The 52,997-nt window shown below is 40.2% G+C and carries 49 protein-coding genes, 1 tRNA gene and 1 riboswitch; of the genes, 15 read left to right on the forward strand and 35 right to left on the reverse strand.

Annotation, left to right across the window (positions count from 1 at the left end):
- Window positions 1-179: 179 nt before the first annotated feature.
- From EKM80_RS08060 to larA, 24 genes are all read right to left on the reverse strand, one after another.
- Window positions 180-626, reverse strand: coding sequence for a cupin domain-containing protein (locus EKM80_RS08060; RefSeq protein WP_125552653.1), 447 nt, complete (start codon window positions 624-626; stop codon window positions 180-182).
- On the reverse strand, window positions 619-1,746 hold the full coding sequence (gene eutH, locus EKM80_RS08065; RefSeq protein ID WP_125552608.1) for an ethanolamine utilization protein EutH: 1,128 nt from the start codon (window positions 1,744-1,746) through the stop codon (window positions 619-621). Before eutH ends, EKM80_RS08060 begins: the two co-directional genes overlap by 8 nt.
- 14 nt (window positions 1,747-1,760) lie before the next feature.
- Window positions 1,761-2,039, reverse strand: a complete 279-nt coding sequence (locus EKM80_RS08070; RefSeq protein ID WP_125552609.1) for a EutN/CcmL family microcompartment protein — start codon at window positions 2,037-2,039, stop codon at window positions 1,761-1,763.
- Between the two features lie 18 nt (window positions 2,040-2,057).
- Window positions 2,058-2,666 (reverse strand): hypothetical protein, encoded by a 609-nt coding sequence (locus EKM80_RS08075; protein WP_125552610.1) that lies wholly within the window; start codon window positions 2,664-2,666, stop codon window positions 2,058-2,060.
- Window positions 2,653-3,300 carry an ethanolamine utilization phosphate acetyltransferase EutD gene (eutD, locus tag EKM80_RS08080; protein ID WP_386699618.1) on the reverse strand — a complete coding sequence of 216 codons (648 nt, stop codon included), beginning with the start codon at window positions 3,298-3,300 and terminating at the stop codon, window positions 2,653-2,655. The genes EKM80_RS08075 and eutD overlap by 14 nt, the downstream gene beginning before the upstream one ends.
- Window positions 3,290-3,922: a hypothetical protein gene (locus tag EKM80_RS08085; protein WP_125552611.1), complete on the reverse strand. Its 633-nt coding sequence runs from the start codon at window positions 3,920-3,922 to the stop codon at window positions 3,290-3,292. Before EKM80_RS08085 ends, eutD begins: the two co-directional genes overlap by 11 nt.
- 26 nt (window positions 3,923-3,948) lie before the next feature.
- Window positions 3,949-4,257, reverse strand: coding sequence for a BMC domain-containing protein (locus tag EKM80_RS08090; RefSeq protein ID WP_125552612.1), 309 nt, complete (start codon window positions 4,255-4,257; stop codon window positions 3,949-3,951).
- Window positions 4,258-4,281: 24 nt separating this feature from the next.
- A complete protein-coding gene (locus EKM80_RS08095) occupies window positions 4,282-5,766 on the reverse strand; it encodes an acetaldehyde dehydrogenase (acetylating) (protein ID WP_125552613.1) in 1,485 nt (494 codons plus the stop codon).
- Window positions 5,763-6,428, reverse strand: a complete 666-nt coding sequence (locus EKM80_RS08100; protein ID WP_125552614.1) for a BMC domain-containing protein — start codon at window positions 6,426-6,428, stop codon at window positions 5,763-5,765. The genes EKM80_RS08095 and EKM80_RS08100 overlap by 4 nt, the downstream gene beginning before the upstream one ends.
- 35 nt (window positions 6,429-6,463) lie before the next feature.
- Window positions 6,464-7,117: an ethanolamine utilization microcompartment protein EutL gene (eutL, locus tag EKM80_RS08105; RefSeq protein ID WP_125552615.1), complete on the reverse strand. Its 654-nt coding sequence runs from the start codon at window positions 7,115-7,117 to the stop codon at window positions 6,464-6,466.
- A gap of 15 nt (window positions 7,118-7,132) precedes the next feature.
- The gene (eutC, locus tag EKM80_RS08110) at window positions 7,133-8,047 is read right to left on the reverse strand and encodes an ethanolamine ammonia-lyase subunit EutC (RefSeq protein ID WP_125552616.1); all 915 of its coding nucleotides are present in this window, start codon (window positions 8,045-8,047) and stop codon (window positions 7,133-7,135) included.
- A gap of 19 nt (window positions 8,048-8,066) precedes the next feature.
- Window positions 8,067-9,431, reverse strand: a complete 1,365-nt coding sequence (locus tag EKM80_RS08115; protein WP_125552617.1) for an ethanolamine ammonia-lyase subunit EutB — start codon at window positions 9,429-9,431, stop codon at window positions 8,067-8,069.
- A 32-nt stretch (window positions 9,432-9,463) separates the two neighbouring features.
- A complete protein-coding gene (eutA, locus tag EKM80_RS08120) occupies window positions 9,464-10,897 on the reverse strand; it encodes an ethanolamine ammonia-lyase reactivating factor EutA (protein WP_125552618.1) in 1,434 nt (477 codons plus the stop codon).
- Window positions 10,898-11,016: 119 nt separating this feature from the next.
- Window positions 11,017-12,438, reverse strand: coding sequence for a sensor histidine kinase (locus EKM80_RS08125; RefSeq protein WP_125552619.1), 1,422 nt, complete (start codon window positions 12,436-12,438; stop codon window positions 11,017-11,019).
- Entirely contained in the window at window positions 12,438-13,007 is a 570-nt protein-coding gene (locus EKM80_RS08130; RefSeq protein WP_125552620.1) for an ANTAR domain-containing response regulator, read from the reverse strand. The genes EKM80_RS08125 and EKM80_RS08130 overlap by 1 nt, the downstream gene beginning before the upstream one ends.
- Window positions 13,008-13,026: 19 nt before the next feature.
- Window positions 13,027-13,374 (reverse strand): BMC domain-containing protein, encoded by a 348-nt coding sequence (locus EKM80_RS08135; RefSeq protein WP_318531440.1) that lies wholly within the window; start codon window positions 13,372-13,374, stop codon window positions 13,027-13,029.
- A gap of 89 nt (window positions 13,375-13,463) precedes the next feature.
- Window positions 13,464-14,600, reverse strand: a complete 1,137-nt coding sequence (locus EKM80_RS08140; RefSeq protein WP_125552622.1) for a 1-propanol dehydrogenase PduQ — start codon at window positions 14,598-14,600, stop codon at window positions 13,464-13,466.
- 295 nt (window positions 14,601-14,895) lie between these two features.
- A riboswitch (adenosylcobalamin (AdoCbl) riboswitch) is annotated at window positions 14,896-15,044 on the reverse strand.
- 38 nt (window positions 15,045-15,082) lie between these two features.
- Window positions 15,083-15,646 (reverse strand): cob(I)yrinic acid a,c-diamide adenosyltransferase, encoded by a 564-nt coding sequence (locus tag EKM80_RS08145; RefSeq protein WP_125552623.1) that lies wholly within the window; start codon window positions 15,644-15,646, stop codon window positions 15,083-15,085.
- 132 nt (window positions 15,647-15,778) lie between these two features.
- The gene (larE, locus tag EKM80_RS08150; RefSeq protein WP_125552624.1) at window positions 15,779-16,600 is read right to left on the reverse strand and encodes an ATP-dependent sacrificial sulfur transferase LarE; all 822 of its coding nucleotides are present in this window, start codon (window positions 16,598-16,600) and stop codon (window positions 15,779-15,781) included.
- Window positions 16,601-16,662: 62 nt separating this feature from the next.
- Window positions 16,663-17,376, reverse strand: coding sequence for a D/L-lactic acid transporter LarD (gene larD, locus EKM80_RS08155; protein ID WP_125552625.1), 714 nt, complete (start codon window positions 17,374-17,376; stop codon window positions 16,663-16,665).
- Window positions 17,377-17,388: 12 nt separating this feature from the next.
- A complete protein-coding gene (gene larC / locus EKM80_RS15115) occupies window positions 17,389-17,802 on the reverse strand; it encodes a nickel insertion protein (RefSeq protein ID WP_125552655.1) in 414 nt (137 codons plus the stop codon).
- Window positions 17,803-17,840: 38 nt separating this feature from the next.
- Window positions 17,841-18,617: a LarC family nickel insertion protein gene (locus EKM80_RS15120; protein WP_125552626.1), complete on the reverse strand. Its 777-nt coding sequence runs from the start codon at window positions 18,615-18,617 to the stop codon at window positions 17,841-17,843.
- A gap of 12 nt (window positions 18,618-18,629) precedes the next feature.
- Window positions 18,630-19,376: a nickel pincer cofactor biosynthesis protein LarB gene (gene larB, locus EKM80_RS08170; protein ID WP_125552627.1), complete on the reverse strand. Its 747-nt coding sequence runs from the start codon at window positions 19,374-19,376 to the stop codon at window positions 18,630-18,632.
- A gap of 1 nt (window position 19,377) precedes the next feature.
- Complete coding sequence (larA, locus tag EKM80_RS08175) at window positions 19,378-20,652, reverse strand: nickel-dependent lactate racemase (RefSeq protein ID WP_125552628.1); 1,275 nt, start codon at window positions 20,650-20,652, stop codon at window positions 19,378-19,380.
- Window positions 20,653-21,114: 462 nt separating this feature from the next.
- Here larA and EKM80_RS08180 point away from each other — a divergent pair, with 462 nt between their 5' ends.
- From EKM80_RS08180 to EKM80_RS08210, 7 genes are all read left to right on the forward strand, one after another.
- A complete protein-coding gene (locus EKM80_RS08180; RefSeq protein WP_125552629.1) occupies window positions 21,115-21,780 on the forward strand; it encodes a Crp/Fnr family transcriptional regulator in 666 nt (221 codons plus the stop codon).
- Window positions 21,781-21,809: 29 nt separating this feature from the next.
- A complete protein-coding gene (gene cbiM, locus EKM80_RS08185; protein ID WP_125552630.1) occupies window positions 21,810-22,769 on the forward strand; it encodes a cobalt transporter CbiM in 960 nt (319 codons plus the stop codon).
- A complete protein-coding gene (locus EKM80_RS08190) occupies window positions 22,759-23,556 on the forward strand; it encodes an energy-coupling factor transporter transmembrane component T (protein WP_125552631.1) in 798 nt (265 codons plus the stop codon). The genes cbiM and EKM80_RS08190 overlap by 11 nt, the downstream gene beginning before the upstream one ends.
- 4 nt (window positions 23,557-23,560) lie before the next feature.
- A complete protein-coding gene (locus EKM80_RS08195; RefSeq protein ID WP_125552632.1) occupies window positions 23,561-24,286 on the forward strand; it encodes an energy-coupling factor ABC transporter ATP-binding protein in 726 nt (241 codons plus the stop codon).
- An 84-nt stretch (window positions 24,287-24,370) separates the two neighbouring features.
- The gene (locus EKM80_RS08200; RefSeq protein WP_125552633.1) at window positions 24,371-25,072 is read left to right on the forward strand and encodes a DUF554 domain-containing protein; all 702 of its coding nucleotides are present in this window, start codon (window positions 24,371-24,373) and stop codon (window positions 25,070-25,072) included.
- A 164-nt stretch (window positions 25,073-25,236) separates the two neighbouring features.
- The gene (locus EKM80_RS08205) at window positions 25,237-26,757 is read left to right on the forward strand and encodes a glycosyltransferase (protein WP_125552634.1); all 1,521 of its coding nucleotides are present in this window, start codon (window positions 25,237-25,239) and stop codon (window positions 26,755-26,757) included.
- 1 nt (window position 26,758) lies between these two features.
- Window positions 26,759-28,276, forward strand: coding sequence for a glycosyltransferase (locus EKM80_RS08210; protein WP_164509529.1), 1,518 nt, complete (start codon window positions 26,759-26,761; stop codon window positions 28,274-28,276).
- A gap of 69 nt (window positions 28,277-28,345) precedes the next feature.
- On the opposite strand, the gene EKM80_RS08215 is transcribed toward EKM80_RS08210, so the two are convergent.
- From EKM80_RS08215 to EKM80_RS08230, 4 genes are all read right to left on the reverse strand, one after another.
- Window positions 28,346-29,899 carry a glycosyltransferase gene (locus EKM80_RS08215; RefSeq protein WP_125552636.1) on the reverse strand — a complete coding sequence of 518 codons (1,554 nt, stop codon included), beginning with the start codon at window positions 29,897-29,899 and terminating at the stop codon, window positions 28,346-28,348.
- Between the two features lie 14 nt (window positions 29,900-29,913).
- On the reverse strand, window positions 29,914-30,633 hold the full coding sequence (locus tag EKM80_RS08220) for a hypothetical protein (protein ID WP_125552637.1): 720 nt from the start codon (window positions 30,631-30,633) through the stop codon (window positions 29,914-29,916).
- A gap of 96 nt (window positions 30,634-30,729) precedes the next feature.
- Window positions 30,730-36,327 (reverse strand): KxYKxGKxW signal peptide domain-containing protein, encoded by a 5,598-nt coding sequence (locus EKM80_RS08225; protein WP_125552638.1) that lies wholly within the window; start codon window positions 36,325-36,327, stop codon window positions 30,730-30,732.
- A gap of 790 nt (window positions 36,328-37,117) precedes the next feature.
- Complete coding sequence (locus EKM80_RS08230) at window positions 37,118-37,915, reverse strand: glycyl-radical enzyme activating protein (RefSeq protein ID WP_125552639.1); 798 nt, start codon at window positions 37,913-37,915, stop codon at window positions 37,118-37,120.
- Window positions 37,916-38,071: 156 nt separating this feature from the next.
- Here EKM80_RS08230 and EKM80_RS08235 point away from each other — a divergent pair, with 156 nt between their 5' ends.
- From EKM80_RS08235 to EKM80_RS08245, 3 genes are all read left to right on the forward strand, one after another.
- Entirely contained in the window at window positions 38,072-38,818 is a 747-nt protein-coding gene (locus EKM80_RS08235) for a DeoR/GlpR family DNA-binding transcription regulator (protein ID WP_125552640.1), read from the forward strand.
- 135 nt (window positions 38,819-38,953) lie between these two features.
- Entirely contained in the window at window positions 38,954-41,383 is a 2,430-nt protein-coding gene (locus EKM80_RS08240) for a glycyl radical protein (RefSeq protein WP_125552641.1), read from the forward strand.
- A gap of 18 nt (window positions 41,384-41,401) precedes the next feature.
- Window positions 41,402-42,082 (forward strand): fructose-6-phosphate aldolase, encoded by a 681-nt coding sequence (locus tag EKM80_RS08245; protein WP_125552642.1) that lies wholly within the window; start codon window positions 41,402-41,404, stop codon window positions 42,080-42,082.
- Between the two features lie 185 nt (window positions 42,083-42,267).
- Here the strand turns inward: EKM80_RS08245 and EKM80_RS08250 are convergent, their stop codons facing one another.
- Window positions 42,268-43,707, reverse strand: a complete 1,440-nt coding sequence (locus EKM80_RS08250) for a CPBP family intramembrane glutamic endopeptidase (protein ID WP_225418843.1) — start codon at window positions 43,705-43,707, stop codon at window positions 42,268-42,270.
- Window positions 43,708-43,904: 197 nt separating this feature from the next.
- Here EKM80_RS08250 and EKM80_RS08255 point away from each other — a divergent pair, with 197 nt between their 5' ends.
- Window positions 43,905-44,855: a TerC/Alx family metal homeostasis membrane protein gene (locus tag EKM80_RS08255; protein ID WP_125552643.1), complete on the forward strand. Its 951-nt coding sequence runs from the start codon at window positions 43,905-43,907 to the stop codon at window positions 44,853-44,855.
- Window positions 44,856-44,992: 137 nt separating this feature from the next.
- Here the strand turns inward: EKM80_RS08255 and EKM80_RS08260 are convergent, their stop codons facing one another.
- The 6 genes from EKM80_RS08260 to EKM80_RS08285 all read right to left on the reverse strand — a co-directional run bounded on the left by EKM80_RS08260 (window position 44,993) and on the right by EKM80_RS08285 (window position 50,095).
- Window positions 44,993-46,303: a helix-turn-helix domain-containing protein gene (locus EKM80_RS08260; protein WP_125552644.1), complete on the reverse strand. Its 1,311-nt coding sequence runs from the start codon at window positions 46,301-46,303 to the stop codon at window positions 44,993-44,995.
- Between the two features lie 475 nt (window positions 46,304-46,778).
- Complete coding sequence (fba, locus tag EKM80_RS08265; protein ID WP_125552645.1) at window positions 46,779-47,660, reverse strand: class II fructose-1,6-bisphosphate aldolase; 882 nt, start codon at window positions 47,658-47,660, stop codon at window positions 46,779-46,781.
- Between the two features lie 264 nt (window positions 47,661-47,924).
- Complete coding sequence (locus EKM80_RS08270) at window positions 47,925-48,401, reverse strand: GNAT family N-acetyltransferase (protein WP_125552646.1); 477 nt, start codon at window positions 48,399-48,401, stop codon at window positions 47,925-47,927.
- A 58-nt stretch (window positions 48,402-48,459) separates the two neighbouring features.
- On the reverse strand, window positions 48,460-49,413 hold the full coding sequence (locus EKM80_RS08275; RefSeq protein ID WP_125552647.1) for an NAD(P)-dependent oxidoreductase: 954 nt from the start codon (window positions 49,411-49,413) through the stop codon (window positions 48,460-48,462).
- 330 nt (window positions 49,414-49,743) lie between these two features.
- Window positions 49,744-49,932 (reverse strand): hypothetical protein, encoded by a 189-nt coding sequence (locus EKM80_RS08280; protein ID WP_125552648.1) that lies wholly within the window; start codon window positions 49,930-49,932, stop codon window positions 49,744-49,746.
- A 90-nt stretch (window positions 49,933-50,022) separates the two neighbouring features.
- Window positions 50,023-50,095, reverse strand: a tRNA-Asn gene (locus EKM80_RS08285).
- A 285-nt stretch (window positions 50,096-50,380) separates the two neighbouring features.
- On the opposite strand from EKM80_RS08285, the gene EKM80_RS08290 reads away from it, so the two are divergent.
- The 4 genes from EKM80_RS08290 to EKM80_RS08305 all read left to right on the forward strand — a co-directional run bounded on the left by EKM80_RS08290 (window position 50,381) and on the right by EKM80_RS08305 (window position 52,646).
- Window positions 50,381-50,824 (forward strand): Lrp/AsnC family transcriptional regulator, encoded by a 444-nt coding sequence (locus EKM80_RS08290; RefSeq protein WP_125552649.1) that lies wholly within the window; start codon window positions 50,381-50,383, stop codon window positions 50,822-50,824.
- A gap of 1 nt (window position 50,825) precedes the next feature.
- Window positions 50,826-51,119: a MazG-like family protein gene (locus tag EKM80_RS08295; RefSeq protein WP_125552650.1), complete on the forward strand. Its 294-nt coding sequence runs from the start codon at window positions 50,826-50,828 to the stop codon at window positions 51,117-51,119.
- Window positions 51,120-51,200: 81 nt separating this feature from the next.
- The gene (locus EKM80_RS08300) at window positions 51,201-51,878 is read left to right on the forward strand and encodes a type 1 glutamine amidotransferase (protein ID WP_125552651.1); all 678 of its coding nucleotides are present in this window, start codon (window positions 51,201-51,203) and stop codon (window positions 51,876-51,878) included.
- A gap of 78 nt (window positions 51,879-51,956) precedes the next feature.
- Window positions 51,957-52,646, forward strand: coding sequence for a zinc metallopeptidase (locus EKM80_RS08305; protein WP_125552652.1), 690 nt, complete (start codon window positions 51,957-51,959; stop codon window positions 52,644-52,646).
- Window positions 52,647-52,997 lie beyond the last annotated feature (351 nt).

Consider the following 52,997-nt stretch of genomic DNA (forward strand, 5'->3'; position numbering starts at 1 on the left):
AATTCTGAGATCGGGCGATTTGTATTGAAAAACGGTTTATTATTAGGTGCTTACCCAAGTCATACACATAACCCAACACAAGGGTAAGAATGTAACATAAAAAATCATCATCATGTAATAATGATGGTGATTTTTCGATATAATAAGAGATAAATTTTGAGGAAGAATCATTTATTATATTATTTTTGACTTTGCCAATCGGCCGGATATGTGACGTAAATAAACCGCGCTTCATCCTTCACAGAAAACTTAATTTGACTGCCTTTGGGAATAAGGATAATTTCACCTGCTTGTGCTGTAGCAGTACCATTTCTCCCAATTACACTTAAACTACCGTCAATCACGTAATCGACCTCGTCATAATTAAGTGTCCAATCAAATGTCGTATTCTTCATAACCATCAAACCGCAACCAAGTCTTGGACTCTCATCCAAAGTAACTAGATCTTTTGTATAAACAATATCATCAGGATTCCCTGTATCCATGCGATTTGCTTCTGAAACTGTCATATTTGGTACTTTTAGCGTTACTAAGCCATCAGGTGTGATTGTTTTATCACTTTTTAACTGACTTGTTATAATTTGCCGAACTAAATCTTCTAACTGACTTTTACTTATATTAGGCATGGACATCGATGTCACCCTCTGTCTTTTCAATCTTTTCTTTCTTACCTAAAATTCTATTCGCCATAAACATGGCAACAGCAATTGCAGTCACGCCTGCGACAAGCTTCCCAACGATCATTGGAAAAATCATATTTTTAGCTACACCTGCGACAAAGCCTAAGTGATCGCCAAACACAAATGCTGCTGAAACCGCAAATGCAACATTGATGATTTTACCGCGATCGTCCATATCCTTCATCATCTCAAACATAGGAATATTATTTGCCAAAGTTGCAACTAAACCAGCTGCTGCCACTTGGTTCATTCCTAAAGCTTCACCTAATTTCATCAATGGTTTACTGAATACCTTAGTAATTACATAAACTAAAGTAAAAGCACCCGCCAACGTCATGGCAATACTACCAACAACTTGGACGCCTTCCCGTACATCACCGATTCCTTTGATGACAGTCACGCCGACCATTGACTGAATAGCTCCAAGTGCAATCCCAAATGTCCCAATAATAACAATTGCTTGTCCAAAAATTGAAAAACCCTTGATCATTGCTTCCGGCTTAAACCAAAGTCCTAAAGCAATCAATAGTGCAAACAAGATAATGGGCACTAAGTTTCTTAAAATCATCATAATTGGCATACCCATCACTAGTCCACCAACAAAGCAACCTATTGGAATTGTAATCATTCCTGAAAGTACACCTGTTGCCAAGAACTTGTGATCTTTTTTCTCGATAATTCCCAATGCTACAGGAATTGTAAAGACAATTGTTGGCCCCATCATTGATCCTAAAATAACACCGGCAAATAATCCAGCCTGCGTATTGCTAGCCATTTGTTGCGCTAATTGGAAACCACCCATATCAATTGCAATTAAACTTGTTGCAAACATGGATGGATCTGCACCTAAGAGTTTATAAAGAGGTACAACTACAGGCGATAAAATCTTAGCTAAAATCGGTGCCAGAATAATAATCCCAACCATTGACATTGCTAAAGAACCCATTGCCATAATTCCTTCTTCAAATTTTTCACCTAGGCCAAAGCGATTGCCCAACATTTTGTCTAGTGCGCCTAAAATCATAAACAGCACCATAATATACATAATAATTTCATTAATACTCATGAATAACCTCCCTCCTAACCGCGATTAATTTCAACCGAGTCAATAATACCAAGAATTGCTGCATCAACAGGTAAAGTATGACGTTCATCTAGCATACGGGCAGCAGAGCCTTCAGCAATTAATACTTCCTCTGAAACACCTGCACCAACCTTATCGATTGCAATTAGCCGTCGCGTGATATTTTGTCCGTTCACTTGCTTATCTTCAACTTCGACTACCAAAAACTTGCAACCATTAAGTTGTTCATCTTTTTTTGTCGACCACAAGTTACCAATTACTTTACCAATAACCATATGCATCCCTACTTTACGTTAGATTAAGTGTTGATCACGCGCAGCATCTTTTGCTAACGGTGTTAAACGAGCATTATTTGGCAATTTTAGTTTCCCATCTTGTAAATACTTGTCTAACGCACTAACTGTAATAAAAGAAATAGTGTCATCGCTAGAAAATCGTTTGGTTAGAAGCTTCGCCAATATTCGCTTCAACAACATTTTGTCACTCATATAAACAATACCGTACTTTACTAATTGCTTTTGAGTGTATTGTAATTGCTGCTTTACTCCATAATGTAAATTCACTGGTATATCTATATTGCGACAAATAATTACTGGTTTATCAGCTAATATTCTTGCAATAATTACAGAACTTATAGGATCGATACTCTGCAAATTAGCTATCGCAATCATTTGTTGCTGTGATATTACTGATACACATAATAAGTCAGCCTGTTCCATCACTTTTATATCAGCGTAGAAAGTAAGCCGGCTACCCTGAAAAAGTTTACTTAATAAGCTATTAGGGTAAGCAGATTCTGTATTCTCAAAAGCAACACTTGGTAAATCCGCTTGTTTTAATAAGATTTTCCAAACACGCTCTGTAACAGTATAAATAAGGCTATCTATTTCAGTCGTCTGCATATGCGTCACTACACTTTACAATGGTGCCACGTAACCCCTTAGATAAACCACATGCATTCGCCTCATCAAAATCAATATGCATGTAAGTTGCAAATTTATCACTAATTCGAACTACTACTCCGTCAAAAATTAGCGGTCTAGCACCGCTAGCTCTAACTTGAACAACATCACCATTCTTGACTCCAAATAATTCAGCGTCCTCATATGTCATATGAATGTGTCGTTGTGCAACAATCACACCTGTATCCAAATCAACTGACTGTGAACCATTTATTAGCGTCACCCCAGGTGTAGATTCTAAATGCCCGCTTTCACGAATTGGTGCTTTAATACCAATTAAACGCGCATCAGTTAAAGAAATTTCAACCTGTGATTGATTACGTTCCGGTCCTAATATTGCGACATTTTTCAATTCACCTTTTGGGCCCTTAACATCAACACGCTCTTCACTTGCATACTGTCCAGGCTGTGAGAGCCATTTTTTTGGCGTCAACTGATATCCAACACCAAATAATAAATCAATTGTTGCTCGATCTAGATGAACGTGTCTACCAGAAGCCTCAATTTCAAAAGAAACTTTTTTCTGCACTTCATCAACCACTCGGTTAATGATTTCGTCTAGTTTACTCGTTATCAACACCTCCCTGTAAAAATTTCTTCTGTATTTGTAACAACCAAGTTGTTAACTCGTCTACCAACATTAAATAAACTTCACTAAAACTGGTCACTTTTAATTGAGTCATTTCGTTATTTAATTTCAGATAACAGATTTGTGTTTCTTCTAATTCTAATAGAACACGATTAACCCAATAATTAAGCATCCCCAAGCTAGTTGTATTTAGCTCTAATTGCTTGGATAAACTAACTGAACCAATTGCTATTTCTTGATCAATATTAGCCTGATCAATACTAGCCAATTGGAAAAACAGTTGGCGTACTACTAATAAATTGCATTGTGGAAAATTAGCCATAACTCCTAGGCATTCATTTCCCATATTTTTTAATTCATGCTGGAAAGCAAAGAAGGTAGATGTAGAAACAGAAGATAAGGGTTCAATATTATCAAAATCAAACGAAACTATTGGTTGCTCAACTGCAACTTGATGCGACTCAACACCAGTTAATTCAATATGATGATCGCTCAGAAAACTACGTGCTGAAGGTGTTAAAATTGTATTTGCTTCAACCTGATAATTGTCTTTCAAGCGATGTTGGCGCCAGAGTTGGCGAATTGTAGCTTCAGTCAGCACCTTCATCTTACAATCTTCCCTTCATTATTCATTTAATCATCTTCTAAATTTGCCTTTTCTCCTAGCATATGGGGCAAAATTGCGTCAACTTCACTATGTGGCCGTGGGATTACATGAACGGAAATTAATTCACCAACGCGTTCTGATGCCGCAGCCCCAGCATCTGTAGCGGCTTTTACGGCACCTACATCACCACGAACCATTACTGTAACCAACCCAGCACCAATTTGTTCTTTACCAATTAAAGTAACATTTGCTGCTTTTACCATAGCATCTGCAGCTTCGATAGCACCTACTAATCCTTTTGTTTCAATCATTCCTAATGCATTTGTATTTGACATAATAAATTCCTCCTAAAAATTTAATTATTTTAATTTTGCTAAAACTTGTTTAACTAATTCTTCAACCAATTTATCAGTTGTAGTAGTACTTGGTTTATCAGTAACACAAGTGCTGTCTTCTACAGGATCAGTTGCCTTAATATCTCCTAATTCACGTACACCATAAGCAACACGTCGTAGATTCAACAAATTCATCGGATTAATATTATCTGAAGTTGAACTGCCACCTACGGCACCACATCCCAGCGTTAACGCTGGGTTTAAATTAGTTGTAGCACCGATGCCACCAACAGCTCCTGGTGTATTAACTAAAATTCTAGAAGCTGGGATTTGTAACGCATAGTGTCTAGCAATTGATTGATTCTCAGTGTGAATCATCGCCGTATGGCCAGCACCTTCATTTTCTAGCAGTTTTTGCGCCAACATTTCAGCTGCAGCAACATCAGCAACTTCAAAATAAGCCAAAATTGGTGCTAGTTTTTCACGTGCATATGGATCTTTAGGACCAACATTTTCAAATGTATCAGGTGCAATCAAAACCTTTGTAGGTTCTGGAACATGTAAATCAGCTAATTTTGCAATTACTTGTACTGATTTACCTACAATTTGAGGATTCATTGTGCCATTTGCACGTAGAATGAACTTAGAAAGCTTGGCAACTTCTTCACTATCCATGAAGTAAGCTCCTTGATTCTGGAGTTCTTGCTTCACCTCCTTTTTGTTTGCTTCTTCAACGATAATAGATTGTTCAGAAGCACAAATAGTTCCATTATCAAACGTTTGTGATTCAATAATATGTTTGACTGCTTTTCTAGCATTAGCACTCTTCTCTATAAATGCAGGTCCATTACCAGGACCAACACCAATCGCTGGAGTTCCAGAAGAATAAGCTGCATGAACCATTGCCCCGCCACCAGTTGCAAGAATTACATTAGTATTCTTATTTTTCATCAATTCTTGAGTACCTTGTAGTGTCGGTACTGTCATGCAAGAAATCAATCCGCTTGGTGCTCCTGCTTGTGTCGCAGCATCACTAATAACTTTAACTGCCTCTAGAATTGACTTCAATGCATTGGGATGTGGCGAAAACACAATACTATTTCCCGCTTTAACAGCAATTAGAGCTTTATAAAATACTGATGATGTCGGATTAGTAGATGGAATCAATCCAGCAATAACCCCTACTGGAACAGCAATATCGATCACTTTGTTCTCAGGATGCTCTTCCAAAACTCCGACCGTCTTTAAGTCTTTGTACCGTTCATAAATCATTCTTGAGCCAAAGACATTTTTAGTTACCTTATCCTGCCAGATCCCAAATCCAGTTTCTTTTTGTGCCATTTTGGCTAAATGAACACTAGCTTTTTCGCCTGCTTTTGCCATTGCTTCGCAAATATCATCAATTTTTTCCTGAGAAAAATGGCTGATTTCTCGCTGAGCAATTTTTGCTTGACACAATAAATTGCGTACTTCTTGAATTGAAATTAAATCTTTATCTTCTAAAATCACTTATCATCCCTCCTCGTGATTTGTCGCATAATTGCAGCAACTAACTGCCGTTTAGTTGCCGTCTTTATAGATTTGTTTGGTATTACCAAATTCATCTGATATGCTCGCTTCTTCAAATCACTTACACGTTGACGCTCTAGTTTTCTTCGTATAACTACGTAATCAATATCTTGTTTATTTGACTCAGATATCTCATTGCCTGTTGTTGAGCTATTCTGGGCCGCATCTTCTTTATTGTTGTTTTCAGATGTTTGTTTGTTTTCTTCGCTAGTTGTTATTAGAAGATTCGCCGATTTAGCTACTATGTTCACTTCAGACAACTTTTTAGGCAGTACTTTCTTATCCTCTTTAGGCTGACTTGGTAACTTCTTGACGTTATGCAATCTATCCATAGTTTTTAATTTTTCAGTTTGTTCATCTACTCTTGCAATAACATAATGATCAATCAAACAATTAAAATCTTGAATAGCAGTTAATCCCGCTGCAACGGCTGCGTTAACTGCCGCAACATCACCAGTAAACATCACAGTTACTAATCCACCGCGTATACGCACCATATCATTTACATGTACCCATGCTGCTTTAACACCAGCGTCTGCCGCAACTACTGCTCCCAAGAGACCACGAACTTCAATCATGCCCAAACTTGTGCCTTTTGACATTAAGCATCACACCCTACTTCCTAAATACAGGTGTATCAATATGCAAGCGGTGTATCAGCTACATTTTCAATTGCCTGAGCAAATGCATCACAAGCCGCCTTACAAGCTGATTGACTACCCGTCAACAAACCACCACCAAAGTTGGTTTCTGAGGGTGGTCCATAGATAACACCGATTTCTACATCAGCTGCTTTCATTGCTGCATCTAAACCGTAAATTGATTCAAGCGGTGGTGCAATTAAGTAAGCAATAGCACCGCCTTCTGGACTATTAACTGATTTTGATAAATAGCTACCAGTTCTTGAAATTGTATGAGCAAAGTAGACAATGCTATCATCCTCATTAGCACTTACAAAATGTGCTTCCGATTCTATTACTTGAACTACTGTTTCCATACCACTTTTAACTTCTGCTGGACTGAGTCCACCAATAATTCCAATAATTTCACCAGCAAGTTTAGTTGAAGCGTTCGCAGCACCCGCATATAAACTCTTTGCATAGACAACTTCAACATCTGCAGTTTTTGTAGCTTCATCCAATGCTACATAAGTAACATCATCACAGTCAGCAGTTACAAGACCCAAACTTTTAACATGCGCAGGTAATTCCAAAGCTCTAGCCAAAGCGGTATCAATATTTGGAATGATTTTAGTACTTAAAACTTTGGCTTTAATCGCATCATTTCTCACCACTGATTCCTCCTTCTACTTTGTCTCGTTTTCTACAGCCTTCAGATCGATACCTGATTTTTTAAGCCGTACCATCTTGTCTAGAAGTTCAGCAATATAAGCCCCTGCTTCTACTGCTGGTAAGCCACCATCATGAATATTAGAAACGACGGTCCGTCGTGCTTCAGGCATTCCCATAGTCGGTTTATATGCAATATACGCACTCATCGACTTGGCAGTAACTAAACCTGGTCGTTCACCAACTAGTAAACAAACAACATCAGCATTAGTAATTTCACCAATATGATCTTCTGCCCCAACTCGACAATACTTGACGTAAATCACATTTTTTTCATCAAAATCTAATCCGTACACTTTTAAGCCTTGTTTTATTGCAGGAATAATTTCGCGAACATTAGCTTCGATTGCTGCTGAACTCAATCCATCACCAACAACCATTTGGATTTTAGGACTCTTTTCTGTATTGGTACGAATCTTCTCAGCCATATCATCGGAGAATTTACGTCCATGATCCGGTCTAGTGAGATACTCATCTTTAGTTTTACAAGTTGTTTGTGTCATAACAAAACCCATTGACTTAGGAATTTCTGGATTTACATCTGAGAAAACAGCATCCTGTGCTGCCGCATGATCAGCTCTGAATCGTAAAACTGAAGCAGTCTTATAACGCGAACCACAGCGCCACATACCTAATCGAGCAGGTGTAAACGACTTCATTTTCAAATAGCCCTCACGATCATGTGGGTGTGGGACCAAAAATTGCTTTCTTAAATCAATTTCAGTGATATCATCTAAAATCTCATCAGATTCTGTACTTTCAACTGAGTCAGATGCAGTCACAGCTGCTGGACTATTGTCTTCTTTCTTGCTATTGTCAGTCATTTCAGTCAATATGTTTTCAATCATACTTTTCAAATCTTGTTCATTCATTAATTTTCACCTTCTTAAATTAGTCTAGGAAAATTGAAGCATCACCAGCACGATCAGTTAATTTACCATTGTGACTGATTCCCATTTTCTCCATCCATGCTTCAAATTCTTTAATTGGATGATAGCCAAAAACGTCGCGAACTGTTGCAGTTTCTTGATATCCTGTTGTTTGATAATTCAACATAACATCATCAGCATGAGGAATGCCCATAATATAATTACAACCTGCAGCAGCTAATAAAATGGTTAAGTCTTCCGCATCATTTTGATCTGCCTTCATATGATTGGTATAGCAGACGTCACATCCCATTGAGATACCTTGTAGCTTACCCATAAAATGATCTTCCAAACCAGCTCGAGTAACTTGCTTAGAATCATATAAATACTCAGGTCCAATAAAACCAACTACAGTATTAACAATGAATGGATCAAACTTCTTTGCAAACCCATAGCAACGTGCCTCCATAGTTAATTCATCCGCACCAAAGTTTGCTTCTGCTGACAATTCAGATCCTTCACCAGTTTCAAAATACATAATATTGGGGCCTGCAGCTTGACCTTGATGCAAACCTAAGTCATAAGCTTCAGATAACATATCTGCATTAATACCAAAAGCAGTATTTCCTTTTTCTGATCCGGCAATTGATTGGAAAATTAACCCTGCAGGCGCACCTCTACGAATAGCTTCCATTTGTGTAGTGACATGAGCTAAGACAGAACACTGCGTGGGAATATCCCAATGTGAACGGAAATCTTCAAATTTTGTAAGAATCTTCGTAACATTTTCTACAGAATCATCATTCGGATTTAGTCCAATAACTGCATCACCTATCCCCATGCTGACCCCTTCCATTATTCCCGCCATAATACCATCAATATTATCGCTAGGATGATTAGTCTGTAGACGGGAAGAGAAGGTGCCTGGGCGACCGATTGTCGTGTTAGCCGTTTTTTCAACATGAATTTTTTTAGCTGCGACCACCAGATCCATATTGGTCATCAATTTTGTTACAGCGGCTGCCATTTCTGAAGTAAGGCCTTGCCGTACATGACGAATTTCATGATCTGTAGTTTTATCATCTAACAACCATTCACGTAAATCAGAAACTGTCCAATTCTTAATTTCCGAATAAATTCTTTGATTAACCCCATCAATAATAATCCGCGTTACTTCATCATCTTCATAAGGTACAGCAGGGTTATTATATAAATCTTCTAAAGTCAATTGAGCTAAAACAATTTTTGCAGCTACACGCTCCTTTGCATCACCTGCAGCAACACCAGCTAATTCGTCACCAGATTTTAGTTCATTAGCCTTAGCCAGTACTTCTTTAACAGATTTAAACTGATATAACTGATTAAATAACTTTGCTTTTAATATCATTCGTTTTCCCTTCTTTACTTAGCTTTATACAATCAACCGAAAATCAATGTTTTCACGATTACTGGTAGAACACTACCCTCGGCAATAGGTTCACCCAAATCAATATAATCACCATTTTCAACCTTGACACTATCAATACAAATAAATGGATAATGTTGCGGTAATCTGGCAAATAAGCTATGACCAAGTGCTTTCGCCATATCTTCATGCACTAAAATAATGAGAGGTTCGTGTTTGTTTATCAAAACTGCTGCACCGTCTACAATTCCAGCGGCATACCGCTGAATATCACTATAATGCGGATTTTTTAATCCATTAAACGCTAATACAACATTATTAAGTTCGTTTTGTACACGGTACCAGTTGATTTTTTCGGCAATACTAGTAGCTAGATTGTTTACATCGCGATTTTCATCTTGTCGAGCCATCTTTAAAATAGGTAGATTACGAATCGGTAAAATTCCTGTTGTATAGGAAATCGTACTTCCGGAAACATCAGTTGTATGTGATCCTGCACCAACAACTGTTGCACGAATTGTTTCTAAAGAGTGTATAATTTTCTTTTGCGTAAAGATTGCTGAATGGCGCAGTGCGTTACCAAGAAGTAAGCCGATATCACCATATCTAAAAATATCAGTTGGTAATTCTTCCTGTAAACAATCAGCAACTCCGCCAGAAAATGTCAATGCCGGAATTTTATAATCTAAGCGAAGTCCATGATTTGTGATAAACATATCGTAATATGGATTACGCTCACCAATACCAACGCTATTTTCTAAAACATGTACCAAGACCTGAATAATTGGCTTTAACGTTGACGGTGTTACTTTTGTTCCCTCGGATATCGGCAAGTCTAATGCCGCTATTAGTTTTATTACTTTTGGTGAAATATACGTTATTTTTTGCGTATTACGATCAATTTTTATTAGTCGCCCACCAATATCAAAACATGCTGTATCAAGTACATCATCGCCGTCAAAAACAACTAAATTCGACGTACCGCCGCCTACATCAATATTAGCTGTGTGATGTCTGCTTTCCTTTGAAGCCACATTTGTCCCCGCACCTTTACCAGCAATAATACTTTCTAAATCTGGGCCAGCCGTAGCAACAACAAAATCCCCAGCGTAGCCACTTAATGCTTCCGTTACCAAATTTGCATTGTCTTTACGAGCTGTTTCGCCAGTAATAATAACTGCACCCATTTGTATATTCTGTTTATCGATATGTGCTTTATCATATTGCTCTGCAACAAAACGTTTGATAGCCTCAGCATCGATTGTTTGCTGATTTAACAATGGCGTAAATATAATATCGCTTTTATAAATAACTTCCTTCTTGGAAATATTTATTCTTGGAACTGAAAATGCCGATGCAAAATTTTTGATTGTTAACCGTGACAAGACTAATTGGGTCGTTGAAGTTCCTAAATCAATGCCTACACTTAAAATCGTATCGTCTTTCATTAACTTCCCTTCTTCACTAATAAATAAAGGAGCCCAAGCCAATACAACATATACATAGATAGGTTGTATTGGCTTAGGCTCCTTCGCCGTTTAAAGATAACGTCATTGTTATCTAATATTCAATTATTAAATGAAAATGCAACGGTCGTTCCCGTGCTATCAGAACTAATTTTTAGCTTGCCCTTTAACTTATCAGCAACATAACTTCGAATAATGGTAAGGCCTAGGCTACTTGTTGACACTTGATCAAGTGCGAAGCCACTACCATCATCAGCAACACTAATCGTCACTATATTGTGGTCGATAATTCCCATTAACTTTATTGTGCCAGCTTGATCATGAGAAAAAGCATGATCAACAACATTTTGTAACAATTCGTTAACGATAATTGAAATAGTCACAATTCGATCGCTATCAATTACGATTGTTGAATCAATCTGCGATTTAACCGTAATATTCTGTGTATCATTTAATTGTTTAAAGTGTGATACTAGTAAATTAAGTGCTGAAGCTAAGTTAGTATCATCACTGACCTGCTTTGCTAAAAGTTCATAGGTAGAGGCAATAGCCATGATACGGCTAATACTTCCATTTAGGGCCTGTTTTAGCTCGGGACTCTCTAAACGACGTTGTTGGATGCGTAGCAAGGAAATTACCGACTGTAAATTATTTTTCACTCGGTGATTGACTTCACGAATCGCAACAGATTTTGAAATTATCTCTGCCTCCTTATGTTTAATTTCAGTTACATTTTGAATCAAAACTATTAATTGTTGATTTTCTTGATTCAATAACTTTCTAATTGTAAAATAATGATCTAAATATTGAAATTCTTTTTTTTCAACTAGATTCTTACTAACCTTAACTTTCAAAAAATGATTCAATATGCTTTTAAAATTGGTTCCATCTAACGATAAATTATTATAGTCTAAACCAATAATGTTACCTATATATCCTAAACCTTTATAGAGCTCTAGAGCTGTCTTATTAGCTAAAACTAAGTTACCAAGTTTATCAAAAACTAGAATTGAATCAACTAACTGATCAGTTACTGCTAAATCTAAACGACCAAATAACTGTATTGTTGCTGATACATCGTTATACCGCTCAAGTGTATCTTTTGCTCGGAAAGAATTCAAAATATTATTTGATATGTCAGATTCTACAATCGTAACGCCAATAACTAAGTCATTAAACTTAATTGGATAAATTCGTTGATGAATCAGTCGGTTTTCTTGAGTTTCTGCTAATAAGCCGATGGATGGAAGCCCCGTCTCTAAAGCGTGAAAAACACCTGGTTCATTTTCTTGAAGCGCTTCCTTACCAACAACTTTATGCTGATATAAAGATACCCCTACTTGCGGCGGCTTATGATATACCACAACCGCTTGGTGTGAATAATCATTGCGTACATCAATAAAGACATCAAATTTACGATAAGAATAATTATTTTGAATATTCTTTATTTCAGTTAGTAAACTATCAATCATAGGCTGAGTAAAATTAGAATACTTTTGCACTAATTCTGTTAATTCTTCCATTACGCATTCATCACGATTAATTCAGCTAAATCATTCATTGGACAGCGTTTACTCATGCTAAGATTACGTAACATTTTATATGCAGCATCTTCAGTTAATTTATTTTCTTCCATCAAGACACCCTTAGCACGTTCAATAACTTTACGTTGCTCTAATTTAGTGCTCAAAAAAGTCATTTTCTCAGCTAAGGATTTCGTTCGAGCACTTTGAGCTAGACTAACTTCAATGGTTGTAAGTAATGAACGTTCAGCAAGTGGTTTTACTAAGTACCCCACTGCCCCTACATTATTAGCGGATTGCATATCCGTGTCGTCACTATACGCAGATAGATAAATAATACCGTTAGTCAATTGATCAGCCATAATTTTTTTGCCAGCTTTTAAGCCATCTAATAATGGCATTCTTATATCCATAACGACTAAATCAGGTTTTTCTTTTTGGCAAACTTCGACAGCTTCAAAACCATCACCAGCTTCTCCAACAACCTGATAATCTGCCTGTTCCACAATATCACGAATATCTAACCGTGTAATTGGTTCATCATCGACAATAACCAGTCTTGCTCTCATCATGGACACTCCTTTATAATTAAGTGTGTGTAATCGCGTGTGTAACTGAGAAATGAAGAATCTGTTCTAAACTAGTTGTAACCTGACTCACCGCACTTTCAACTGAACTTACGTCTCCAGTAATTACCAATGACCCACTAAAACGATCAAGAAAACCAATTTTGATGTCTCCAGCCTTAGAAGCAATATCTGCTGCAATAATTGATGCCTCACTGGGTGTGATTGTCAGAATACCTAATGCAGCTCCATCTTTCATTGATAGGCCCAGCTTAGTATAAATATCAGGTTCTGGATGAGCAATAACATGAGCCAATGTTACCTGCTTACCTGGGACATATTCTTGAATCATGCGTTGTGTTTCTGCCAGTTTAGTCACCTTCTCTCACAATTGCTACTCTCAGTGTAAACGCTAAAGCGATTACATTTATAAATTATAGTGTGTCTTCGTCCATGATGTCAATTTTTTGTGAAGCTTTCTTCAAGTATAGCGATAATGTCTTCCTTAGTTGGCTTACGCGGATTAGCAGCTGTTGTACCATCTTTTAACGCAGCCTCTGCAATATCATTTTTAGATTGGTCAAACAGCTCTTTCTTAATGCCATAAGCCTGAAATGAATCTGGCATTTTAAGTTTGCGGCGCAATTGAATAATTGTGTTAGTCAAGCTCCGAATACCGATACGCGGATTAGACGCTGATAAACCGATCAATCTTGCTAAATTGCAATACTTCAGTGCAGCAACATTACTAGAATTGCGAGCTATATTAGCATTATAAGCAATAATATGTGGCAATAGAATTGTATTTAATCGACCATGTGGAATATGAAATTTGGCACCCGCAGCATGTGCAATACCATGATTCAACCCTAAATTTGCTAAATTAAAGGCCATTCCAGCAATGCATGACGCGTTATGCATTCTTTGTCTTGCTTCAATATTGCTCCCATCTTTACTAACTTTTTCAATATTCTCAAATACAAGTTGAAACGCTTTTTCAGCAAGTGCATCAGAAAAGTCATTGGCATCAATTGAAACGTATGCTTCCAAACAATGGGTTAAAACATCCATACCGGTATCTACTGTAATATTTTGTGGTGCTGTTTTTACTAAATCAGCATCTAGAATAGCGATTTGCGGCAGAATTTCGTCTGTTACTAGTGGATACTTAATACCCGCTTCACTATTTGTGATTACGGAAAAGTTTGTAACCTCTGACCCAGTTCCACTTGTAGTTGGAATAGCAATAAATAGAATTTCTTCTTTTTGCTTCGTAATACGTTTTGTAAAGAATTTCATGGCCTTGGCAGCATCAATTGCTGATCCACCGCCAACAGCGACAACCACGGTCGCATTAAATTTGTTTAACGCCTCAACACCTAAAGTAATTTTCGTAATTGGCGGATCAGGCACAATATCTGAAAATATTTTAATCTCATTTTTTTCAGATAATTGATCTGTAATGGCTGCTATATTACCAGACTTAACCATAAAGGGATCAGTAACGATAAACACACGTTGGTCATGAAAATCTAATAAGCCTTGTAACGCCGCATCACCAGTCCAAATTTCTGTACTAAATCGAATTTTTTCCAACAGATAATCCCTCCTTATTAATTCAATTCATAATTTAATAAAAATAAAAAAGTGGCTTTTGGACAACAAAAAAGTTATCCAAAAGCCACTATGCTTTTATACGCACACCATTGTACGAAGTTATTATTATTATTTTTATTTACATATATAATTTAGCGCTTACATCTCTGTTTGTCAATGATAAATCCAAAAATAATAAAAAAAACCATAATAAGATATTTATCTCATTATGGCACCACTAAACAGCATTGTTTAGCTAGACAAATACTCCATTGTATTCGTCGATAAAGAATACTAAAAGCATGTCACTTTACATCGAAGTAACATGCAGAACGAGCACATTTACAAAAAAGTTCTGACTTATAGTTGAAAAACTAATCACAGTGGCGGGACCGTCGCGGGATTTCACCGCAATTCCATTTTATAACGTGCTTTTATTCAATTATCTGTTTTACTTTATCACATGTAATTTTTCTTGTCTATTATTTTTGAAATACTTCACCGCCATTTTCATAAAACACATCTGTAACGTTATTACGTAAATTAGCAATACGCGCTAATGCATAAAAATAATCTGATAAACGATTGACAAAAATTAATAAATAACTTGGTAAAGCTGAAGTCCAATTTAATGTGACAATATGACGCTCTGCACGCCGTGTAATTGTACGGCAAATTTGGAACAATGCTGACTCTTTACTACCTCCAGGTAAAATAAATCTAGAAACCGCTGGCGGTATATTTTGAAAATAATCAATCCGTTGCTCAATCCATTGAACCGTTCGCTTATCTAAGCGCGCATTTTCGTTATTTAACTCCGGATTAGCTAAATCAGATCCCAAGTCAAATAAAAATTGCTGGAGCTGTTGCAATTCTTTATCTAAGTCAGAAAAATCATTACCTAATTCAACGATACACAACCCTAGCCAAGTGTTCAGTTCATCGATTGTACCGTATGCACTAACACGGTCAGAATCTTTGCTTACCATACTTCCACCAATTAACTTAGTCATTCCATGATCGCCTGTTTTAGTATATAGTTGCACTGTGCTAACCTCCTAAAAAAGGCGCCTAGCACAAAAATGTGCTAGGCGCCTTTGCCTAAATGTAATTTACGATTGAATTGTAACGCTTACACATGTATTTTGCAAACCACTTTACTTGTAACAGCTTTTTTACTAGGCAAATTGTGCTAATTCTTTTTTCGACAAAACATCGTTCATGCGGCCGCTACGGAAGCCACCTAAGTCAATTGTGACGTACTTGAAACCTAACTTAAGTAAAGCGTCATTGACCCGTTGATTGAAAACTAAGAAGTCGTTGAAACGAGCTTCTGGTAATTCAATGCGTGCGATTTCTTCGTGATAACGTACTCGGACAGTTGGAAAGCCAAGGTCGCGGATGTATTTTTCTGCTTGCATGACTTGTTGCAACTTCTCTGAGGTCAAGGTTGTACCGTATGGGAAGCGTGAAGAAACGGAACATGAAGCAACTTTGTTCCAGTTAGTTAAGCCTAATTCTTGGGCTAAGGCGCGAACGTCTTTTTTGTACAGGTCAGCTTCTTGTAAGGGACTATGAGCACCAGCATCGGTACGTGCTTTTAAGCCTGGGCGATAGTCGTTGTTATCGTCCATGATCATGCCATCCAAAACGGCTGATCCAGCGGCGATTTCATTTAAACGTGCATAGAACATTTTCTTAGCGTAATACCAGCTGTCAGCTAAGTTTTGTTTGATGTGCTCGTTGGCTAAATAATCAATTGTCGTGGTTTCAACATGGGCGCCCAATTCATGAGCTAAGCTAACAGCTTTGTTGAATTCTTCGTCGGTAAATAATTCAGAGTTAGCAACAACTGCGGTCACGTGGTCATGGCCTAAAACGTCGAGCGCCATTTTCAAAACCAAAGTACTGTCGATGCCACCAGAAAAAGCGACAACAACATTTTCCAATTGTTTCAAGTTATTAGTAAGGACTTGTTTCTTTTCTGCTAAAGTTTGCATATTAAAGCTTCCTTTGAATTAAATTTATATTTTACTTGGTACAAATGCACCCACACTTCGGCTTAAATGTGGAAAAAGCCGTGCATGAACCAAGCTGCACAGGCCGCGCCAAAGAATGGAGCAATGCCGGGCACAAGAATACCATATTGCCAGTCACTGTCAGCCTTATTTTTTATTGGTAATAAAGCGTGGGCGATCCGTGGCCCCATGTCACGGGCTAAGTTCATGGCGAAACCAGTTGGCCCGCCTAAGCCCATGCCAATAGCCCAAACTAGCAAGCCAACACCAATTGGTACAATCCCTGGTGTTTTGACTTCAGAAATAGCTAAGATACCAGCAATAAAAATAAATGTATCGAAAAATTCGACAAAAAAGTTGCGTGGTAAATTCCGGACTGCCGGTGCCGTGGAAAATAAATTGCGAATCGTGATCGGTGATACTTCGGCTTCTGACGCCTTAAAATGATCGGCGTACATCACCCAGACAATCATGGCACCAATCACGCCGCCGAGTACCTCCGCCACTGAATACGGCACAAACATTGCCCATTTAATGTTACCGAGCAAGCATTGCGCCAGCACCATAGCTGGATTAATGCACACGTCGCCAAAAATAAACAATGAAATCGTAATACCAAAGCCCCAAGTTGTGATGGCAAACATATGGCCGGAACCACGATACTTGGTACCTTTTAAAACTTCGCTACAATGAACACCAACCCCGAAAATAATCATCAAGGCGGTCCCCATAAATTCTGCAATTAATCGATGGAGCAAGGTGCCACTTCCTTAATCTAGTTGTTGTAAAACTGCTTGATAAATCATCATTAATGGTTTATTTTTTTGCTGTGCTAAACGCGCACAGTCAGCATATTCTGGGGTGCGTTTAACAATATCCCCATAGGTTGCCACCTTTACCTGCACCGCACCATACTTGGTGGTCACCGTTTCAAAGTGGCGTTGCATAATTGTGCGCTGCCACGTTTGATAGCGCACACCAATCGTACTGGTATGGCGCAAGATCAGCTGGGTAAATCGCTCCCGTGCTGTGCTTGGTGCCAAAACTGACAGCTTAGTTGCCGGCCGATTTTTTTTCATTTGAATCGGTGTAAAGTAAACGTCTAACGCGCCAGCATCTAACAATAACTGCATGACGTAGCCGAGCGCTTCGCCGGTTTGATCGTCTAAATTAGCCTCCAGCAATAAAATCTGATCGGCCTTTTTAGTGACCACTTGTTGACTTAATTTTTTTTTTCAAATAAAACAGTCCGCAAGGCGTTAAAACCGCCTGTCTCCCGTTTGCCGAAGCCGTAACCAATTTTCAGTGGTGTGATTGTTTCTGGTAATGAACCAAATTCGCTCACTAACACTTTCACTAAGCCCATCCCCGTTGGTGTAATCAACTCGGTGTGCACCTCTGGCCGTGCTTTAATGGGAATCGTGGTGCCAACACGCATTTGCATGACTGCAGGTACTGGCACTGGCATTTGACCGTGTGCCACTTGGATAAAACCGCTACCGTCCGCCAACGCGGAACATTTGACGGTATCGACTTGCAGCATTTCCAAGGCGACGCAACAGCCGACGATATCGACGATTGAATCTAACGCGCCAACTTCGTGAAAATGAACTTCCGTTAGCGGCAAATGATGGACAACCGCTTCTGCCTGTGCAATTTCATTAAACACAGCATTGGCTTTTTCTTTGACCCAGTCGGATAAATCACTATTGGCGATCAAATCTAGAATTTCTTGCAAATGACGGCCGTGATGATGGTGGTGCTGGTGTGCAGCTTCTTCGATAAAACCATGATCCTTTTCATGTGGTAACAGCACATCAAAGTTAGTCCCATAAATGCTACTTTTAGCCTCTTGCTGGCAACTTAACTGATAGCCGCTCACACCAAGCTTCGCTAATTCTTGCTTGAATTGGTCAAAATCAACACCAAGATCCAACAAAGCGCCAATAAACATATCACCGCTAATGCCAGAAAAAGCATCTAAATATAATGTTCGCATTGCACTCTTCCTTTATAAATGATTGATCATGCTGGCTGAATAGGCAGCGCCAAAACCATTATCCACGTTGACTACCGTGATGCCTGAAGCGCAACTATTCAACATCGTCAGCAGCGCCGTCATACCCTGAAAATTGGTGCCGTAACCGATACTAGTTGGTACAGCAATCAGTGGTTTATCGATCAAGCCGCCAACCACGCTAGCCAGTGCCCCTTCCATCCCGGCGATAACAATCACAACTTTTGCGCCACGAATTACATCCAGTCGGTTAAATAACCGCTGAATTCCGGCGACACCAACGTCATACACCCGTTCCACACGGTTACCAAATGTTGTTGCCGTAATCGCAGCTTCTTCAGCAACTGGTATATCAGAAGTGCCCGCTGTCACAACAGCAATATAACTGTCATCGGTAGCTGGCAACGGTGTCCCAATTACAGCACAGCGCGCTTCGGCGTAGTATGTTGCCGTCAATAAAGTCGCCTGCACCGCCTGAAATTTTTCTGCGGACAAGCGCGTGATCAAAATTGGTTGCTCGTGTTGCTGCAAGGTTTGCGCGATACCAATGATTTGTGGTGCCGTTTTGCCAGCACCATAAATTACTTCTGGGTAGCCATTGCGACGCTTTCGATCCAGATCAACTTGAGCAAAGCCCAGATCCGCAATCGGTTCCTGTTTTAACTGCTGACTCGCCATTTCTGGTGCAACTTTGCCGCTAGCAACTTGTTGCAATAATGCTTCTAATTGCGCTTGTTCCATCTTATTGTACGATTACGCCAAGACCATCAGGAATCACAACAACTTTAGCCTTTTCGCCTTCACGTTTGTACGCACTGGCCATTGCTTGTTCTAATGATGTGGCCAACTCCATGTGCATATCAGTGATCAATTGTGGGTCAACTAAGTCAGAAACGAAGATCACATGATGATGCACCAAGATCCGCGCAAAAATTTGGGCAGTCCACTGATCAGGAATCGTTTTTAGCCGTGGTGTGTTAATAGCCTGTTCCAAAAAGTCTTTTGGATCAGTAACGTCAGCTAAATTATGGTAAAAGCCTTCGCCACCATGACCATCACGCGAGCCGGCAACCATAATGATCGTGCCGCCCTCTTTATTTGTTGCTTCGGCGGCAGTCATCCCTTTAACGGCTTGATAAATATTCTGATCTAACGGGAAGCCACCATTAGTTGAAATTGCAATGTCACAATCAATTTTGTCGACACTGGATAACTTTTTAACAAAATCACAACCGACTTTGTGGGCAGCTTCCATATCACCAGCAAAAGAGCCAATGATTTTCTTATCTTCATCCAGTACAACATTAATGATGAAAGCTAATTTAGCAGTACGGGCAGCATAAACCATATCTTTATGGATCGGATTATGCATTAAATTACCAGTCCGTGCTTGATGTGAATTGATGAACTCACCAGAGTGGTTGGCCATGATTGTTTTATAGGAAGCAACACCAGGCAAAACTGATTTACGGCCGCCGGAAAAACCAGCGAAGAAATGGGATTCAATAAAGCCTTCAGAAATCAGTAGGTCGGCTTCTGCTGCCACTTTATTAATGATGCAATCGCCACCAGATGGTAACTGGCCAATTTTGACCATGGCGCTATCATCAGTTGACACGTGCATCACGATCTCTTCGTTAGCAACAATATCGGCACCATATTTGTTAACTAATTCTTCATGGGTTGATGGTCGATGAAAACCTGTAGCAACTAAAATACGAATGCGTGCGTCTGGGGCAACGCTACGTAAGCGACGCAACAAAATTGGCGTGATAATATGTGACGGCACTGGCCGAGTATGATCGGAACTAATGATAACAATATTCTTTTTGCCTTTAGCCAGTTCTTCCAAACTAGCTGAGCCGATTGGGTGATCCAACGACTTCTCGACGGTCTCCTGTTCTGTAAAGTCATTATGATAAGTAGCAGCCTGCGAAACTAACTTACCAGCAAAATTTTCGTCAGCAATTTCCGCGGTGATCGTGGTTTTATCGTAAGGCAAATCAATAGCTACCATGCGGTGACATCCTCTTTCGTTTATGTTTTTTTCTCTGCACGGTCAGTTATACGCATCTTTTTTAAACTTGTCTGCCACGTTTGGCATTTCCAAAGTGGGTTAACAAATGTATACTTTAAATGCTATCGCGTTTTTTCACCAGAAGACTATGATACATTAAGTAATTGTAATTTTGAGGTGGAGCTAGCAGAATTTTCACGAAAATGAGTTTTAGTAGTTGCCCTACTTTGACCACCTAAGCTTGCTAAATGCGACGTTGATGTGTCGCATTTGTCAATCTTAATTGTGTTAAAAAACGTTTCAGCTTTAATTATTAACGCCAGTATCAATTCTTTTTGACCACATTTACGTTAGCGTTAATTTCAAAATAAACGCTTGGTTAGACACTAGCATTCATTTTCGCAATTGTTTTAATTTAAAACTAGAACACACTCAAAACTTACATGAAAGAAATGAAGACGAATGGTATTGACCGATATTGAATATTTAATTAGTTACCTTGAAGCGCACAACGTACCGCAAATTCACAAAAAGCGTCACACCTACCTCACTTATCACGGACTTTCTGAGCATTATACCTATATATTGAAACAAGGCATCATTAAAAACAGTATTATCCTGCAAGATGGCCGTGAGTTTAACTTGTCCTATATTGCCAAGCCAGATGTCATTTCTTTATTGCGCGACGAAGTATCCAAATATACTTCACAACCTTTTAACGTGCGCATCGAATCCGCTGAAGCCACCTTTTATCAGATCGATCGCGTCACTTTTTGGCAGTACGTCAACGCCAACCCAGAGTTACAAAACTACATTAAAAATTATTACCGCAAAAAGTTATCGGAAAATATTTTCCGGCTACAACGAATGGTGATGAACGGTAAAAAAGGGGCTGTCTGCGCCTTTATCTACGGTTTGATCGACTTATTTGGCCGCCAGATCTCAGAAGGTATTTTAATCGACTTCACCGTCACCAATGATGATATTGCTGGCTTCTGTGGTATTAGTTCACGTAGTAGCGTCAATCGGATGTTAAACGAGCTGAAGCACGACGGCGCATTGACCACTAAGGATCGTAAATTCATTATTACTGATATCAGCTATTTGATCGATCATATCGCCAATTAAAAACAACTATTCAAAAAAGGAGCAAGGTCATGCACATCCCCGATAATTATTTAAGTCCCGCAACTTGTGGCGTCATGATAACCGCAATGGCACCGATCTGGACCGTTTCAGTATTAAAAGTTAAGGCGCAGATCAAAACAAAAAAAGAAACCGTCCCATTGATCGGTGTTGCCGCAGCGCTGGCTTTCTTGATCATGATGTTTAATTTACCGATTCCTGGTGGTACCACGGCGCATGCAGTTGGTGGTGCCTTGTTAGCGGTATTACTGGGACCGTGGGCTGCCTGCTTGGCATTATCATTAACCCTACTCCTGCAGGCGCTACTTTTTGGTGACGGCGGCGTGCTAGCCTTTGGCGCCAATGCCTTTAATATGGCCGTGATCATGCCCTTTGTCGGCTACGCTTGCTTTCAGATTGGCCAGCGCCTACACCACGAAAAAATTGGCTTAGCGGTGGGCGCGTATTTAGGAATCAACTTAGCAGCTTTAACTGCAGGCATCGAGCTCGGCTTACAACCATTGTTGGCCCACACCAGCACAGGCGTGGCGCTATACTGTCCTTACGGTTTGAAAATCACGATCCCAGCGATGTTGACGGCGCATTTATTGATCGCTGGTTGGGTCGAAGTTCTATTTAGCGTTTTCGTTTACCAGTTCATCAAAAAAGCCGCGCCGACAACCTTATATCAGGCCCCAGCAACGGCAAAATCATTTAAAGTTTTTTATGGGCTATTGATCGGCTTGATCGTCCTATCACCACTTGGTTTGTTGGCTTCCGGCACTGCTTGGGGAGAATGGAATAATCATGAATTGGCGCAACGCCTACACACGGCTGCCCCAGCTGGCATGACGCATGGCTTTCATTTTAATGCGTTATTCAGCGATTATGCGATTCACGGATTAAGCTTACCCCTAGGTTATATTTTATCAGCAGTTACAGCCGTGCTGATTTTTGCTGTTGCCATGCGAGTATTGCAACATGAGCACTAAGCTACCAGACTGGCTAACCACCAGCACACCACTACCAACTGGCCACCAGCAACGACATTTTTTGGCGCAAAACATGCAACGTTTAGAACGCTTATTACAGCGTTTCAGTCAGGCCAACGATTTGGCGCGGCCACCGTTAAAACATTTTATCGCACCGCAACACAAGTTACTGGCCGTGTTGGGTGTCATATTGTTGCTCTCACTTAACCAAAATATATTATTACTCTGGCTGTTATTATTAGGTGATTTAGTTATCTTATTGTTACTACCACCGATTTATTTGCGTCAAGTCCTGCGCCAAACAGCTGTTACTGGAGCTTTTGCTATTTTATTAATTTTACCAAGCTTGTTATTAAATGCTAACGTTGCATTATTTGCAGCTAAAACGTTACTGATTCTATTGAACCTAAATTACTACCGCACCACGACCACATTTAATCAAGTCATTACTGCGCTACAGCAGTTGCATTGCCCAAACAGCGTTATTTTTGTGGTCGATATAACCTTAATTTATTTAAAAATGCTCGGCGAATTTTTATTGCAACTCTTACAAGCTGTTAGCTTACGGACTGTTGGTAAGTCTAAGCATCCCTACCAAATGATCGGCCTACTTTTTGGCACATTGTACTTAAAAACGCGTGATTACGCCCTCGATTTGTACGCTGCCATGGAGGCGCGCGGTTTCATCGGGGTTTACCCAGCAGCACCAAGAACCCGCCAGCGTGATCAGCTTTACTTATTATTAGAAGTAACGGTTTTTTGTTTCTTATTTTTACTGGGAAGGTGACGCGATGATAACCCTTGATCAATTAACCTATGCTTACCCAAGCGGTCTTGGCTTGGACAAAATCAACTTACAAATCAAGCGCGGTGAATTTGTTTGCTTCATGGGTCCCAACGGCTGTGGTAAGTCCACGCTATTTAATATTCTTAGCGGCTTAAAAGTCGCCAGTAGTGGCACCTATGCATTTCAGCAAACGACTATCGATGCCACGTACTTAAAAAATGCCCAACAACGCCAACGCTTGCATCAACAAATTGGCGTTGTTTTTCAAAACAGTGATACCCAATTATTTAACTTAACCGTTGCCGATGAAGTCGCCTTTGGCCTGCGACAACTACCGTTAGCAGAAGCGGAAATTGAGCGTCGTGTCAACGATTGCCTAGTTTTAACTGGTTGTCGCCAATTACGTGAACGTGTGCCCTATCACTTATCTGGTGGTGAAAAAAAGCGTGTCGCTTTAGCTAGCGTGCTGGCGTTAAACCCTGATGTGCTAATTCTCGATGAACCGTTAAATGGCTTAACCCCTGCCGCTCAACATGAAATATTGGCCTTGTTAACGACTTTGCAGCAAGCCGGCAAAACGATTTTAATCGCTAGTCATGATTATCTACAAATTAAAACCAGTGCGCACCGTTTTGTCGTTTTTAACGAGCAGCACCAAATTGCTTACGATATTGATCGTACCAGCTTAGCCACCAAACCTGAGTTACAAAAAGAACTCGCCTTATTATAAGTATTATTTACCCTAACACTATTTGTTCTTTCACCGTTTTGTGATACGATTTTAATAATCAGCATACGGAGATGGGGTAATTTCATGCTTTTATTAGGCTCAATCGTTAACGGATTAGCGATTGTTGTTGGCAGTTTAGTCGGTACCGTGTTACGTAATATTAGTGAACAAACCAAGGATACCGTAACCAAAGGGATCGGCATCGGTGTTGTTGCTCTCGGCCTGCAAATGGCAGTGAAAACCAACGCTTTCACCTTAATTATCATTAGCCTTTGCTTAGGCGCTATGCTTGGTGAAGTCATGAAAATTGAGGACGGCATGACTCATTTAGGCTTGTTTCTTCAAAAACATTTCGCCAAAAATAACGGTAATTTTGCGGAAGGTTTCGTCACCAGCACCTTAATTTTTGTCATCGGTTCAATGGGTATTATTGGTGCGATTCAAAGTGGTGTTTCCGGTGATAATCAAACCTTGTACACTAAAGCGGTGATGGATGGTTTTATGGCAATCATGCTGACTGCCTCACTAGGAATTGGCGTGCTTTTTTCTAGCTTACCAGTTTTGATCTACCAAGGTGCCATCACTATAATTGCCAGCGTACTGATCAGCTATGTTCCCCATGCGTTGATCACAATTTTAATGGCCGGTATCAGCCAAATTGGCGGTTTACTGATCATCGCAATTGGACTAAACGTTATGAAATTAACTAAGATTCGTGTTTCGAACTTTTTACCCAGCTTGGTGATCATGGTTATTTTTTTAACCCTACAATATTTTTATTTCTAAAAAGCTAATCCAGCATCGATTTTTAGATGTAGCGGATTGGCTTTTTTTGTCTAATTAAGCATCAACTATTAATTAATAATTTTACAATTTTTAACTAAGCGTTTACATTTAATGGTAAAATTAGGTTAGTTTATCATAAACTAAATATTGAAATTAGGAACGAGATGTTTAATTTGTATTACTTCATTACTAGTATGCTTGATTACCGCATTTCGGGAATAGAACACGCGCAGCTTAAGCGTTTAGCTCTTTTCCAAAAACATAAAATACCAGCAAAAATTTTAACCATGAATTACAGTACGATCCAACATCAAAATATGCAGACCTATAAATTACGTGATGTTGACTTGATCAATATCTTTGACTACTTTCAAAAGGCAACTAATTATCGGGGGCAACGAGCAACCCTCAACGATATTCAGGTGCCACGTGCGACACAAATGCGCTCAGAAAAAAATATCTATAAGTTTTTTAATCAAGACCACTTAGTTATGCGCGTCGAAATGTGGCAAGAACAATATATTCACCAGATCACCTTCTATGATCGACTAGATAATCCCTTTCAAATCGATATTTATGATGAACGTGGCTTCCTAAGTCAGCGCCAAATGCTGGGTTTTGATAATCGAGTTGCGCAACGTCTTTACTATAACGTTTCTGGAAATTTAGTTTTAAAAGCTGGTTTCACTGCTGGCGCAAAAAAAGAAAACTTTTTTCAACTTGTCGATTATAAAGGCGCCGACTACTTTTTCGATTCTAAGCAAGCTTTAGATACATTTTTCTTCGATGAACTCAACCGGCAAAATAAAGAGCCAACAACCTTTATCGTCGATCGCAATTTCATCGTGGAAACAGCCATTTTTAATATGAAAACGGCTGCACGACGTTTTTTCTATACCCATAATATTGTGGTTGCAGATCCCAATGCACCCATGACTAGTAAACCGTACGCGACGATTCCTAATTATTTAGCGAACCAGGAAAAAGTAACCGGCTTGTTATCGCCGACACAACATCAACTCAATGATATTAAGAATCGGTGGCACCCAACGTTTAAGCAATATCAGGTACCAGTAGGTTCAATTTCTGATCAACAATTAGCGGCTACACCGATTTTAATGGCGGACCGACAGCCCTTTAAAATCATTAATGTGGCGAGAATTCATGAGCAAAAACGGCTCGAAGATACAATCACTGTCTTCCAAAAGATCCACGAACAAGTACCGCAAGCAACATTAGCGCTTTACGGCTATGTTAATGATGAAGAAATTGCCCGGAAATTACAGCAACAGGTCAAACAACTAAATTTAACTGCTGCCGTTACTTTCAACGATTACACAACTGACATGGCCACAGTTTATGACACGACGCAATTATTCATATCTACTAGTCGTTATGAAGGTTACGGTTTGGCCATTATGGAAGCCTTAGCACACGGTGTGCCAGCGCTCTCCTATGATATCAATTATGGCCCTAATGAAATTATTCGTGCCGGTGTTGATGGCTACTTATTTGAGCAACAAGACATTACCGGTATGGCCGATAAAGCGATTCAGCTATTAAAAGCGCCTAAATTATTACAAACATTTAGTACCCATGCCTATCAAGGACGCACGCGATTCTCGGCCGAACAAGTTTGGCAAGCTTGGCAACCAATTATCACAAAACAGAATGGAGGCCAATAGCATGTATTATTTTTTAACGGAACAGCTTGCCGCTCAGCCTTCTGGTATCGAACATGCACAAATTAAACGGCTACAACTATTCAAACAAAATCATGTTCCAGCAAAGATTTTTACCAATGCGTATGATCGCTTTTTTCATTATCACGCGACTATCAACGGTCTGCATGAACACGATATTTTGAATCTTTTTGACTGGTTACAACATGCAGAAACCTACCATGGCGTGAAAAAAATGGTCAAAGATATTAAAGCGCCCGGCAACTATGATACAGTCATCACAAAAAACAATTATACCGATTACTTGATCAATAACCATGTTATTCTGCGAATTATTCCTTTTAACTTCGCTGCCAAACAAGTAAGTGAAGTCCATTTCAGCGCGTTCAATGGCCAAGTTGTCCAAAAGGATTTCTACGATACCCGCGGCTTTTTAAGCTTCACACAATTTATGGATCAAAATGGTGGCGGTGTTGTTAGTGAAGTGATGTATACGCCGCAGCATCAGCCAGCCGTTGAAAAAATCTATCGACACAGTGGTAACCAGTATCCAGTGACTTGCTATCGTATTTTTAATTACGCCGGTAATGATTGGTACTTCGATAACATGAATCAATTGATTCGCTTTGTGTTAGATGAATTAAACCTCAAGCAACCGCAAATTCCCGACACTTTACTGGCTGACCTAGATTATGTTTATGATCGGCCTTTAACGTGGTTAACCACGAAAACGCGTAACTTCTTAGTTTGGCACAATATCCATACCGTTGATCCCATGAATTTGGATGGGCCGATTTATGCTAATTATCGTTTTGAATTAGATAACGCGACTAAGTTTGCCGGTCTAATTGTACCAACACAAAAACAAGCTAATGATATCAAGCGTAGATTTGCCCCTAAAATGCCGGTCATAACGTTACCATACGGCTACGTTACTGCCAAACAACTGACAGCCGCTAAAATTCCTTTGGCTAGCAGAATACGCCACAAGATTATTGCCGTTGCCAGAATACACCCACAAAAAAATTTACCCGATATGATCAAGGCTTTTCAATTGATCCAGCAAAAAATTCCTGATGCAACATTAGATATCTGGGGTTACACTAACGATCAAAAGCTATTGCAGCAGTTACAAAAGCAAGTAGCTGACCTGAATTTAACCGCTAATGTGGCCTTTAAAGGTTATTCACAAAATCTAGATCAGGTTTACGATTCGGCCCAACTGATGCTGTTAACCAGTCTTCACGAAGGAAATCCGCTTTCTTTAATAGAAGCTTTTGCGCATGGTGTGCCAATTATTTCCTATGCGACAAATTATGGGCCAGCTGAAGTCATTACTCCAGACGTCAATGGGGCTGTGATCCCACAAGGCGACTATCAACAACTTGCAGCCACGGCAATCAAGTATTTACAAGATCAGCCTTTGTTAGCGCAACTTAGCCACAACGCATACGCGGCCCGGCAAACTTTTTCAGCCACTGCTACTTGGCAGCAATGGACCGCCAGCTCAGTGATTCAATAACAAAAAAAGACCTAGCGCCTAGCGCCAACAAGCTGCAATGCTTGTTATCACTAGATACTAGATCTTTTCTTATTTAGCTTTTAATTCAGAATTATTAATGATTTTTTCTTGCCAAAGTTGCCAGACATGATCTGCAGCAAATTCGGCCGCCTTGCGATAGGCTTGTGTGCTCATTTGCTGTAATAAAGCATCATCGGTTAGCAAGTTAACAATTTTCTCCGCCAGAGCGTGACTATCACCATTTTTGATTAAATAACCATTTTTTTCATTGTCGATAATCGTCGCTGGACCATAGTTAATATCGTACGCAATCGGTACCACCCCGTGCGCAATTCCTTCCAATAATGACATATTGAAGCTTTCAAAAGCACTGGTTAAAATCAATATTGGCATTTCATTATAAACGTCAGTTAAATCCGGCTGAAATTGTTGAAACAGTACTGCATTAGTTAATTGCAGTGCAGCTGCTTTTTCTTGCAACGTTTTTAAATAAGTTGAATTAGGTACATAACCATAAATTTCCAATGTCGCGTCAGCAACAGTTTTTCTAACTTTGCTTAAAGCATCGATCATTTGTTCAATTCGCTTTTCTTCATTAATTCTAGCCACCGCAAGTATCGTGTGCCGTTTACGCTGTTTTAACAGTACCGGCGCTTTTTGCAATAGCGCATTGTCAACGTAGGCAACTGGAATCGTGTAAAATGGTAACTCATGATTAAACCGAATTTGCATGTCCTTAGTTTGTTGCGCAGTGGAAACAATCGCTGCTGACAAGCTTTGCCGATTGTTAAATTGATTTAAAATAACATCATTTAACCGACTGGTCAGAGGCGCCGTTGGATCATAAGTGTGCGTTGAATGCCGCACAACTATTTTTACTGCTTTTGTTTTCATACCCAACATTGCCGCATCGCCGATATTACTCTTATCAGAAAAGAATTTAGCCTGTAATTGTGCTTCCTGATTTAAACAATCTAAGAAAAAGCTGCGTAACTCAATTAAATCACTAAATACATACCAATGATTCTGATAATTGACTCTGACAGAACTCATTGCAACCTGTTGCTCATCATTTTGCGCATAATCACAAATAATTGCGCGCTCACCACTAGGCGTATAAAAAATCTCTTGGTTAATGCCGCCGTTTTGCCCAAAAGTTTGGCTCAAGCTTAAAAAGCCACGCGTATCAAAGGTTTCACAACGAATTTTATGCTCAAAGCGATCAAAATAATTAATACTACGCACTTGATTCTTCACAAAAGTATGACCAAATTCTTCTGCAGCAAAGACTTTTATTTCCAACCGTTGCACATCAGCTTGTTTAAAAATAAACGTTATCTCATCAGGCTGTTCTTGGGTAAAACTTTTATCTACATTAAGGTCAGTGATCACCGTTGCCGGTTCCGTCACTTTTTCTGCTTGCTGAAAGTAATCATACAAATTCACCACATCAGCATCCTGTAAATCATACACTGGCAAATTGACGTGCATATAATTATTGTATTTTAAGGTGGCAATTTTACATGCTACCTGATGTTGTTTGAACAACTTTAGTCGCTTAACTTCTACGATTTCAATACCTGAAAGCCGGTAATACAGCATGCCAGAAATAAAATAATTCATTTGTTTCTCCTCCCTTACTCTGCAACCAAAAATTGAATGCTAGGATCAGCTACAAAATTATATTGATTAAGAAAACTTTGAGTTGCATAGAAAGTGTCACTACTAGTCGTATTCAACGTTTGGTAAAATTTGGCAATTAATGCCGTTCGCGTATCATAAAAAGTAACGCCCTTTTCCCCATGAACTAAACTTAAAGAACTGGCGATTTTGCCAGTTTGTGGATTAGTTTGATAGAATTCTTCATACGCTAACTTTTCATCTGGTGTGTACATATTGTCAGTAGCAACACCACCATTTTGACCATAAACCGTTGTAATACTTTTAAAGCCGCGAACATCATAGGAATCAATTTCGAGTAAATTAGCAAAGCGGTCATAGTAGTTAATTTGATCGACTGCAGCAGTGTCACTAAACAACTTCACTGTGCAAAAACAATAGCCCTCATGGTAAAAACCATACGTATCGGCATTTACTTTTACCGGCGGAATATCACTTACTATATTTAAATCGTCAAGTTGCACTTTTTTAGCAGGAATATGTGTCACATTTTGGATGCGATCAAATAAATTGATTGTATTCGTAGTCAAGATCCCCAAACGATTTAAATTTTGACTTAAGAAACGATCATAATCAGTTGTGACCAGATATGTTTTTTTCTTTTGATTTAACAACTGGTACTTCGCATAATCATAATCAGCAGCAGTGCTAATTCCTTTCGTAAAAAAGTAATTCATTTAGGTTCCCTCCATTTATTGTATTCATATGTAATTAAAAAGTCTGTCTTTTTCAAAACAGACTTTTTAATCTAACCTATTTACTTAAAAAATCTATTATTTATTATCTTTGCGGCGTTTGTCCAATGATCCAAAACCGAATAACGATGCTAAAGCAACCATCATCAAACCAAAGATCGACATAGATGTATTTTCCGATTCGCCGGTTTGTGGAAGCGTTGTTGCTGTATACTTTCCAGCGTTTGCAGTGTTTCCATTAAGATTAGAATTGGTTGTAGTTGCACCATTACTAGCATTGACAGCAGAACCTGTTGTATCTGATTCTACACCTGTACTTGAACCGTTACCAGCACCTAATCCTGTACCGACACTTGAACCGTTACCAGTACTTGATCCTGTACCGTTATTTGAACCTGTACCGACGCTCGAACCATTGCCAGTGCTTGATCCTGTACCGTTACCTGAACCTGTACTGATGCCTGAACCATTGCCTGAACCATTGCCTGAACCATTGCCTGAACCATTGCCAGTGCTTGATCCGTTACCAGTGCTTGTACCATTACCGGAACCAGTACCGGTGACAGGCAAAACAGTGACCGTAGTCGTTACTTCTTTAACCACACCATCAACTGAAACATACCGCATTACTACAGTATAGATACCAGCTTTATTCATGTTAACGTTACTGATATATTCAACCGTTCCAGTCAAAACATCGGCATTATTAAACGTAGTAACTTGCTTGTAATTTGCCTCTGCTTTGGCATCGTTACCTTTACTATTGTTCAAAGTAGCAATGCTATCAGTGATTTTCCAAGTTCCACCATTTGCAGCATTAGCAACGACAACATTTTTACCAACTAAGTTTTGATATGGTAAATCATTCCCCACTAAGTTGTTACCCACGTTGTTGTTACCTACATTATTATTACCAACGTTGTTATTACCAGTGTTATTGTCACCAACGTTACTGTTACCATCATTTCCTGATCCAACGTTATCTGAACCGTTGTTAGAATCGCCAGTATTGTTGTCACCGGAATTACTATTACCAGTGTTGTTATCACCACTGTTATCAGAGCCTGAATTACTGTTACCAGTGTTGTTATCACCGCTGTTGTCAGAACCCGAATTACTGTTACCAGTGTTGTTATCACCAGTATTGTCGGAGCCACTGTTGCTGTTACCTACATTACTGTCACCGGTGTTGTTATCCCCGGTATTGTTATTACCAGTGTTAGTATCGCCGCTGTTATCAGAACCTGAGTTGCTATTACCAGTATTGTTATCGCCACTGTTGTCGGAGCCCGAGTTGCTGTTACCAGTATTGTTATCGCCACTGTTATCAGAGCCCGAGTTACTGTTACCAGTGTTGTTGTCGCCAGTATTGTCAGATCCACTATTGTTGTTACCTACATTACTGTCACCGGTGTTGTTATCCCCGGTATTATTATTACCAGTGTTAGTATCACCGGTATTGTTATTACCAGTGTTAGTATCACCACTGTTGTCGGAGCCCGAGTTACTGTTACCAGTGTTGTTATCGCCACTGTTGTCAGAACCTGAGTTGCTGTTACCAGTGTTGTTGTCGCCAGTATTGTCAGATCCGCTATTGCTGTTACCTACATTACTGTCACCAGTGTTATTATCACCGGTATTGTTATTACCAGTGTTAGTATCACCACTGTTATCAGAACCTGAGTTACTGTTACCAGTGTTGTTGTCACCACTGTTGTCAGAGCCCGAGTTACTGTTACCAGTATTACCATCGCCACTGTTACTTGTCCCAGTGTTGTTATCGCCGGTGTTATCAGAGCCTGAGTTGCTGTTACCAGTGTTGTTGTCGCCAGTATTGTCAGAACCACTATTGCTGTTACCTACATTACTGTCACCAGTGTTATTATCCCCGGTATTGTTATTACCAGTGTTAGTATCACCGCTGTTATCGGAGCCTGAGTTACTGTTACCAGTGTTGTTATCGCCACTGTTGTCAGAGCCTGAGTTGCTGTTACCAGTGTTGTTGTCGCCAGTATTGTCAGAACCACTATTGCTGTTACCTACATTACTGTCACCAGTGTTATTATCCCCGGTATTGTTATTACCAGTGTTAGTATCACCGCTGTTATCGGAGCCCGAGTTACTGTTACCAGTGTTGTTATCGCCACTGTTGTCAGAGCCTGAGTTACTGTTACCAGTGTTGTTGTCACCACTGTTGTCAGAGCCCGAGTTACTGTTACCGGTATTACTGTCACCACTGTTGCTTGTCCCAGTGTTGTTATCGCCACTGTTGTCAGAGCCTGAGTTACTGTTACCAGTGTTGTTGTCACCACTGTTGTCAGAGCCTGAGTTACTGTTACCGGTATTGCTATCACCACTGTTGTCAGAGCCCGAGTTACTGTTACCGGTATTACTATCACCACTGTTACTTGTCCCAGTGTTGTTATCGCCGGTGTTATCAGAGCCTGAGTTGCTGTTACCAGTGTTGTTGTCACCACTGTTGTCAGAGCCTGAGTTACTGTTACCGGTATTACTATCACCACTGTTACTTGTCCCAGTGTTGTTATCGCCGGTGTTATCAGAGCCCGAGTTGCTGTTACCAGTGTTATTGTCGCCAGTATTGTCAGATCCGCTATTGCTGTTACCTACATTACTGTCACCAGTGTTATTATCGCCGGTGTTGTTATTACCAGTATTAGTATCACCACTGTTATCAGAACCTGAGTTGCTGTTACCAGTGTTATTGTCGCCAGTATTGTCAGATCCGCTATTGCTGTTACCTACATTACTGTCACCAGTGTTATTATCGCCGGTGTTGTTATTACCAGTATTAGTATCACCACTGTTATCAGAACCTGAGTTGCTGTTACCAGTGTTGTTGTCACCACTGTTGTCAGAGCCCGAGTTGCTGTTACCAGTGTTGTTGTCACCACTGTTGTCAGAGCCTGAGTTACTGTTACCGGTATTGCTATCACCACTGTTACTTGTCCCAGTGTTATTATCACCGGTATTGTTGGAACCTGAGTTACTGTTACCGGTATTGCTATCACCACTGTTATTGTCGCCGGTATTATTATCACCGGTGTTACCAGTGCCATCATTTGTGCTAGTAACTAGAATTTGGATAATTTGATCTTCACCATCTGTAAATGTATATGTTCCAGATGTTTTTTGCCCATCTGCTAAATCATAACCAACTGGAACATCACTTTCACTTATCGTCCAGTCAGTATCACTGCCGACTACACCGCTTAAGGCTGCCCCTGATCCGACTACAGCGCCTGTAGCAGAATCAATATATTGTATATTTGCAGTTTGATTAACTTCATAATGATAATTAACAATATAAGCACCATCGCCTTCGGAAGTTAGCGTTTCGTATTCATTTTCTAATGCAACTAATGCGCTATCAAGCGTCTTGCCCCAAGTAGACAATAAAATAACATTTCCATCATGTAATGTGGCAGTAGAACTAGCAAAGTCAAATGTATAGCCAGGTACCGTTGCGGGCGTAGGAACGATAATATCTTCTCCATTTTTAAAAGTTATATCTTGTGAATCCGAAATTGTTTTACCATCACTTGTAAATTCAATTGTAATCGATGAATCATATGGCGTAACCGTCAGTGTAGCTGGTGCAGTCTTAATTGTTTCTTTTTGTCCACTAGCTGAAATTGTTGCAATAACATAATATTGGTCGCCGTCATCTGTACTTGTAGTTGCAGCAGTCGTGTAACTTGTCCCTGTTGCGCCAGAAATTGCTTTGCCATCTGGACCATACCACTGGTACGTGATCGTAGCACCAGCTGCAGAGGATGGAATTCCATTAATGGTAAATGTTGCAGGTTGTCCTTCATGAACAGTCTTATCATCAACACCAGTACCAACTGTAATGGTATCACTTGTACCTGAAACCGTTGTGCCATCCCTATTTGTGACGGTGGCGGTAATTGTGGCAGTTCCTTTACCAACTGCTGTAACTACACCATTAGCATCAACCGTTGCTACAGAATTATCACTTGAGGTCCAAGAAGTCACTTTGCTAGTTGAACCATCTGGTGTCAGTGTTGCCGTAGCTTGAGTAGTTCCGTTATAGGTTGAACTCTTGCCGCCAGCAGTAACAGTCGCACCAACAATTAGATAGTTATCATCTGTTGCAACGGAAACTGAAGTGGCAGGTACAGGCTCAGCTACAGTTGTCACAGTTGCAACATCTGAATAATAATTCGTAGTGCTACCAAGTGGAAGTCCAAAAAGCGTTACTTTTTCAGTAGCCTTAATTTGATAGTACATAGTTCCAGTTATTGATGGGACTACATTAAAGTTACCAGTTGCATTTGTTTTACCTTCCGTCCAAGTTACGCCATCCGTACTTGAATAAATTGTATATGAAGGTGTAAGTTGTACCGATCCTAACGAGATACCTGCTAAACCAAGTGAAGCTAAGTTATCAACAATCCCATACGCCAAATGTGCATTGACTGCTGCAGTATCACCCAATACGATTGTTGAATCGGTTGGTTGTGATGAAATACCAGTAGTCAAATAAACGCCAATAATCGAACTTGGATCAGCAGATACTGTTCCTTTTCCGTTCACTGTTGCTGCAGCAGCGGCTACGATTACTGTCTGTACCACTCCAGTTTGTTCATAGATTGCTTGAGCAGAAGATAAAGCGGCTGCCAAGGCTGCGGACGATGGATCAACTAGGGTCGTTACTGCAGCAGAAGTAGCTACAGAATTAGCTGCAGTGGCAATTGCGCTAGCTGAAGCCGCGTTAGTCGTATCTGTATTTGCAGTCGTTGTTGGTGTCGCTACGTCAGAAACTGCGGCGCCATCATCTGTGCTGGCCGTACCAGTTGCTGGCGTTGCCGTAGCATCGGTGCCCGTTGCGGTTTGTTGCGTTGTTTCCGCAGTATCCGTATCAGTTGCGGCAGCTGCTGCAGAAGCCGCAGTACTGGTAGTAGCAGTATCAGTACTTGCTGGATCAGAAACATTCTGAGCAGCAGAAGTATCACTTGCTGTCGTTGAACCAGTAGTCGTTGTATCAGTTGCGGTGGAAGTTGCGTTAGTACTCGAAGCTGCAGTGCTTGAAGCAGTACTGTTGGTTGCTTCACTAGTCGACGTCCCACTTGTTGCATTTGTAGTTGTATCCGCGGTTGCAGCAGTACTTTGATTATCAGATTCACTGCTTACTGATGTTGCATTCGAAGTGACTGCATTAGAGGCAGCGGTACTAGTTGAAGTAGTTGAGCTAGTACTAGTTGCTGTAGCACTAACTGCTGCTTCACTAGTAGCTACCGTACCGGTCGTATTTTCTGTTGTAGCTGTACTCTGATCATTACTAGTTGCGGTGCTTAAAGTTGCCGCACTATTAGTGGAAGAACTCGAATTTGTACTAGAACTAGTGCTTGCCAAGGCAGCAGTCACCGCCGTCTCACTAACCGGCGCTTGACCACTGGTGGCTGAACTATTAGCACTTGTTGTAGAAGTTTGCGTAACTGTTGCGTCATTATTTGCACTTACAGTATCTGCGTGCGCAACTACTCCAGGACCAAAAGCCAAGGTAAACGTTGTCAATCCAGCGAATAACCAAAATTTGCCAGCCTTATACATCCGATAATGAACTTTGCTTGTTTCCCGGCGTAATTGCAAGTTCTTATTGCGCTTGGATATATTTTTGCTTCCCCACTGCATACGAACATCTCCTAAAATTTTTTGACCTAAAATAAGTATATAAATAACTAAAGTTTGAAATGTTGATCTAGCGTCATAGCTATATATTCAAAATAAGTGATTTTTTATATCAAATATAGTTTCAACAATATTCACACCTAATAATAGCTCTTTTATCATAAAAGTAAACTATTTTTTACCAATTTATATTTTTAAAAATATATAAGCTATCAAAATTAAATATATTCTTTATTATTACAGATCACTAATTAGCCTATTTGACCAGTTTTCAGCTTGCTTCCATAAATATTTTTGTCTATAATCACGAATAATATAAGCTATTTTAATTTACTTATTTTTTAAAAATTCAGATATTTCTATGTGATAGTTTTCTGAAAAAGGCTATAAATCCGCTTTTGCAACTTATAATACTGTATTCTACAGCTGATAGCCGTAATAAATAAGCTGGTGTTAAACTATTTATTTTTTCTTAAAAATAATTTAAGTTTAGTTTCAGTAGGCAAGCCAGCGTATAGAATCAAATTAACTTATCTTAGTTAATCGTGATATTTCTTAATCACTAACATATATATATAATTTGGCTTTTTATGAAAAATAAAATACTAGGACTATATTTTTCATCTTTGCTATAGTTCATTAAACAAATATCTTTTCATTTAAATGTATATCGTTATTGTGAATATAACAGTCAATAGTGTTCAACTAGATGATAGAAAAGTGAATAATAGCAAAAAAATAACATGGTAGTAAAGCTATGGTACAGCTTTACTACCATGTTATTCATCAGGGACTACCAGCCGTTTATCTTAGCAATAACGCCATATTCGCTAAGAATAGCTTGATAATTTAATAGATCATCACTTTGTAGTTGTTTGACGTCTGCTAAAGCGTAATCACGGCCCAAATCGCGATACTTTTTTAAGCCAAATTGATGAAACGGTAACAGTTCAATATTAGTAATGCCCATTTTTTGAAATAGTTCACCAAAATGATGCGCATTACTTAAGTCATAATTGAAACCAGGAATAATCGGAATTCGGACGGTTAAAGCTTGTTGCGCATCAATGGCTGTTTGCAGATTTTGTAAAATCAGCTCATTACCACCACCCGCTCCCTGCCGGTGTTGCTGGCTATCCCAATGTTTGCAATCATAGTACATGAAATCCATTTGCTGCATAAACTGCTGAAAAACCGCCGGTGCCGCGTAACCAGTCGTTTCACACATTACACTAATTCCGGCGGCATGGATTGCTTGTGCTAGTTCAATGGCAAACGGCGCTTGAAACAGAACCTCACCACCGGAAAAAGTAACGCCACCACCTGATTCAGCATAGAAATCACGATCCTGTAAAATAACTTGCATAATTTCAGCTACTGTTTTGTATTCACCAATCATTGTCGGTGTTTGCTTTTGTTCATCATACATCGTTTCTGGACGGCCAGATTGTGATTCCGGATTAGCACACCACTTGCACCGTAAGGGACAACCTTTGAAGAAAACCACCGTCCGAATTCCCGGTCCATCATTCAAACTAAATTTTTGTATATTGAAAATTAAACCTTTATCAGTCGTTGTCAAATTACTCATAGCTTGCACCTCCATTTTCAGTTTTACCATAACACACAATTATTCAAACGTAAATAAAAATAGTTTCTTTCAAAAACCAGCATTTTGCGATAACATGGTAGAATAGACTTATACTAAATTTCTTAAGCACCTATTTGTAAGCGCAGGAGGTCACACATGGCGAAACGTAGTGAACAATTATTAGAAATCGTTAATCAGAATAAAAAAATAGAGGTCAATCGCTTAGCTGAACTTTTACAGGTTTCGAAAGTAACGATTCGTAAAGATCTAACCGAACTAGAACAGCGCGGTTTATTACAACGGCGGCACGGTTACGCCATTATCAATAATCCGGATAACTTAAGTTTCCGCTTAGCACAAAATTACGATACCAAAGTTAAAATTGCAAAATTAGCGGCTGCACAGGTCACTGAAAACGAAACAATCATGATTGAATCCGGCTCAACCTGCGCCCTGTTAGCTGAACAGCTTGGACGACAGAAGAAACACGTCACGATCATCACAAATTCGTATTTTATCGCCAACTTTGTTGAAAAGTTTGACAACATCGAAATCATGCTACTAGGCGGCGAATACCAAGCTAATGCAGAAGTAGTTGTTGGACCGTTAGCAAAGATGCTCCTGCCTAACTTTCACGTCAAAAAATTATTTGTTGGCACAGATGGCTTCGCAGCTGATACCGGCTTTTTCAGTAATGATCTAATGCGTGCAGAAATCGTGCAAGCTATGGCACAGCAGTCTGATCAAGCTATTATCTTAACTGATTCCAGTAAATTTAGTTCTCCTGGTGTGGTCAAGCAACTCCCGCTAAGCGCTGTTGCTACAGTGATTACTGACCAACAAATTCCAACAATTATCCGTGATTTATTAGAGCAGAAAAAAATCGATTTACGTTTAGCCTAACTTCAAAAGCAATGACTAAGACCTAGATTAAATTAGGGGTCAGTCATTGCTTTTTATTTTGTGTTTTAGTTATTTACGTGTTATTATACATTCGTAAGAAATAATAAAAAGTTTCGTTCGATAGGAGGAGCTAAAATGCAAGTTGTTGAAAAAACCGTTAAAAACCATTTTGGAACATTGAGTCCACGGATGACACGCTATCGAGAGACCATCCTTGAAGCCAAACCTTACGTTGATGCTGAACGCGCCATTTTAACAACCCAAGCTTACCAAGCACATCAACACGAACAGGTTGATGTGTTACGCGCTGAAACCTTGGTCAATATTTTAGAGCACATGTCGCTTTACATCGAACCAGATTCGCTATTAGCTGGTAACCAAGCACGGCAAAATCGTTGGGCACCAATTTATCCTGAGTATTCAATGAATTGGGTCGTCGATGAGCTGGATCAATTTGAAAAACGACCTGGCGATGTTTTCTACATTACTGAAGAAACGAAACAAGAATTACGCGAAATTGCCCCATTTTGGAAAAATAATACGTTGGAGGATCGTGGCTATGCAGCTTTTCCACCTGAAAGTCGCTTATTCTATGACTTAGGTATTATCGGCGCTGATGGTAATATTACCTCCGGCGATGGTCATATCGCCGTTGACTACAAAAATGTGATCAACAAAGGCTTAAAATGGTACGAACAACGCGTACAAACTGCTATGGCTAAGCTTGAATTAACTGATATTAATGACCAAAAGAAGTTTTACTTTTATCAAGCAAGCTTAAAAGTTATCACTGCCGTTAAGGATTTTGCTCAACGCTACGCTGATCTAGCGCGACAACAAGCTGAACAAGCCACTGATCCGGCAAAACGTGCTGAGCGTTTACAGCTAGCGCAGATTTTAGAAAAAGTGCCTTACACGCCAGCGACTACTTTTTATGAAGCCATTCAATCCGTTTGGCTAGTTCATTTAGTCTTACAAATTGAATCCAACGGTCACTCAGTTTCCTACGGTCGCCTCGATCAGTACCTTTATCCATTTTATCAGCATGATATTGAAAGCGGTATTATAACAGATGAGCAAGCTACTGAACTGTTGACTAACCTCTGTTTAAAAACATTGACTATCAACAAGATTCGCTCTTGGGCACACACTGAATTCTCGGCAGGTAGCCCACTATATCAAAACATCACGATCGGCGGCCAAACACCAGACGGTCACGACGCAGTTAATCCGTTATCTTATCTGATTTTACGGGCGATTGCGCAAGCGCATTTACCGCAACCTAATTTAACCGTGCGTTACCATAAAGGCTTAAGCGATAAGTTTATGCGTGAATGTGTTGAGGTTATCAAGCAAGGTTTGGGTATGCCCGCATTCAACAATGATGAGATCATCATCCCCTCGTTTATCCGTCGTGGTGTCAAAAAAGCTGATGCCTACAATTATAGTGCCATTGGCTGTGTTGAAACCGCCGTACCAGGCAAATGGGGCTATCGTTGTACTGGGATGAGTTTCATTAATTTTCCGCGGACGTTGCTAATCGTTATGAACGATGGTGTTGATCCTGAATCCGGCAAGCGAGTTTTACCTGGGTACGGCAAATTTACTGATATGCACCATTACGCTGAACTCACCGCCGCTTGGGATAAATCTTTACGTGAAATCACGCGCCAAAGTGTAATCATTGAAAATAGTTGTGATCTTGCCTTAGAACAAGGTTACCCTGATATTCTTTGTTCCATGTTGACCGACGATTGTATCGGTCGCGGTAAAACGATTAAAGAAGGCGGCGCGATCTATGACTTTATCAGCGGGTTACAAGTTGGTATTGCCAACTTAGCCGATTCGTTGGCCGCAATTAAACAATTAGTTTTTGAGCAACAAAAAATCACCCCTACCGAATTATGGCACGCGCTGGAAACTGATTTTGCCAATGCGGATGGTCAACGGATCCAACAAATGTTGCTGAATGATGCCCCTAAATACGGCAATGATAATGATGCAGTTGATGACTTAATTGTTGACGCTTATCAGCCTTATATTGACGAAATCGCTAAATACAAAAACACGCGGTATGGCCGCGGTCCAATTGGTGGCCTGCGATACGCCGGTACTTCATCGATTTCAGCTAATGTCGGTCAAGGCCATAGCACTCTAGCCACACCTGATGGTCGCCACGCACGGACCCCTTTAGCCGAAGGTTGTTCGCCGGAACACGCAATGGATATTGCTGGACCAACTGCTGTCTTCAAATCCGTTTCTAAATTGGCGACTGGCGACATTACCGGTGGCGTCTTGCTTAATCAGAAAATGTCACCACAGATCCTACGTAGTGATGAAAGCTGCATGAAATTAATCGCCTTGCTGCGGACCTTCTTTAACCGACTACATGGCTACCATGTGCAATATAACATTGTCTCCCGTGACACTTTGATTGCCGCACAGAAACAGCCCGCTGATTATCGTGACTTGATTGTTCGCGTCGCCGGCTACTCTGCTTTCTTCGTTGGCCTATCTAAAGAGACTCAAGATGATATTATTGCCCGCACCGAACAATCACTTTAAACGAAAGAAGCTGTCATTATGGAATTTCTACTTGATACGATTCATTTAGCTGATATTGAAAAATATGCCGCTATTTTACCTTTAGCCGGCGTCACTTCTAACCCAACAATCGTTAAAAAAGAAGGCAAAATCGATTTTTTCCCACATATGCGGCAAATTCGCCAATTAATTGGCCCTGATGCTTCCCTGCACGTCCAAGTTGTTGGCCAAACCGTTCCCGCGATGCTCGCTGATGCCCACACTATTTTGCAGAACATTGACGATGCCGTTTACATTAAGGTTCCAACCACTGAAATCGGCCTAGAAGTAATCAAACAATTGAAAAAAGAAGGCCATCACGTCACTGCTACCGCTATCTACACCAAATTTCAAGGTTATCTGGCTATCGCGGCTGGCGCAGACTATATCGCACCCTACTATAACCGCATGGAAAATATGAATCTTGATGCTGCAGCAACCGTAGCTGGCTTTGCCCAAGCAATTCAACATTCTCATGCAACCACTAAAATTCTAGCCGCCAGTTTTCACAATGTCGGTCAGGTCAATACCGCCTTTGAAAATGGTGCTCAAGCAGCTACTATGGGTGTTGATATTATTCAGGCCGCACTGACAATGCCAGCAATAGGCCAAGCGGTCGCAGATTTCACTAGCGATTGGGAAAGCCTTTATGGCGTGCATCAAACAATTAGTGATCTATAACTACTAAAAGGGACCGAGTTACGCACATTATCTGTGTGTAACTCGGTCCCTTTTGCATGATCTAACTGAGTTTTCCACCTAAAAACTGACTTATTAACATTAATCAGTGCTTAACTCAGGTCTTAGCCCAGTTAAAGCAGCACTATTAACAGGTGGATAACTTTTATTTTTCAATTGTCCACAGCCTAGCCCTGTAGCAACGCAACTACTAGTACGAGTAGCGCGCCCAGAAACTGAATAATATCAAACAGAAAATGCGTCAGTATATTTTGCCAAATATCACGCGACCAATAATAGATCAGCGCGTACCATGCACCCACCGCCATGTAAGGTACCATGGCTAGAACATTCCCGTCAAAGTTATTCCAATGCGCCAAACCAAATAGTACTGCTGACAAAATGAACATCAGCCAGGTTAAAATACCACGCCGGCGCCATTGATAGAATAGAACATGCCGGAAAATAATTTCTTCGGTGAATGGCGCCATTAATACTGTCAAACTAGCAATCAGGCCAACGGTAGCGGTTTGCACGCTGAGCAGATCTGGCGTTGTCCCTACCGCTAATGGTTTGAGCACCCAGCGTACCGCCGCTAAAATTGCGTATGATACGAATACCCCACCAATTGCCCACAGACTGTGGATAAACCAGTGCTGCTTAAATCGTTGCCAATCGCTTTTCAACACATCACGAAATAACCAAACAGCGACACAAAAACCAATGAAGAAAACCAAATCCATTAGAATGGCGCGACCTAATTGGTGCTGCGCCAGCTTTATGACCTGTGGTGCAAGTGCTAATTCCACTGGGACGATCAAGCAAGCAATCACTGTTTTGACTAAGGCAATGGGTTGCCGTTCAACACGCTTGGTGAAGGTCGGTTGCCGTTCACGGCGCACTCGCTGTTGTAGCGCACTTTTATTCAATAAGGACACACCTAACAACGTGAATACCACCGCATAAATAACGCTAGTAATCAAGCCAACGCCAATTACATTGCTTGCTAGTCCAAAAGTAATTTTGCTAAAACTAACTATGATCGTCTGACCAATAAGTGGCCACCATAAGTTTTTGGTCAGCAGATACACTGCCGCAAAGAAGAAACCAACACCAAATGCCGCCAGCAGTTGCGCACTAGTATTCAACAAGTTGGCCCCACGATTGCTAACAGATAGACCCACTGCAAAAATGAAGCCACTGATCATCGCTGTGATGCTAGGACTTAAACGAAACTGGTCGCGCGCAAAATTAACCACTAGCCCGCAAAAAATATATGCCGCCGTCAGCGCAACAACTAGTCCGAGCGCTAATGCCCATAAAATCGTGCCCAGCGTTAACTGATTGTGTGGCTGCAATATGATATCGCCAATGACCACCACCGCTACTGGCAGCACTAAATACCAGTGCCGAAAATCAAAGCGCCAGCTGATGCGTTGCTGAAAATAAACATGATTTAGCACTAGCCAAATCAGCAATACAAGGCTGGCAGTCACAAATTGCTGTACTGGTGCCACTGCAAACGTTAAAAAATTAAAGGCCCAGTTTGTGAGTACACCAACAATTAGCTGAATAAACAAGGTTATAAAAGCCATACCACCAATAAAAATCGGTAAATTTCGGCGCATTTACCTCACCTCCACTAAAACGTTTACTCTGACTATAGCAGACCTTATTTTAGATGCCAACTCTGAGTAACTACAGACCACTCAACAAATTTTACACAACCTTTACACAGCAGTAATACTAGTTAACGCCCTTATCTAGTATAATCAGCTTACGGACAAAAACTGATAAATGCACCTAACAAACAGGAGGAATCTAGTTGGAAGTAAGTATTGGGTACTGGATCGGCTTTTTCGTTTTTATTGTGGTGATGCTGGCACTGGATCTTGGCGTGTTTCATCGTAATAACGAGACGCCGACGATCAAATCATCGCTGCTTTGGAGTGGCTTTTGGATCGGCTTGGCCTTCATTTTTGCTGGCGGTATTTGGGCACTGGCTGGCGGTCAGCACGCATTGGACTTCGTCACTGCCTATCTACTGGAAAAATCATTGAGCATTGATAATATTTTTATTTTCATTCTCGTATTTAACTTCTTCAAAATCGACGCTAAATACCAGCACCGACTACTGTTCTGGGGCGTTTTCGGTGCATTAGTGATGCGTGTGCTCTTCATTTTTGCCGGTGTCGTCTTGTTAGAAAAATTCAAATGGTTAATGATCGTCTTCGGCTTATTCCTAGTCTTCACCGGCGGCAAAATGTTGTTTGAAAAGGAAGAATCTGGCGACTTAAATCAAAATATTATCATCAAAAGTTTACGGCGTTTGTTTCCGTTTAAGGAAGACGCACCCGTGGCCAAATTTTTCGTCAAAGTTAACGGCAAACGTTTTGCGACTCAGTTTCTGATTGCGCTCCTATTCATTGAAGCATCAGATCTGCTGTTCGCAGTCGACTCCATCCCCGCCGTTTTATCGGTTTCGCAAAATAGCTTCATCGTGGTGACCTCGAATATCTTCGCCATTATGGGCTTGCGCTCCTTGTACTTCGCGGTCAGCGGTATTCTACCATTGTTCCGCTACATCAAATACGCATTAGCTGCTATCTTGGCCTTCATTGGTTTCAAAATGGTGCTAAACGAAGCAGCACATTACCTCCACTTTGATTGGCATATCTCTAATATTGCGTCATTGATCGTCATCATTGGCTTGATCAGTCTTTCAATCGTCGCTTCAATTATTGCCGATCGCGCAATGCAGCGTAAACGACTATAACAATGTAGCCCACGTAAATTAAAACTTACGTGGGCTTTTTTTCGCACTTACCTAATTTGCTCTAAATCACCTAGGCCTGGGGTTAGCCGGCAAACAAAAAGACTTGTCCTCAAAGAACCAGTCTTTTTCATTCATACCTATTTACATATTTTTAACCCTAGTAATCGTTTATTCAACAACGTCAATAAATTCATAACGTTTAGATTCTGCGATTGTCCTAGTGACCAATAGTAAACTTGTTGTGTTGCTGCGATTGGTTCTACCGGCGGTTCTGTTAAAATTAACAAATCAGCCGATTGCAAGTCAGCACTTAAAGCCACTGTTTCGCTTAAAATATTATTTAATGCTGTCATGATCCAATCAACTTGTTCACGCGGTAGTTGGTCAGTCAAATAAAGTGATAATTTAATTTTGGGCACCATAACGGTTAAACTAGGAACAATATTTTGCATGATCAACGTGACAATTTCAGGTTTTGTCATTGCGTAATCAGCGGTTTGCGCTTGCTCCACTAAGCCTTGGATCTGCGCCAAATAGCCTGATTCTAGCGGTACATGATCATTATCGCTCATAATCGGCAATTCTTCATGACGCGAATAAGCAATTAGTGATGCTAGATAAAATTCGTGGTGCCGATTGGCTTTATTTTGCAAAAGTGTCCCCAGTTTAGCTGCTAACTGAACATCTGCCATATTTAACATGGCTTCATTAACGACTACGTAAGGCGAGGCAGCCAAAATATATTTGATCCAGCTTAACTCCTGCAAAATAACTGTCGTTGGCACATGCAGTTGGACTGCGCAAGTTGTTACCAACGATTCCGGAATTGTTGGATCCGTATAGTCCGTTTTAAGCCAATGCTGTTCCGACAACCGGCGAAATGAAATTGCTAATAAATTAGTTAATTTCAAAGTATGCATTTGATCGTGCTTACCGCTGAATAGTTGCTGGTCAATGAGCTCAACTAGATTTTCTGTTTTTCCAGGCAGTGGTACTTGCTGATTAACAAAATTATATATATACCAGTAAAACAAGCGGATTTGCCGTTCATCACCTACTAATCGATTGCTATTAACTGAATACTTGAGCTTAGCCTGCTTCAGGTAAGTCTTTAAATAGCTCAATCGCCGTTTCAGCGTTGTTACACTGCAATCCAGAGCCTTCAATAAATCTGTCAAATTTGAATGGACTAATAAAGAATTAGCTAACGTGCGAAAACCGATCGATTGCTCAATTAACTGACAAGTGACCTGTGTTGGTGTCGCCAGTGCTTGTTCTTCGATAGTAATCACTTGTTCCAAATGATTATAAACGTAGTAAGTCTGTTGATATGGCCATTGTAGTGTCTGCGCAGCCAAACTCAAATTATGCATCGGCGTCCGATACAACACCTCATACAGCTGAATATATTGTTGTTCGATCCGCCGTAAAAATAAATCAGCGATCATTTAAACTATCCCCTTTTTACCTAATAAGTGGCCGATAAGTTCCTGTAAATTTTTGTAAGTATTATAGTAAATAAGTGATTTAAACTTATCCGCCTTTAAATTGAAAAAATTAAACCCGTCCAAAACAGGACCCCATCACCCAAACATGCGCTAAAAAGCGTTCCTACATCTATACCGGCTAACCAGATCAATCTACTTTGAACATAGATTCGTATTATTGTGTAGCTATTAGGGCCAACTAGCGTATCTATAAGTTAAATTTTAGAATCACATTCTATTAAGTGTTATTATTTTTATTGATTTATTTTCACTCATTATAACGGAGAATGACTGTAAACGCACGCACTTTCCATTATTTACTTGAATTTCATTTCAAATCTGCCATTTAACACCAGATTTAACAAAGAGCCAAAAAAAGACCACCAACATTCAAATGTTAGTGGTCTTTCCCTTAAAGCATTAGCCAAATGTTAAATTAGATTTCTTCTGGAACCAATTTAACTGGTTTTGTACCCATCCAGCCAACGATTTCTTTAACTGTATCTTCAATAGCTTTTGTCCCTGGTGCTAATAACTTACGAGGGTCAAAGCCTTTACCTTCTTGGTCCTTGCCAGCTTCGATATATTCACGAGTAGCTTTAGCAAAGGCTAATTGGCATTCAGTATTGATGTTCAATTTAGCGACACCCATTGAGATAGCTTTTTCAACTTGGTCTTGAGGAATGCCTGAGCCACCGTGTAATACAAGTGGTTGTTTGATAACGTCAGCCAATTCTTGTAAACGATCGAAATGTAAGCCAGTCCAGTTAGCTGGGTATTGGCCATGAATATTACCAATACCAGCAGCTAAGAAGTCAATGCCAGTTGCAGCTAATTGCTTAGCTTCTTCAACGTCAGCTAATTCGCCTTCGCCGACAACGCCATCTTCTTCGCCACCAATAGAACCAACTTCAGCTTCAACGGAAATGCCTTTAGGATGAGCCAAGGCAACGATTTCCTTAGTCTTTTCTAAGTTTTCAGCAAATGGTAAATCATGACCATCAAACATAACGGAGTTGTAGCCAGCAGCAATTGCAGCTTTAGCAGCTTCGTAGTTACCATGGTCTAAATGCATTACAACAGGAACTGTGATGTTCATGCTCTTGATCGTTGCTTCAACTAATTGTTGGCAAAGTTCATAACCACCCATGTACTTTGCAGCGCCCATTGAAGTTTGGATCAATACAGGAACGTTTAATTCTTGAGCAGCACCTAAGATAGCGCGTGTCCATTCCAAGTTGTTTGTGTTAAATGCACCGATAGCATAATGACCCTTACGAGCAGCAGCAAACAGTTCAGTACCATGTACTAATGACATAAATATTAGTCCTCCTAAATTGTATTACAAGGATTAAAGCGTGATTTAAATATCGCCCAGCTCAATGCATGACTAGTTTACCAAATTAACGATACCGTAAATAATTTAGCAAATACAAGCAAGCAAAAAGAAGAAACTGGCATTTAAATAAGGTTTAATCGGCTTGTACATTTACTGTTTTATTCTACCACATATCCAGAAATAATGTGACTGTTTTTTCTGAAAAATCGCTTCAACTTTCAGAATTAAATTGGCAGCGCTTTATTATAATTGACGCAAATACCATACATCACACGCACTATGTTCACTACCAACTAATGGCGCCGCCAGTCGTTGAAAGTTATATTTATGATATAACTGATTAGCTGGCTCTAATATACTAAAAGTTTCCAAATATAGTTGCGTATAATATTGTTGCGCAAAGTCTAAAGTTTGCCGCATTAGCTGATGGGCCAAGCCTTGCCCCCGAAATTCTGGTGCAATGTACAATTTTTGCAATTCGGCAATCTTCTTGTCCGCATTGAACATACCAATGCCAGCACCGCCTGCAATTTTGCCAGTTGCAGTGACTAATACCCAATACTCACTGTTCGGCAATTGGGCGTAATATTCAGCTAAATGATCTAGCTGCGGATCAAAGTAAGCTGTACCCGGTAAATTCAAATGGTACGCGGCTAACGCTTGCTGAATAATGGCTTTGACCTGCAAATTATCCGCTGGCGTAATTTTACGAAGTTGCATTTAATCAGACCTTTTCTCAATTAAGTTACTATAAACTTACGCAAAACTAACGTTAACGTCAATAGCCTTGACTAAGATTGACCTGATTTTGCTTTAACTCACCATTAGTCAAAAATTGTTGCAAATTAGTTAGGAAAATTTGATTTGCTGCGCGCATATAACCATCAAAAATACCAGCAAGATGTGGCATCAACAACACATTATCTTGTTGCCATAGCGGATGGTCGGCTGGTAGTGGTTCCTTTTCGAATACATCTAGCGCCGCAAACCCAACTTGGCGCTGTTGTAGTGCTGCTAGTAACGCTGTAGTATCAACCGATGGCCCACGACCAACGTTAACAAAAATCGGCTGCCGCTGTAATTGATTAAAAAAGTCAGCGTTGAAAAAGTGCTTGGTAGCTGCTGTTAGCGGCATGATATTAACGATCACATCCGCTTCAGCTGCCACCGTTTGCGCTTCAGCCATGGCGTAAGTGTGCATAAAGTTGGCCGCCGAATGACCACTACGATTGACACCACTAGTTTGCATGCCCACCGCTGTGGCTAGTTCAGCAATTCGCTGACCAACATGGCCGGTCCCATAGATCAACATTTTTTTACCTTGCAATCGAGTTAATTGCTGATGCTCTGGCTTATGCCATTGCGCCTTCGTCTGTTGCACTGCAGCTACTTGTAGGCCCCGCACGTGCATCAATAACATGCCCAATACCGATTCAGCAATACCTTCTGCATGAATACCACTAGTGTTCGACAGTAAAACATGCTGTTGTTGCAACTGTGCTAACGGCAACGAATCAACGCCTGCCGAAATTGTCTGGACCCACTTGACCTGATTATCAGCTTGAGCTACTAGCTGCTGGCCCACCGCATCCCAACCGTAAATAATATCGACCTGTGCCAAGTCAGCCGTTGTTGCTTGATCAGTGGTCAACAGCTGTACTCCTGCTGGTAATTCAGCGCGTAAGTGGTCCAATGCTGCATTTTGCTTCACTAAAGCTAAGATTTTTGTCATCCTCAACACCTCACTTAAATGTTAGTATAAGTATACCGCGCTTACTTACTGACAGCCTGTTTAAAGTTTGTTAATGCAAGCTTCAAAATTATATGCTAAAGCCGTCACAAATTCTTCATAATTCTGCTTTATAGTAAACAACATAGATAAGCGAAGCGCTTTAGCCAATCAAATTTGATTCACTTTAGCGCAGCGTAGGTCTATACCCAACAACCAGATAACCCTAACTTTTTCATTCTCCTCCAAAGTATGAAAAAAGAGTTTACGCCCTCCCAACGTAAACTCACCCCAACTCCTTTTTGCCACCGGTCACCCAGCCGGTGGCTTTTGTTATTTTCGAATCATTGCGCCGATGACAATGGCACAAAACATTGCCGCTGCTGCCATGTATAAGGCATAGCGACTCACCTGAGGCCCACGTTCTTGATCGTGGCGCACTAATAAATAAATTCGATAAATCACCAAGGCGACGACTAAAACTAACGCCAAATAAAATAAACTAACAAATAACGTGACCATGACTAGTCCCCTTTAAAAATTTTATTTCAACTATTATTAAAAATAAAAAAGGACCAGCAGTAATCTGCTGATCCAACCATTAAACACTAACTCCGGCTGTCGGACTCGAACCAACGACATTCTGATTAACAGTCAGACGCTCTACCAACTGAGCTAAGCCGGAATAACAAAAACTAGTATAGCTGGCCTAGCTTAAAATTAAACTTGATTTTGATGATAATTAAATGAGAAAACGTTAGATCAAAGTTAGTTAAGCGACCCCTTTAATGTGCATTGCACAGTCGCTCCTTACATGTTATAAGATATCACACTCAGCCGAATTTATGGTATAATGCGGCTAAGTTCTTATTTTCATGCTTTTTTTCGTAGCTTGTTTTATTTTTAGTAATCTAAATACTACGAAATTTTGTTTATCGCAAACTGCGATTTTAAATTGGAGGGGTACCTTATGGATGCAACGGATCGTAAATTATTGAATATTTTACAAAAAAATGCCCGGACTTCGTTAAAAGATCTTGCCCAACAAGCGTTTATCTCTGCGCCCACTGCAGCAACGCGTTTGAATCACTTAGAACAATCCTTACTCCAAGGCTACCGCGCCCAGGTCGACTATAAATCACTAGGATATGTAATAAAAGCTTACGTTAGTCTTGACTTGCAACCAACGCAAAAACCTCAATTTTATCGGTTTGTCGGCGGCACACCGAATGTTTTAGAATGCGATTGTATTACTGGCCAGTACTCGATGATCATGAAGGTCATCTACCGCTCTACTGAAGAGCTGGATAACTTCATCAACCATTTACAAGCATTTGGCCGTACAACCACGCAGATCGTTTTCTCTAACGTAGTTGCTGATCGGGGCATGCAGATTGAAGATCAGGTAAATTAAGATGGATAACTTAAAGCAAACAATTAAACAATTAGCACAAGCAGAGCCGAAGACGTTAGAACAACAGGCGCTTAAACTTAGCGAAGAAGTCGGTGAAGCGGCCGAAGCGCTATTATCGATGGAAGGTGTTTCTGGCGACGGCTACAAAAAGTTGACTGTCGCTGACACAAAGGAAGAATATGTTGATGTGTTGCTAGTCACCTTTGCTATCCTTGAAAAGCTTGGCACCAGTGATGCTGAACTAACTACATTATTGCAAAACAAACTTAGCAAGTGGCAAGCAAAACAAGCTTAAAGCGTTGTTCACCACTGCAACTTATGCTATGCTTTTTGAGGAAATATTAGGAGTAGTTTAGTAATAGAAAGGATTTTTCCCATGACTGATGTAATTAAAATTGCCTATCTTTACGAAGACTTAATGAACACTTATGGCGATAGTGGTGACGTTAAGATCCTCAGCTATTTATTGAAGCAACAAGGCTACACCACTCAAGTTGACGATGTGAGCATCGACACACCTGAATTTGACGCACAAGATTACGACTTTCTCTTTTTTGGTGGTGGCCAAGATTTCGAGCAAACGGTGATTGCCAAGGATTTATTGCGCCACAAGCAGACTGTTGCTGACTACATTGAAGCCGGTAAACCAATGCTGGCCATCTGTGGTGGTTATCAATTATTAGGTGACTACTACGAAACTAGCGCTGGTACGACGATCAAAGGCTTGGGCATTTTACCGCTACACACAATTTTCAAAGCCGATGCCCGAATGATCGGTGATACTGAATTTGAAACTGAATGGGGCACAGTCAAAGCGTTCGAAAATCACAGTGGTCGGACTTACTTTGACGATAAAGACAAGTTGCAGCCATTAGGTAAAATGGTCACTGGTTATGGCAATAACCCAGAAGATGGTGTGGAAGGCATGCGCTATAAAGGTACTATCGGTAGCTATTCCCATGGCCCATTGTTGAAAAACCTCAACTTAGCTAAGGTGCTAGCTAAACAAATTATTGCTAACCACACCGCCCGTTTAGCGGCTGACCCAGCATAATCCGCCTTGCGACCGAGTACTTTTCAGCACAATTTTGACATAATATACTCACTATCATTCTGAAAGGTTGTGACCGGCATGTTTTTTTGGGATCCTACCTATACCCTAGTTATCATTGGTCTATTGATTTCAATGGCTGCTTCCAGCTACGTCAATCGTACCTTTAAACGTTACGATACTGTTCGTAGTCGTAGCGGGGTTACCGGCACTGACGCGGCACGCTATATTCTGCAACAGTCTGGTATTACCGACGTATCTGTACAAGAAATTAGCGGCGAGCTAACCGATAATTACAATGGTCAGACTAAAATCCTTAGCCTATCAAGCTCGACAGCACAATCAACTTCGGTTGCTGCAATTGGCGTTGCTGCTCATGAATGTGGGCACGCGGTACAAGATAAGCGCAATTACATCCCCATGCGTTTGCGGACAGCAATCGTACCCGTAGCTAATATTGGATCAACACTTTCTTTCCCCATCATTATCTTAGGTGTGATCTTAGGCATGAATCATACGTTGATCAATATCGGGATTGCTGCCTTTTCATTAGCCTTACTTTTTCAGCTAGTTACCTTGCCAGTGGAATTTAATGCGTCACACCGTGCCATTACAATTCTCGCTTCCGGCGGTATCTTGGCGACTGATGAAGTACCCATGGTTCGCCGCGTACTAACGGCTGCAGCATTAACCTATGTAGCAGCTGCATTAGCTACCTTCTTACAATTACTCCGCTTGATCATCTTATTTGGAAATAATAATCGCGATTGATCAGCTATACAAAAAAGGAAGCAACGCATAAAAATAATGCGTTGCTTCCTTTTTTGTACGCACCTTTCAGGTTCATCAAACTTTTATCTTTGATAGTAAATTTATTGTACCGTTAAAAATGTTAAAGTAAAATTAGTTTTCGTGCATTAAATTACTCATTATTAGTTGAATAAGCAAAATGAGATTCAGTCAAAAATAGTCAACATTTTTGACTTGATTAGACCGAGTGACAATCAACTACGCTAAAAAGTCGATTTAAGTTAAAAAATTATTGTTAATTTTATTTAAATTTCTGGAAGAGAGTGTCAAATTTTATGTGTAAATAGAAAAGCCTCTCGTCTTTTTCTTTAA

This window comes from Loigolactobacillus jiayinensis (assembly GCF_003946445.1).
Taxonomy (GTDB): domain Bacteria; phylum Bacillota; class Bacilli; order Lactobacillales; family Lactobacillaceae; genus Loigolactobacillus; species Loigolactobacillus jiayinensis.

What these genes read in the sequence shown, in the direction of transcription:
- EKM80_RS08305 (WP_125552652.1), top strand. Translation starts at nt 51,957, where the DNA reads ATGTTTTTTTGGGATCCTACCTATACCCTAGTTATCATTGGTCTATTG.
- eutH (WP_125552608.1), bottom strand. Translation starts at nt 1,746, where the DNA reads ATGAGTATTAATGAAATTATTATGTATATTATGGTGCTGTTTATGATT.
- EKM80_RS08115 (WP_125552617.1), bottom strand. Translation starts at nt 9,431, where the DNA reads ATGATATTAAAAGCAAAGTTATTTAATCAGTTATATCAGTTTAAATCT.
- EKM80_RS08245 (WP_125552642.1), top strand. Translation starts at nt 41,402, where the DNA reads ATGGAATTTCTACTTGATACGATTCATTTAGCTGATATTGAAAAATAT.
- EKM80_RS08215 (WP_125552636.1), bottom strand. Translation starts at nt 29,899, where the DNA reads ATGAATTATTTTATTTCTGGCATGCTGTATTACCGGCTTTCAGGTATT.
- EKM80_RS08220 (WP_125552637.1), bottom strand. Translation starts at nt 30,633, where the DNA reads ATGAATTACTTTTTTACGAAAGGAATTAGCACTGCTGCTGATTATGAT.
- EKM80_RS08100 (WP_125552614.1), bottom strand. Translation starts at nt 6,428, where the DNA reads ATGTCAAAAGGCACAAGTTTGGGCATGATTGAAGTTCGTGGTCTCTTG.
- EKM80_RS08275 (WP_125552647.1), bottom strand. Translation starts at nt 49,413, where the DNA reads ATGACAAAAATCTTAGCTTTAGTGAAGCAAAATGCAGCATTGGACCAC.
- EKM80_RS08260 (WP_125552644.1), bottom strand. Translation starts at nt 46,303, where the DNA reads ATGATCGCTGATTTATTTTTACGGCGGATCGAACAACAATATATTCAG.
- EKM80_RS08300 (WP_125552651.1), top strand. Translation starts at nt 51,201, where the DNA reads ATGACTGATGTAATTAAAATTGCCTATCTTTACGAAGACTTAATGAAC.
- EKM80_RS08230 (WP_125552639.1), bottom strand. Translation starts at nt 37,915, where the DNA reads ATGAGTAATTTGACAACGACTGATAAAGGTTTAATTTTCAATATACAA.
- eutA (WP_125552618.1), bottom strand. Translation starts at nt 10,897, where the DNA reads ATGAAAGACGATACGATTTTAAGTGTAGGCATTGATTTAGGAACTTCA.
- EKM80_RS08060 (WP_125552653.1), bottom strand. Translation starts at nt 626, where the DNA reads ATGCCTAATATAAGTAAAAGTCAGTTAGAAGATTTAGTTCGGCAAATT.
- EKM80_RS08235 (WP_125552640.1), top strand. Translation starts at nt 38,072, where the DNA reads ATGGCGAAACGTAGTGAACAATTATTAGAAATCGTTAATCAGAATAAA.
- larE (WP_125552624.1), bottom strand. Translation starts at nt 16,600, where the DNA reads ATGCAAACTTTAGCAGAAAAGAAACAAGTCCTTACTAATAACTTGAAA.
- larB (WP_125552627.1), bottom strand. Translation starts at nt 19,376, where the DNA reads ATGGAACAAGCGCAATTAGAAGCATTATTGCAACAAGTTGCTAGCGGC.
- EKM80_RS08205 (WP_125552634.1), top strand. Translation starts at nt 25,237, where the DNA reads ATGTTTAATTTGTATTACTTCATTACTAGTATGCTTGATTACCGCATT.
- EKM80_RS08085 (WP_125552611.1), bottom strand. Translation starts at nt 3,922, where the DNA reads ATGAAGGTGCTGACTGAAGCTACAATTCGCCAACTCTGGCGCCAACAT.
- cbiM (WP_125552630.1), top strand. Translation starts at nt 21,810, where the DNA reads ATGCACATCCCCGATAATTATTTAAGTCCCGCAACTTGTGGCGTCATG.
- EKM80_RS08280 (WP_125552648.1), bottom strand. Translation starts at nt 49,932, where the DNA reads ATGGTCACGTTATTTGTTAGTTTATTTTATTTGGCGTTAGTTTTAGTC.
- EKM80_RS08070 (WP_125552609.1), bottom strand. Translation starts at nt 2,039, where the DNA reads ATGGTTATTGGTAAAGTAATTGGTAACTTGTGGTCGACAAAAAAAGAT.
- EKM80_RS08210 (WP_164509529.1), top strand. Translation starts at nt 26,759, where the DNA reads ATGTATTATTTTTTAACGGAACAGCTTGCCGCTCAGCCTTCTGGTATC.
- EKM80_RS08295 (WP_125552650.1), top strand. Translation starts at nt 50,826, where the DNA reads ATGGATAACTTAAAGCAAACAATTAAACAATTAGCACAAGCAGAGCCG.
- fba (WP_125552645.1), bottom strand. Translation starts at nt 47,660, where the DNA reads ATGTCATTAGTACATGGTACTGAACTGTTTGCTGCTGCTCGTAAGGGT.
- EKM80_RS08195 (WP_125552632.1), top strand. Translation starts at nt 23,561, where the DNA reads ATGATAACCCTTGATCAATTAACCTATGCTTACCCAAGCGGTCTTGGC.
- EKM80_RS08190 (WP_125552631.1), top strand. Translation starts at nt 22,759, where the DNA reads ATGAGCACTAAGCTACCAGACTGGCTAACCACCAGCACACCACTACCA.
- EKM80_RS08250 (WP_225418843.1), bottom strand. Translation starts at nt 43,707, where the DNA reads ATGCGCCGAAATTTACCGATTTTTATTGGTGGTATGGCTTTTATAACC.
- EKM80_RS08075 (WP_125552610.1), bottom strand. Translation starts at nt 2,666, where the DNA reads ATGCAGACGACTGAAATAGATAGCCTTATTTATACTGTTACAGAGCGT.
- EKM80_RS08125 (WP_125552619.1), bottom strand. Translation starts at nt 12,438, where the DNA reads ATGGAAGAATTAACAGAATTAGTGCAAAAGTATTCTAATTTTACTCAG.
- EKM80_RS08240 (WP_125552641.1), top strand. Translation starts at nt 38,954, where the DNA reads ATGCAAGTTGTTGAAAAAACCGTTAAAAACCATTTTGGAACATTGAGT.
- EKM80_RS08090 (WP_125552612.1), bottom strand. Translation starts at nt 4,257, where the DNA reads ATGTCAAATACAAATGCATTAGGAATGATTGAAACAAAAGGATTAGTA.
- eutC (WP_125552616.1), bottom strand. Translation starts at nt 8,047, where the DNA reads ATGAATGAACAAGATTTGAAAAGTATGATTGAAAACATATTGACTGAA.
- EKM80_RS08270 (WP_125552646.1), bottom strand. Translation starts at nt 48,401, where the DNA reads ATGCAACTTCGTAAAATTACGCCAGCGGATAATTTGCAGGTCAAAGCC.
- EKM80_RS08180 (WP_125552629.1), top strand. Translation starts at nt 21,115, where the DNA reads ATGGTATTGACCGATATTGAATATTTAATTAGTTACCTTGAAGCGCAC.
- EKM80_RS08200 (WP_125552633.1), top strand. Translation starts at nt 24,371, where the DNA reads ATGCTTTTATTAGGCTCAATCGTTAACGGATTAGCGATTGTTGTTGGC.
- EKM80_RS08130 (WP_125552620.1), bottom strand. Translation starts at nt 13,007, where the DNA reads ATGAGAGCAAGACTGGTTATTGTCGATGATGAACCAATTACACGGTTA.
- larA (WP_125552628.1), bottom strand. Translation starts at nt 20,652, where the DNA reads ATGGTAGCTATTGATTTGCCTTACGATAAAACCACGATCACCGCGGAA.
- EKM80_RS08290 (WP_125552649.1), top strand. Translation starts at nt 50,381, where the DNA reads ATGGATGCAACGGATCGTAAATTATTGAATATTTTACAAAAAAATGCC.
- EKM80_RS08225 (WP_125552638.1), bottom strand. Translation starts at nt 36,327, where the DNA reads ATGCAGTGGGGAAGCAAAAATATATCCAAGCGCAATAAGAACTTGCAA.
- EKM80_RS15120 (WP_125552626.1), bottom strand. Translation starts at nt 18,617, where the DNA reads ATGCGAACATTATATTTAGATGCTTTTTCTGGCATTAGCGGTGATATG.